46 protein-coding genes and 1 other annotated feature are annotated in these 55,722 nt (G+C 52.1%); of the genes, 30 read left to right on the top strand and 16 right to left on the bottom strand.

Translation table 11 applies throughout. The features are described from left to right. From MMS95_RS19355 to MMS95_RS19320, 8 genes are all read left to right on the top strand, one after another. Nucleotides 1-883, top strand: an 883-nt coding sequence (locus MMS95_RS19355; protein ID WP_242142097.1) for a glycosyltransferase, incomplete at its 5' end; no start/stop codon positions are given. Nucleotide 884: 1 nt separating this feature from the next. Beyond that, entirely contained in the window at nucleotides 885-2,213 is a 1,329-nt protein-coding gene (locus MMS95_RS19350) for a hypothetical protein (RefSeq protein WP_242142095.1), read from the top strand. A gap of 5 nt (nucleotides 2,214-2,218) precedes the next feature. Next, complete coding sequence (locus MMS95_RS19345; RefSeq protein ID WP_074469399.1) at nucleotides 2,219-3,280, top strand: glycosyltransferase family 1 protein; 1,062 nt, start codon at nucleotides 2,219-2,221, stop codon at nucleotides 3,278-3,280. Continuing rightward, a complete protein-coding gene (locus tag MMS95_RS19340) occupies nucleotides 3,280-4,365 on the top strand; it encodes a glycosyltransferase (protein ID WP_033633511.1) in 1,086 nt (361 codons plus the stop codon). Before MMS95_RS19345 ends, MMS95_RS19340 begins: the two co-directional genes overlap by 1 nt. A gap of 105 nt (nucleotides 4,366-4,470) precedes the next feature. Further along, entirely contained in the window at nucleotides 4,471-5,904 is a 1,434-nt protein-coding gene (gene wbaP / locus MMS95_RS19335; protein ID WP_033633510.1) for an undecaprenyl-phosphate galactose phosphotransferase WbaP, read from the top strand. 32 nt (nucleotides 5,905-5,936) lie between these two features. Further along, on the top strand, nucleotides 5,937-7,067 hold the full coding sequence (locus MMS95_RS19330; protein ID WP_060559049.1) for a glycosyltransferase family 1 protein: 1,131 nt from the start codon (nucleotides 5,937-5,939) through the stop codon (nucleotides 7,065-7,067). Between the two features lies 1 nt (nucleotide 7,068). Further along, nucleotides 7,069-7,653, top strand: a complete 585-nt coding sequence (locus tag MMS95_RS19325; RefSeq protein WP_242142092.1) for a phosphoribosyltransferase — start codon at nucleotides 7,069-7,071, stop codon at nucleotides 7,651-7,653. Further along, nucleotides 7,650-8,252, top strand: coding sequence for a haloacid dehalogenase-like hydrolase (locus MMS95_RS19320; protein WP_060559056.1), 603 nt, complete (start codon nucleotides 7,650-7,652; stop codon nucleotides 8,250-8,252). Before MMS95_RS19325 ends, MMS95_RS19320 begins: the two co-directional genes overlap by 4 nt. Nucleotides 8,253-8,372: 120 nt before the next feature. Here MMS95_RS19320 and MMS95_RS19315 read toward each other — a convergent pair whose 3' ends face one another. Beyond that, a complete protein-coding gene (locus tag MMS95_RS19315) occupies nucleotides 8,373-9,674 on the bottom strand; it encodes a cellulase family glycosylhydrolase (protein ID WP_242142090.1) in 1,302 nt (433 codons plus the stop codon). 365 nt (nucleotides 9,675-10,039) lie between these two features. Here MMS95_RS19315 and MMS95_RS19310 point away from each other — a divergent pair, with 365 nt between their 5' ends. The 16 genes from MMS95_RS19310 (at nucleotide 10,040) to gndA (ending at nucleotide 36,555) form a co-directional block, all read left to right on the top strand. After that, nucleotides 10,040-13,048 carry a DUF4214 domain-containing protein gene (locus MMS95_RS19310; RefSeq protein ID WP_156865398.1) on the top strand — a complete coding sequence of 1,003 codons (3,009 nt, stop codon included), beginning with the start codon at nucleotides 10,040-10,042 and terminating at the stop codon, nucleotides 13,046-13,048. Between the two features lie 391 nt (nucleotides 13,049-13,439). After that, nucleotides 13,440-15,212, top strand: coding sequence for a type I secretion system permease/ATPase (locus tag MMS95_RS19305; protein WP_028127960.1), 1,773 nt, complete (start codon nucleotides 13,440-13,442; stop codon nucleotides 15,210-15,212). Nucleotides 15,213-15,264: 52 nt separating this feature from the next. Then, on the top strand, nucleotides 15,265-16,596 hold the full coding sequence (locus MMS95_RS19300; RefSeq protein ID WP_004938859.1) for an HlyD family type I secretion periplasmic adaptor subunit: 1,332 nt from the start codon (nucleotides 15,265-15,267) through the stop codon (nucleotides 16,594-16,596). Nucleotides 16,597-16,598: 2 nt separating this feature from the next. Beyond that, nucleotides 16,599-17,975, top strand: coding sequence for a TolC family outer membrane protein (locus MMS95_RS19295; protein WP_033633507.1), 1,377 nt, complete (start codon nucleotides 16,599-16,601; stop codon nucleotides 17,973-17,975). Nucleotides 17,976-18,249: 274 nt separating this feature from the next. Continuing rightward, nucleotides 18,250-19,674 (top strand): mannose-1-phosphate guanylyltransferase/mannose-6-phosphate isomerase, encoded by a 1,425-nt coding sequence (locus tag MMS95_RS19290; RefSeq protein WP_139792490.1) that lies wholly within the window; start codon nucleotides 18,250-18,252, stop codon nucleotides 19,672-19,674. Nucleotides 19,675-19,686: 12 nt separating this feature from the next. Next, on the top strand, nucleotides 19,687-21,060 hold the full coding sequence (gene cpsG / locus MMS95_RS19285) for a phosphomannomutase CpsG (protein ID WP_033633505.1): 1,374 nt from the start codon (nucleotides 19,687-19,689) through the stop codon (nucleotides 21,058-21,060). A 143-nt stretch (nucleotides 21,061-21,203) separates the two neighbouring features. Continuing rightward, nucleotides 21,204-22,220 (top strand): UDP-glucose 4-epimerase GalE, encoded by a 1,017-nt coding sequence (galE, locus tag MMS95_RS19280; RefSeq protein ID WP_015377241.1) that lies wholly within the window; start codon nucleotides 21,204-21,206, stop codon nucleotides 22,218-22,220. A gap of 609 nt (nucleotides 22,221-22,829) precedes the next feature. Then, nucleotides 22,830-24,242: a mannose-1-phosphate guanylyltransferase/mannose-6-phosphate isomerase gene (locus MMS95_RS19275; protein WP_015377242.1), complete on the top strand. Its 1,413-nt coding sequence runs from the start codon at nucleotides 22,830-22,832 to the stop codon at nucleotides 24,240-24,242. Nucleotides 24,243-24,256: 14 nt separating this feature from the next. After that, nucleotides 24,257-25,630, top strand: a complete 1,374-nt coding sequence (gene cpsG, locus MMS95_RS19270; RefSeq protein ID WP_025302181.1) for a phosphomannomutase CpsG — start codon at nucleotides 24,257-24,259, stop codon at nucleotides 25,628-25,630. A gap of 2 nt (nucleotides 25,631-25,632) precedes the next feature. Continuing rightward, on the top strand, nucleotides 25,633-26,427 hold the full coding sequence (locus MMS95_RS19265; RefSeq protein ID WP_015377244.1) for an ABC transporter permease: 795 nt from the start codon (nucleotides 25,633-25,635) through the stop codon (nucleotides 26,425-26,427). Beyond that, on the top strand, nucleotides 26,427-27,644 hold the full coding sequence (locus tag MMS95_RS19260; protein WP_242142088.1) for an ABC transporter ATP-binding protein: 1,218 nt from the start codon (nucleotides 26,427-26,429) through the stop codon (nucleotides 27,642-27,644). The genes MMS95_RS19265 and MMS95_RS19260 overlap by 1 nt, the downstream gene beginning before the upstream one ends. Next, nucleotides 27,641-28,978: a class I SAM-dependent methyltransferase gene (locus MMS95_RS19255; RefSeq protein WP_033633503.1), complete on the top strand. Its 1,338-nt coding sequence runs from the start codon at nucleotides 27,641-27,643 to the stop codon at nucleotides 28,976-28,978. The genes MMS95_RS19260 and MMS95_RS19255 overlap by 4 nt, the downstream gene beginning before the upstream one ends. Next, a complete protein-coding gene (locus tag MMS95_RS19250) occupies nucleotides 28,978-32,619 on the top strand; it encodes a glycosyltransferase (RefSeq protein WP_025302184.1) in 3,642 nt (1,213 codons plus the stop codon). Before MMS95_RS19255 ends, MMS95_RS19250 begins: the two co-directional genes overlap by 1 nt. Nucleotides 32,620-32,723: 104 nt before the next feature. Further along, nucleotides 32,724-33,869, top strand: coding sequence for a glycosyltransferase family 1 protein (locus tag MMS95_RS19245; RefSeq protein WP_071826104.1), 1,146 nt, complete (start codon nucleotides 32,724-32,726; stop codon nucleotides 33,867-33,869). Beyond that, a complete protein-coding gene (locus MMS95_RS19240; RefSeq protein ID WP_021504313.1) occupies nucleotides 33,862-34,992 on the top strand; it encodes a glycosyltransferase family 4 protein in 1,131 nt (376 codons plus the stop codon). Before MMS95_RS19245 ends, MMS95_RS19240 begins: the two co-directional genes overlap by 8 nt. A 156-nt stretch (nucleotides 34,993-35,148) precedes the next feature. Continuing rightward, nucleotides 35,149-36,555, top strand: coding sequence for an NADP-dependent phosphogluconate dehydrogenase (gene gndA, locus MMS95_RS19235; RefSeq protein WP_004938815.1), 1,407 nt, complete (start codon nucleotides 35,149-35,151; stop codon nucleotides 36,553-36,555). A gap of 74 nt (nucleotides 36,556-36,629) precedes the next feature. Here gndA and hisIE read toward each other — a convergent pair whose 3' ends face one another. The 9 genes from hisIE to hisL form a co-directional block, all read right to left on the bottom strand. Continuing rightward, entirely contained in the window at nucleotides 36,630-37,250 is a 621-nt protein-coding gene (gene hisIE / locus MMS95_RS19230) for a bifunctional phosphoribosyl-AMP cyclohydrolase/phosphoribosyl-ATP diphosphatase HisIE (protein ID WP_048322621.1), read from the bottom strand. Then, nucleotides 37,244-38,020: an imidazole glycerol phosphate synthase subunit HisF gene (gene hisF / locus MMS95_RS19225; protein WP_033633500.1), complete on the bottom strand. Its 777-nt coding sequence runs from the start codon at nucleotides 38,018-38,020 to the stop codon at nucleotides 37,244-37,246. The genes hisIE and hisF overlap by 7 nt, the downstream gene beginning before the upstream one ends. Beyond that, on the bottom strand, nucleotides 38,002-38,739 hold the full coding sequence (gene hisA, locus MMS95_RS19220) for a 1-(5-phosphoribosyl)-5-[(5-phosphoribosylamino)methylideneamino]imidazole-4-carboxamide isomerase (RefSeq protein ID WP_033633499.1): 738 nt from the start codon (nucleotides 38,737-38,739) through the stop codon (nucleotides 38,002-38,004). The genes hisF and hisA overlap by 19 nt, the downstream gene beginning before the upstream one ends. A 5-nt stretch (nucleotides 38,740-38,744) precedes the next feature. Next, nucleotides 38,745-39,335 carry an imidazole glycerol phosphate synthase subunit HisH gene (gene hisH / locus MMS95_RS19215; RefSeq protein ID WP_004938803.1) on the bottom strand — a complete coding sequence of 197 codons (591 nt, stop codon included), beginning with the start codon at nucleotides 39,333-39,335 and terminating at the stop codon, nucleotides 38,745-38,747. Continuing rightward, nucleotides 39,335-40,402: a bifunctional histidinol-phosphatase/imidazoleglycerol-phosphate dehydratase HisB gene (gene hisB / locus MMS95_RS19210; RefSeq protein WP_015377254.1), complete on the bottom strand. Its 1,068-nt coding sequence runs from the start codon at nucleotides 40,400-40,402 to the stop codon at nucleotides 39,335-39,337. Before hisB ends, hisH begins: the two co-directional genes overlap by 1 nt. Further along, on the bottom strand, nucleotides 40,399-41,487 hold the full coding sequence (gene hisC, locus MMS95_RS19205) for a histidinol-phosphate transaminase (protein WP_033640854.1): 1,089 nt from the start codon (nucleotides 41,485-41,487) through the stop codon (nucleotides 40,399-40,401). The genes hisB and hisC overlap by 4 nt, the downstream gene beginning before the upstream one ends. Continuing rightward, nucleotides 41,484-42,791 carry a histidinol dehydrogenase gene (hisD, locus tag MMS95_RS19200; RefSeq protein ID WP_004938796.1) on the bottom strand — a complete coding sequence of 436 codons (1,308 nt, stop codon included), beginning with the start codon at nucleotides 42,789-42,791 and terminating at the stop codon, nucleotides 41,484-41,486. Before hisD ends, hisC begins: the two co-directional genes overlap by 4 nt. A gap of 4 nt (nucleotides 42,792-42,795) precedes the next feature. Then, nucleotides 42,796-43,695 (bottom strand): ATP phosphoribosyltransferase, encoded by a 900-nt coding sequence (gene hisG / locus MMS95_RS19195; RefSeq protein WP_004938793.1) that lies wholly within the window; start codon nucleotides 43,693-43,695, stop codon nucleotides 42,796-42,798. A 70-nt stretch (nucleotides 43,696-43,765) separates the two neighbouring features. Continuing rightward, nucleotides 43,766-43,892, bottom strand: a sequence feature (His leader region). Beyond that, a complete protein-coding gene (hisL, locus tag MMS95_RS19190; RefSeq protein WP_100396937.1) occupies nucleotides 43,868-43,915 on the bottom strand; it encodes a his operon leader peptide in 48 nt (15 codons plus the stop codon). Its footprint overlaps the feature before it by 25 nt. Nucleotides 43,916-44,144: 229 nt before the next feature. Between hisL and MMS95_RS19185 the strand changes: the two genes are divergently transcribed. Continuing rightward, a complete protein-coding gene (locus MMS95_RS19185; protein ID WP_015377257.1) occupies nucleotides 44,145-44,969 on the top strand; it encodes an SDR family oxidoreductase in 825 nt (274 codons plus the stop codon). 15 nt (nucleotides 44,970-44,984) lie between these two features. Here the strand turns inward: MMS95_RS19185 and MMS95_RS19180 are convergent, their stop codons facing one another. Further along, the gene (locus MMS95_RS19180) at nucleotides 44,985-45,869 is read right to left on the bottom strand and encodes a LysR family transcriptional regulator (RefSeq protein WP_048322630.1); all 885 of its coding nucleotides are present in this window, start codon (nucleotides 45,867-45,869) and stop codon (nucleotides 44,985-44,987) included. Between the two features lie 137 nt (nucleotides 45,870-46,006). Between MMS95_RS19180 and MMS95_RS19175 the strand changes: the two genes are divergently transcribed. After that, the gene (locus MMS95_RS19175) at nucleotides 46,007-47,197 is read left to right on the top strand and encodes an MFS transporter (protein WP_060559079.1); all 1,191 of its coding nucleotides are present in this window, start codon (nucleotides 46,007-46,009) and stop codon (nucleotides 47,195-47,197) included. Here MMS95_RS19175 and MMS95_RS19170 read toward each other — a convergent pair. Then, nucleotides 47,188-48,093, bottom strand: a complete 906-nt coding sequence (locus MMS95_RS19170; RefSeq protein WP_048322632.1) for a LysR family transcriptional regulator — start codon at nucleotides 48,091-48,093, stop codon at nucleotides 47,188-47,190. The two genes, MMS95_RS19175 and MMS95_RS19170, sit on opposite strands and share 10 nt — an antisense overlap. Before the next feature lie 250 nt (nucleotides 48,094-48,343). On the opposite strand from MMS95_RS19170, the gene speB reads away from it, so the two are divergent. The 3 genes from speB to MMS95_RS19155 all read left to right on the top strand — a co-directional run bounded on the left by speB (nucleotide 48,344) and on the right by MMS95_RS19155 (nucleotide 51,653). Beyond that, nucleotides 48,344-49,276 (top strand): agmatinase, encoded by a 933-nt coding sequence (speB, locus tag MMS95_RS19165; RefSeq protein ID WP_033633494.1) that lies wholly within the window; start codon nucleotides 48,344-48,346, stop codon nucleotides 49,274-49,276. A 77-nt stretch (nucleotides 49,277-49,353) separates the two neighbouring features. Beyond that, nucleotides 49,354-50,739, top strand: coding sequence for a sodium:solute symporter (locus MMS95_RS19160; RefSeq protein ID WP_033633493.1), 1,386 nt, complete (start codon nucleotides 49,354-49,356; stop codon nucleotides 50,737-50,739). Nucleotides 50,740-50,843: 104 nt separating this feature from the next. Then, on the top strand, nucleotides 50,844-51,653 hold the full coding sequence (locus MMS95_RS19155) for a nitrilase family protein (protein ID WP_156865405.1): 810 nt from the start codon (nucleotides 50,844-50,846) through the stop codon (nucleotides 51,651-51,653). Between the two features lie 74 nt (nucleotides 51,654-51,727). Here the strand turns inward: MMS95_RS19155 and MMS95_RS19150 are convergent, their stop codons facing one another. Continuing rightward, nucleotides 51,728-52,711 carry a magnesium and cobalt transport protein CorA gene (locus MMS95_RS19150; RefSeq protein WP_015377262.1) on the bottom strand — a complete coding sequence of 328 codons (984 nt, stop codon included), beginning with the start codon at nucleotides 52,709-52,711 and terminating at the stop codon, nucleotides 51,728-51,730. A gap of 11 nt (nucleotides 52,712-52,722) precedes the next feature. Beyond that, nucleotides 52,723-53,142 carry a GNAT family N-acetyltransferase gene (locus MMS95_RS19145; protein ID WP_085336414.1) on the bottom strand — a complete coding sequence of 140 codons (420 nt, stop codon included), beginning with the start codon at nucleotides 53,140-53,142 and terminating at the stop codon, nucleotides 52,723-52,725. A gap of 131 nt (nucleotides 53,143-53,273) precedes the next feature. On the opposite strand from MMS95_RS19145, the gene MMS95_RS19140 reads away from it, so the two are divergent. Further along, the gene (locus MMS95_RS19140; RefSeq protein WP_085336413.1) at nucleotides 53,274-54,374 is read left to right on the top strand and encodes a PQQ-dependent sugar dehydrogenase; all 1,101 of its coding nucleotides are present in this window, start codon (nucleotides 53,274-53,276) and stop codon (nucleotides 54,372-54,374) included. A gap of 13 nt (nucleotides 54,375-54,387) precedes the next feature. On the opposite strand, the gene MMS95_RS19135 is transcribed toward MMS95_RS19140, so the two are convergent. Together MMS95_RS19135 and MMS95_RS19130 are read right to left on the bottom strand one after the other, a co-directional pair. Continuing rightward, on the bottom strand, nucleotides 54,388-55,008 hold the full coding sequence (locus MMS95_RS19135; protein WP_004938761.1) for a glutathione S-transferase: 621 nt from the start codon (nucleotides 55,006-55,008) through the stop codon (nucleotides 54,388-54,390). An 89-nt stretch (nucleotides 55,009-55,097) separates the two neighbouring features. Next, on the bottom strand, nucleotides 55,098-55,721 hold the full coding sequence (locus tag MMS95_RS19130) for an HAD family hydrolase (protein ID WP_242142086.1): 624 nt from the start codon (nucleotides 55,719-55,721) through the stop codon (nucleotides 55,098-55,100). Nucleotide 55,722 lies beyond the last annotated feature (1 nt).

The raw sequence follows: 55,722 nt of genomic DNA, 5'->3' as shown, positions 1-55,722 counted from the left end.
AGTATGGCATGCAAAAGATCAGTACAATTTCTCAATGAAGCATGCGGTGAAAGAGGAAATAAAAAACTTTCTTCCAGACGTTGTGCATACTAATAACCTGGGCGGTTTTTCAATTTCTGCGTGGGATGCGGTGAAAGAGTGTAAGGTGAAACTGGTTCATACCGCGAGAGATTACTATCTCTTTCATCCTAACTCGACCTTGTTCAAACATGGCAAGGTGATGAGTACGTCAGAATTGAGTGTGAGGTTTTTCTCATTTTTTAAAAAGTGGAAGAGCAAAGCCGTTTTCAGTTTTGTTGGAATCAGTCGTTATATTTCTGATTTGCATACTACAAACGGATTTTTTAATGAAGATAGATGTTCGGTTATCTATAATCCGATAGAACCGCTTCGCTTTGAAGATAGAGAAAGTTCAACTTTTAGAGTCGGATTTATAGGTCGCCTTACTAGCGATAAAGGATTCGATGAATACTGTCGCCTTGCAGATGAATATAAGAATAGGGCAGATGTCAAGTTTTATGCGGCAGGTAGGTTTAATGGCGATGAAGGTAATGCCATGAAAATTTTGGCGGAAAAGTCAAATGTTGAACTGCTTGGTTTTATTGCGGTAGAAGAATTTATGGCAAATGTTGATGCAGTTATACTGCCAACAAAATGGAATGAACCATTTGGGCGTTCAGTTGCGGAGTGTGCGCTTTCTGGGAAGATTGTCTATACTAATTTCATGGGGGGGATTTCAGAAATAGCTGCCATGAGTAGTAATGTTAGGCCGCTAAACTCTTTCAAAGTTGAAGATACACGCACGCACAAAGAACGCAGCGTCGTGGAGAGTTTTGATATTGATAATATCGCGAAACGATATGTAGAGGTTTACAATAACTAAAATGAACACATCAACCTCAAAGATATTTATATTTTTTATTCTGACGTACCTGGCATTAGCTTCATTAAATGGGCTGGTTACAATTTTTGCTTATAATACTACACGTTTGATCTTGCTCTATAAAGATTTCTTCTCGATAGTATTTCCGTTGTTGATGATTTTCTTTTTTGTTGCAAATGGATATAAGGCAGGTAGGCAGTTCACCACATTGATGCTAACGCTTTTAGCGATTTGTTTTTTTATCCTTTCATATATTTTGGCGACCTTACTCTTTTCAAAATTTGATATGACAAGGATTGCTATACAGTTTCGAGTTGAACTCTTCGCAATTTCGGCAATATTGATCGCAGCGTTAGCGAGTATGTTTAGCACTGAAGAGAAAAAAAACATAGTATCTGTTTTTATTAAGTTTTATATTATTTTTTGTTCGATTAATGCGTTAGCCACTATTGCTGAGTTCTTCTCGGCAGAGCTTATTTTCCAGGTTCTGGGGTTCAATCCTGGCCCGATGTTAACCGCGTTTGGTAAAGACAATGGCCTTGTTTTACGCACTACAGATGGTTATTTAAGAGCTCTGGGTTTATTGACAACACCTTTCAGCCTCAGTGAATATCTTTTCTTTGGCCTCGCTCTTGCCTCATTTGTTTCAGCCAAGCGAAGAGCGCTATTTACATTCTTAATGATCGCAGGCATTCTTTGCTCTACATCAAAAACAGCTTTCGTGATGATGGTAATTTATGTTCTTTATATGATTATTAATAGACTTGTCTCGAATCAGAGAGCGTTGAGATTCATTACTTGGATTACTGTTGTTGTTTCCATTGTTTTTTTCCTTTCCGTTACTAACACATTTATATATGAAGTGTTTTCTTCAAAGGAAAATACATACGCCGAAAACAGTATTTTCTTGCGTATTCTTTATATTGAGCAAGTGTTAGATTCAGCCTACTCTATTTACTTTGGCTCTGGTTATGCTGTGAACGGTAGTGGTATGGTTGGGGTTGAAGATAATACAACGGCGATTCCGCTAGACAGTTTGTACATTTACCTTCTCTCAAATTATGGATTTGTTGGCGTACTGGTATTTATTTTCGGTGCTTTTTTACTGTTGGTTAGTTTGTATAAGAAGACATCTACCGTATTACCACACGGTGTCTATTTGTACTGGTTGATATCATTGCTAACAAATTTTGCCTATAATAATCCATTTACCAACTATCCTGGTTATATATTCCCGATAATAATAACTGCGCTTTTAGTTTCACTTAAACCGGAAGAATACTCCGATGAGGAGGGCAGTGCTAATCCAGTTTATACAAAAGTGAGTTAACGATTGTGATCTATGTTAATGGCCGTTTTTTAACGCAAGAGGTGACAGGCGTTCAACGCTTTGCTATTCAAATCTTACTTAATTTGATTAAGATCCGAGATGATATTGTTGTGCTTTGCCCTAAAACTACGCCAGATAATGAGATTACTAAGGCGTTTAATATAAAGAGAATCGGGCGCCTATCCGGACAGTTATGGGAGCAAACAGAGTTATTTCTCTTTATGGTGCGAAATGGAAATGTGCTTTTAAGTTTTTGTAATACCGCTCCAATAGGGTTCTTTAACAATATCATTGTTCATCATGATATAACTTATCGAGTTTATCCCAAAAGTTACTCACTAGGTTTTAGATTTTTTTATAGAATTTTTTCACCGTGGCTTTTAAAAAGAGGGAAAAAAATCATTACTGTCAGTGATTTTTCTCGAAATGAAATAGAGCGGGCCTACGGAATTGAGAATATTGATGTTGTCAATAATGCAGCTACTGAGGTTTTCTTTCCACGCAAAATTACTGAGCCAGACAATCCATATATTCTATGTGTATCTTCTCCAAGCGTTCATAAGAATTTTAAACTGATAATTGATAGTTTTGAAAAAATAAATAATAGTTTAGGTTTGGAGTTAAAAATTGTCGGTGCATCGAATAGAAATTTTTCAACAGTTACCTATTCTGCAGTGAGTAATAATTCATATATAAAGTACTATGGCCGAGTTACTGATGAGGAACTGGCAGTGCTTTATTCAGGAGCCTTTGCTTTCGTTTTCCCATCCCTCTATGAAGGTTTCGGAATTCCATTGCTTGAGGCTCAATCTTGCGGTTGTCCTGTTATTGCATCTAATACAGCATCAATGCCGGAAGTGTTGAACGACAGTGCGCTTTATTTTTCACCAACTTGTTCTGAAAGTTTAATTTCACAGATAGAGAAACTATACCATGATGGTGGTTTAAGGGATTCACTGATTAAACGAGGTTTTGAAAACGCTAAGCGATTTAATTGGTTGGCGTCGGCTAATAAAATAAATAATATACTTGAAGGCTACGCAAAAGATAAGCCCTGGAGTGATTAGTGAAAATATTGCATGTCGCCGAAACAATAAAGGGTGGTGTTGCGACAATCATGCGACAACTGGTTATGGAACAGCAAGATACTGAAGATGAGGTATTATGCATTGTTCCGAGACAACAGTTATCTGAACTGGTTGGTGTTAGAGAACATGTGCTTTCTCCATTCAATAGAACTGGAAGAAATACCATGTCATTATTTTTGCTTCTGTTTTGTTTTCTGCGAGTTGTTTTAAATAAAAAACCGGATGTAATTCATTTACACAGTAGTTTTGCTGGCTTTTTATGCCGTTTGGCTTTGCCTATAATATTTGTTTTTTATCACCCCAAAGTGATTTACTGTCCGCATGCCTTTGCTTTCTTAATGGATATTCCTGTTTATAAAAAGCGAGTCTACGCATTTATTGAGCGCATGCTAGAGAAAGTGACGGATAAAACTATTTGTGTCAGTGAATATGAATATAGGGAAGCCATAAAATGGGGGCTTAATCCAGAGCGTTTAGTCATTATCTATAATGGTGTTCAAGATCCTTTGATAGTAACGCAAAAAAGCCCTTATAAATACGCGAATAAAAAGAATATTCTCTTTGTTGGACGGACGGATCACCAGAAAGGTTTTGATCACGTTCTAAATATAACCAATTTGCTTTCTCAGAATGAGGATATACATATCACTGTGATCGGAGACTATGTTATAGAGTATAAGAGTCTTCCTGTATATGGTGAAAAAATAACGTACATAGGCTGGTTGAAGTATGAAGATATTGCACCTTATTTTTTCCATGCAACAGTCTTACTGATGCCAAGTCGTTGGGAGGCCTTCGGCCTTGTTGCCGTAGAGGCGCAAAGTTACGGTTTACCCGTTCTGGCTTTTGAACGAGGTTCACTGCCAGAAATTATTATAAATGGTGTCACAGGTTTTTTAGTTGATTATGGGGATATAAAAGGTTTTTCTACCGTTATTTGCGATAAAAATTTGGATTTTTGGAAAACGATGAGCGAAAGAAGTTATGATAATTACAGTAAAAACTTCAAAAGCTGTTTTATGACACAGAAAGTAAGTTCACTTTATCGTGAAGTTATAAAATAAATATCTAGCTTATCTAATTCATATGAAATTAATTTGACTCGCTGTTCGGTAATTACCTGTCTCTATAACGTGTTGAATTTTATAAAATAGTATTCGGGATGCATAATGAAAAAAACAAATGTTTTTTTTGGCGATTTTACGACAAAACTAATGCTAGCATTGTCAGATATTTTCTTTTTTAACATATCGGTCTATCTTTCGTATTTCATTCTTTACAAATTATTTGATGGGTTAAATAATTATATACCTCAGGATGAGTTTTTTATTCGTTCTGTTGCGCAGTTTGTTATATCTGTAGTGTGTGTTCTTTGGTTCTGGACAAGGCTTAGACACTACACATATAGAAAGCCATTTTGGTTTGAGCTCAAGGAAGTTCTCAGAACGCTAGTTATTTTTGCTGTTCTTGATTTAGCTCTAGTTGCATTTTCTAAGTGGAACTTTTCTCGTTCAGTTTGGGTGTTATCATGGATGTTGATAATTATTTTAGTGCCGTTGGGGAGAGCATTAACAAAAAAAATCCTTAACAAGATGGGGTTGTGGAAAAAACAAACCATAATCATTGGCTCGGGAAGAAATGCCTTTGAAGCCTATGCAGCATTGCAAAGTGAAGAAGTTCTTGGATTTGAAGTTGTTGCCTTTGTGTGTACGGATAAACCATGCGAAGATAATTATTTTGGCATCCCGGTCATTAATTCGGAAGAAGAGCTGTGGCGTTGTGTCAATGTTGAGAGTACGCAATTTATCGTCGCACTTGAATTTGAACAACATGCGCTACGTGATTGGTGGTTGAAAGATCTGGCTAAGCATAATTGTCGGTCGGTTTCTGTTATCCCAACTCTTCGTGGTGTTCCTCTTTATGGCACCGATATGTCATTTATTTTTAGTCATGAAGTAATGATTCTGCGGGTAAGCAATAATTTAGCCAAGCGTTCATCACGCTTCATTAAGCGCACATTTGATATTATTGGCTCATCTCTTATTTTGGTTGCACTTTCTCCCGTGTTGATTTTCTTGACTTACAAAGTTTCAAGAGATGGTGGTCGTCCTATTTATGGGCATGAGAGAGTGGGGCACAATGGAAAGAAATTTAAATGCTTAAAGTTCAGATCGATGGTTCTAAACTCTCAGGAAGTACTTGCAGATTTATTGGAGCGAGATCCTGAGGCCAGAGAAGAATGGAATAAAGACTTTAAATTGAAAAACGACCCACGTATTACAAAGATTGGTGCTTTTATTAGAAAGACAAGCCTGGATGAGTTACCTCAATTGTGGAATGTACTTCGTGGTGAAATGAGTCTAGTTGGCCCAAGACCGGTTATTGAAAAAGAATTGGAACGTTATGCAGGTGATGTCGATTACTACTTCATGGCGAAGCCAGGAATGACAGGATTGTGGCAGGTCAGTGGCCGTAATGATATTGATTATGACACGCGCGTGTATTTTGATGCATGGTACGTTAAGAATTGGGCGCTTTGGAATGACATTGCGATTCTATTTAAAACTATAGGTGTTGTATTAAAGCGTGATGGCGCATACTAACTTTATAATAGTTTATTTTATGGGAATGGATAATGAGAATCGCACTCGATAGCCGATTTATGCAAAAGGTTAGTCAAGGGACTGGAACGTACACAATAGAATTGGCGAATAACTTGGTTTCGTGCATAAATCGCGATGATAAGTTATTGCTTCTGGCGGACGATCCTGCCATTGTTTTAACTAAGCAGGCTGGGCAACCTTTCTTAAATGATAATCGTGTAGAAATAAAGAAGTTGATATCAGGTTGGACGCCTATGAACCTTCTCGGCGGATTTGCACTTGCTGAATGGCGCAATAAATGCGATCTCTTGCATACAAATTATTTATCACCCTTGGTTACAACCAGAAGTACGAAACATGTTGTGACTGTTCATGATGTCATGTTCCGTACGCACAAACAGTACTTCAATCCTAAGTTGACTAAAGGATTGGAAATTTTCACGCCGCCTAGTTTAAAAAAAGCAGATCATATAATTGCAGTTTCTCATTATACGAAAGATGAGATAATCAAGAACTTCGGTGTTAATGAAAATAAAATTACGGTTGTGCACGAAGCTGCGAGCAAGCAGTTCCACGTGAAAGATAAAGTAAAATCTAATGATGTAATCGCTAGTCTGGGTGTGACTAAGCCATATTTTCTTTTTGTCGGGCGGTTTGCCGCGATTAAGAATATTGATAGTGTTATTGCTGCATTCGAGAGACTTGCCGATGCTGATGTGCAGTTAGTTTTGGTTGGAGGGTTCGATCCGGCATTTCCTAATCCTGCCTTGGAAAATAAAATATTTAATAACCCGGATAAAATAAAAGTCCTTCGAGGTGTCTCGAATGAGGACCTTGTTCATTTGTATAACAACACGCTTTGCCTGGTATTTCCAAGTTTTGCCGAGGGATTTGGTTTGCCTATTCTAGAAGCGATGTCTTGCGGGGCTCCTGTCATCACCTCTACCGCAGGTTCCTGCCCGGAAATAGCTGGTGATGCAGCATTATTGGTTAATCCAAATGACCTTTCTCAGTTAGTTAGTGCTATGGAGAATGTTTTTAATGATGCTCAGTTACGTGCCTCTTTGTCAGAAAAAGGTTTAAGAAGAGCTGATACTTTCAGTTGGCAGCGATGCGCAACGGAGACTTACTCTGTTTATGAAAATATCATAGGAAAGTTTTGATATGAAAGTTATTACGGCTATCGGCAAAGATTTCGATTCGTTATGTGATCGGTTGTCTAAAGAAATAATTAAAGAATTTTCCCCTGATGTTATTATTGGTGTTGCCACTGGTGGACGCTATGTCGCTGAGGAAATTGGGAAAAAAATTAATGTTCCGCTTGTTATAATAAAAAGGCAGCGAAGTTCTACTAAGAAGAAGTCCAAGTTCAGAATGGCTTCTTTTTTGCCTTTCCTCCCAAGGCCGATAAATGACTTATTGAGAATAGCGGAAATAAAATTCAACGAACGTAAGTTCAGAAAATCCGGAAGAATATTGTCAGTAGGAGCTGTGGCGCATATCTCCGGCGACTTGGAACACCTGCGAAAAGGTAAGAGAATTCTAATTGTTGATGATGCTGTTGATAGTGGTGGTACGTTTATTGATTGCATCAATTTTCTCCAACCGTATCTTTCATCGGATTCGGTCGTTAAAACTGCTGCGTTAAATGTCACATTTGACGAGCCTGCTTTTATTCCAGATTTTTATCTTTATAAGGGCTATCTTATTCGTTATCCCTGGGCTAGTGATGTTAGGAGAAAAGGTTGAAATCCGTATATGATCTTGATGGCACACTTGTGCCATTTAACACGTTTAAAGTATGGGTTGTTCTGTCTTTTTTCATCTCTATTTTTTTCCTTAGATGGTATTTTTTATTCTCTATTATTAAATTCGCCATATGCAGGAAAATTGGGAGAATGGATCGCGTTGGATTTAAGGTGGCTTTATTAGCGATTCAGCAACGCACCAAGTTTTGGCCCTATGTCGGTAAGAAGTACGGAAAATGGTTGGCCCGCCATTCTCTCCGAAAGGATTTGCTCGTTCTAGGTGATAATTCGACTAAGTGCTTGGCAACTGCAGCGCCGGATATTTATGTGTCCTCTTTCTCTCAGGAAGTTAATGATTTTGATGTCACTATATGTGCACATTTTTGCCACTCAGGTGAATTTGTCGAAACATTAAATGTAGTGAAGCTTAAATTCGTTCGGGAGCAATTTTCTGAGGAACCAGATCTTTTCTTTACTGATCATTATGATGATATCCCGTTAGCTATGGCTGCTAAGTTTACCTATATTGTTTCTCCATCAATAAAGTCCGAGAGATTATTTTCCGACATGCTCAATGCAGGGCGTTATACGATAGTATAACGGTACTATTTTAAAAATGATAAAAGCGAGACTGTGTTTATCGTCTCGCTTTTTTTTCGGCTTTAAACCACCTCCAAAGGAGTCCAAAGGAGGTTATTTTTCATTTGGTTTAATGCGGATTTACTCGTTGCCGAATGTTATCACTGGCGTGTCTGCGCTAACCGCTGGTTGACTTTTTTGCGTTGGGTCTTCAATAACGAGAGCCGTAATTTTCTGCGAAGATGGTTTACTACTCGTCATGAGCGACATTATTCTTCCCGTTGTGGAATTCCTTCCCTCCTGCGTATCATTCTTTTTCCAACTAACCCTGGCTTCTTTTTTTCCATTGCTAAAGATTAAATTCACTTTACCATCGGTTGTCACATTGTAATTTTTTACCGAATAATTTTTTATTAAATCGGCAATTTTCTCGTATGACTCCATGCTTGGCTTTTTACTCCCATTTTTCCTGAGCAATCCAAATCTATGCTCTATATTTTGGTTGTTATCACCATCATCGCTTAAGTCATACCACCAAACTCCTTTTATATATCCCCTGGTTTTTGCAAGAAGAGTATATTTGACAACATATTGGGCTACATAGTCCTCGCTGTACCCAAATTTCCCCGCATTGGTTGGTACGCCAATTTCAGTGATGTAAATAGGGACCTCTTTGCCTACGAGCCTCTTCAATTCTTCTTGATACCCATCGATTTTTTCAATGTTTCCTTCCGGGGTAGTCAGCGATTTATCACTGGATTTAAAGCTATACGGATGTATTGATATCCCATCTATATAATTGAGCATGCCCAGCTTTATCAAGTCATCGGACCATTTTAATCCATCGTTTCCTAAAGGATCGAAGGAGCCTGCAAGCACGATAGCTCCGGGGTCTGCCCTCTTTATCGCTATAGAGGCCTGCTTGATGAGTTTGTAGTAGACCTGAGCTGGAGGAGGGGCTGGTGATTTATTATGCGTGCCGGTGCCAACACTCCACTCATTCCAGATCTCATAATACTTGACCTTTCCTTTAAATCTTTTTGCTGTCCAGTATGCATAATTTGCATAAGCTGCGATAGATTCATCGTTGCTGGCATATCCACTTTTATCATAGAGATCATTGCCATAGGCTAGAACGGCAATGGGGTTCATACCATAGTTTTTATTTGCAACTAAGAGAGACTTATCTACACGTATAAGTTTATCTACAGGTTGATAGGTGCCTTTCTGTTGTTCAACTAACCCCCAAAGGTAATCATCACGAAAGGAATTAAAACCATAGTTACTTATCAAGTTCAAATAATGATCTTGCTCTTCTGGATACCAGCGTAGGTGTGTGTTAATGCCAATCTCGAAGGCATAACCGATTTTCAGAGGCAGGGTAGCAAGAAGTGTGCCGAGTATAAATTTGAGAGAGAAGGGGGGCAGTTTCATGAACGTCATCGTCTTATCTCGCTGAGGTCAGTGTGAAAATAATAGATTGGTTTTACAGGTATTTTTACGCTTTCAAGCGCGAAAGTAACTAAGGTTATTCCTAATGTTAGCTAAGCAATCACTCGTTAACTAAATGCAGGAAAGATTAGTATCAATCTGCGCTATTAGGATTATTTTTATATTTTCTTTCTCATCTTGACATCATTGAATTTAGATACTTTCTTTGTATGTATCTACTGCTTTAACCATAGGAGTATTGAAACTGACGACTCATTGATTTTCATGCATTTTTGTTTTGCTTGTTCTTGCTTTGTTCTTCAGCGGCAAATTGCTGTCTGTAACGTTTTTTGAATGGCTTCTCTAGGAGAATACACATGTCATCTCTTGTCTCACAGCAGACTGGTGCTGCGCTTTACTATGCTGTTCTTGGTAAAGCAGCATCCGCGGCGACGTTCGATAGTGCCGGGCAACTTCTTGAAAATGGTGGAACTTCAGCGCAATATGTCGCTCAGATTCTCTCTTCCAGTGCAGGTCAGGCGTTATATAGCGGGAAGAGTACTAGCGATATTGTGAGTGCGATATATACCAACGTTTATGGCTCAGCACCTAGCGCCGGTGTTTTAGCTGCTTTGCTTGCTGGAGGGCAGCCCGCGGCAAATATCGTTGGCGGTTTAGTCAGTGATCTCTTAAATTACAATGGCTTTGATTCAACCATACTTTCTCAACAAACTGCATTTGATAATAAAATCGATGCCGTATTGTATCCTTCGGCGAATACTGCAGCCGCGGCCGGTAATGGCGCTTCTGATGTATTAGCGATCTACTATGTTCTTGGGTCCGTGCAATCAGCTGCGGGTGTCAACTATTGGGGGGCGGCAATTAATGATGGTTCCAGAACATTCTCCGTCGCCGCTCAGAGTTTTGTTAATGAGCGCAGTTATATTAACACTTTGAGTAATCAGGATTTTATTACCAAGCTCTTTACTCAAGGTTTTAAACGGCCGCCAGATAGCACCGAGTTAAATACTTACTTGACGGAACTGCAAGGCGGAGCAACGCGTGGTGATGTTATTGTTGATTTCATCAACTCGTTGCGTGGCAGTGTCAGCAGCTCTGATGCCGCCGCTAAACAGGCGTTTACACTGGCAACAACTGCTTACACCGCTGGCAGCTTGCCTGGCTTGAATTACCAGGAACAGGCTGCTGCTGTGTTCCTGGCCGTGCCGGAGCGCGGCATTGACGCCGTAGGTTTGGATAGCTGGAGCAAGTATCTGGCATCTGGCGCGGCATATACTAAGTTTATTACCAGTGCATTAGCTTCTGATGAATTCCAGCGGAAAGGCGCACAGCTGACTGGTGATAACTTTATCCAACATGTTTACACCGCTGTTCACGGTACTGCAGCTACGCCGGCTCAGCTGGCGCTTTACAGTGCTTTGGGGACTGATAAATCGGTTATTACCCAAGCCATCATTAATGACCTGCGGACTTCAACGGCTACTGACGCGGTTACTGTCACTCAGCAGCACGCATTTGAGTTTGATATCGGTACCAGCCTGTTGTACAAAACCGCGGCTAGCCTGACGACTACAGCCGCCGGTGGTAACGCTACGGGTACTGTGAACACCGGTATTTCTCATCAAATCAGCAACGCCGAAACAGCGGTACTGACGAATGTCCAACTGAACGCCAATGCCGCCAGCACCGTGAACCTGAAGTTCGCCGACCATCTGGCGAATCTGACTATCAACGGCACCAGCGCAGCAACGGTCAACCTGTCTGACAACGGCGTTAATCCAGGCGTAGATATCACCGTCAATAACGGCAACGTCATCCTGAATGCCAGTTCGGGTGCGGATGACGTAGTCGTCACATCGACGGCAAACATTGCGGCCGGCACGGCGCAGTTTAACCTTGGTGCCGGCAACGATAGCCTGCACTGGGCAGGGAACGGCGTTTCCGGCGGAGCTAACACCGTCGCCAACACCGTCAAGGCTGACGGCGGCACGGGGACGGACTCCATTTCCGCCAACTTCATCACCAAAACCGTGGTGACCAACCAAAACGCCCTGGGCATTCGTACCAGCACCGTGACCAGCAACGCCAACAACTTCTCGAACTTCGAGCAGATCGACCTGACCGGCTATATCGGCAAGTCCGTCGGTACGCTGATTACGACGTCGCTCGGTGGTTCACAGACCACCACTACCGTTACTACGCCGAACAACACCTTTGACTTTGGCTTGACCAACGGAACGTCCACGGTGGAAGGGACTAACGGCGGCACGGTTACGCAGAACGCGGCGGCCACCAATCTGGGCACGCAAGGATTTGTGATCTCCGGGTTGGCTAACGTCAACGTCATCAACGCCGCCGGCGGCAACGCTGCGCAGCTGGAAGTGAAAGGAGACGCCACTTCAGCCAGTACGCTGAACTTCACTTTCGTGCAGAACGCCACCGATCACTTCAACATCAACTTTGATGCGGTGAGTTCCGCCAACGTGAATGCTGGCGCCATCACTCTGAACAGCAGCAGCAGCCTGATTGGCGGTACTCCGTTGAGCACGGTGAACGTGGCTTCAGGCGGTACAGGTAGCTTTGACAACATTCTGTCATTGGCCGGCACCAATGCGCAGGTTCAGACCATCAACGTGACCGGTGATCACGCGCTGGATCTGACCCTGGGCAGCGGTTTCAGCAACGTGCGTGATATCAATGCGTCCACCAATACCGCTGGGCTGAATCTCGACTCCAGCCATGGCGGTACCGGTGACGGTATCATCATTCAGTTGCTGAACATTCTGCCGCTGAGCGTCATTACCACCAACCTGTTGGCGCCGGTGCTGTCGGCGTTGGGCCTGAACGGCTACCAATTGACCGTAGAAGGTTCCAGTGCTGCCGATACCCTGGGCGTGATTGGCAACACCACGCTGACCGGTGGCGCAGGTGCCAACATCTATGACATCAAGGCGAGTAACACGCAGGCGGGTGTGACCATCAAGGACTTTAGCAGCCTCAAAGACAAGATTGTCGATGTTAACCATGGCGGTCTGACTATCTCCAATGACGCCAGCGGCACGGCGGTTGCGGACTACGGCACTCGTTCCGCAGACACATTGGATGCGCTGTTGGGGACGCTGGTGGGCGGTTTGACCAACGGCGTTATCGGCCTGCTGGGCGGCATTCTCGGTCTGGACAGCAGCAACTCGCTGACGTCGAAAGTGGGTGTGGCATCCGTAGTATTCAGCGGTGGCGGTAATACTGCCAGCTCTTATGTGATTATCGACAACAACGATAACCATGCGCTGGATCTCAACGATACCGTGGTATACCTGACCGGGCAGAACCACCAGCAATTGGTGGATACTCTGCACTACGCGTAAGTAGGGGTTCCAGTGGGAAATAATTCCCATTGAAACTGTTAGCCAATAAATAATACGGGGTGTGTGAACACCCCGTATTCTTTGAATTTTGTGAACCACGTCATTATCTCTGGTTTATTCCCTTTCGTACTAAACTCGCTTTGCCCTGTCTACTATTTACCCTACTGTTTTCATTTGTTTTTTTCTGTGGTTCGTGAGGCGATTTTTTTTGCTTACGGCCTTGCTGATATCCGCTTTCTCTACCTATAGTTAGAAAAAGTATCTGCAGTCTCGAGCATGTCTGGGGTGGGGGTTCTTTAGGATTTATTTTATTTTTTCCCTTTTTAGGATTTTCCTTATAAGAGTCCAATGCGGATTTTGACTGACAGTGCACATGATGTAAGGGCAGAAAGTGAATCAATTTATACCGCGCAATGAAATTGCGGATGTTATACGGACTCGCAGTAAGGTTTTTTGGACCGTTGGCATATTTACCGCATTTATTAATCTATTAATGCTAGTTCCTTCTATCTATATGCTCCAGGTTTACGACCGGGTGCTTCCTTCTCGTAATGAAATCACGCTGTTGATGCTGACGCTGATCATGCTGGGCATGTTCGGCATGATGTCGCTGTTGGAATACGTGCGCAGCATGGTGGTGATCCGTATCGGCAGTCAGCTGGATATGCGTCTCAACACGCGAGTCTACACTGCGGCCTACGAGGCGAATCTGAAAAACGGTTCGTCTGACGCCGGCCAGATGCTGAGCGACTTGACCAATCTGCGTCAATTCCTTACCGGCAGCGCGCTGTTCGCCTTCTTTGATGCGCCGTGGTTTCCGATCTATCTGTTGGTGATATTCCTCTTTAACCCTTGGTTGGGGCTTTTCGCCCTGGTCGGTGCACTGTTGCTGATCGCATTGGCGGTGATCAACGAAATGGTGTCGAAAAAGCCGCTGGCGGAGGCCAGCAAGCTGTCGATTATGTCCGGTACGCTGGCCAGCACCAATCTGCGAAATGCCGAAGTGATCGAGGCTTTGGGGATGTTGCCTAACCTGAAACGCCGGTGGTTCGGTCTGCACCAGCGGTTTTTGAACAGTCAGCGCATCGCCAGCGAACGCGCATCGCGGGTCACATCGATCACCAAGTTTGTGCGCATGTCGCTGCAATCGCTGGTGCTGGGGCTGGGGGGCTGGCTGGCGATCGATGGGCACATTACGCCTGGTATGATGATCGCCGGCTCCATTCTGATGGGGCGAACGCTGGCGCCGATTGAGCAGGTTATTAACGTCTGGAAGAGCTACAGCGCGGCGAAGCTTTCTTATGGCCGGTTGGTCAAGCTGCTGGAAACGCACCCGCAACGTGGTACCGGTATGTCCTTGCCGCGTCCGGAAGGGGTACTCGCAGTAGAAGGCGTCACCGCCACGCCGCCGGGCTCCAAAGGCGATGCGGTATTGCATAACGTGACTTTTGCCATCCAGCCCGGTGACGTGCTGGGGATCATTGGCCCGAGCGCGTCGGGGAAATCGACGCTGGCGCGTTTGCTGGTCGGCATTTGGCCGGTCAGTGAAGGGATTGTTCGGTTGGATAATGCTGACATCTATCAGTGGAACAAGGATGAATTGGGGCCGTATATCGGCTATCTGCCGCAGGACATTGAGCTGTTTGCCGGGACTATCGCCGAGAATATCGCTCGCTTTAACGATATCGACTCAGAGAAAGTCATTGAAGCCGCTAAGCTGGCCGGTGTACACGAACTGATCCTGCGTTTCCCTAACGGCTACGATTCGGTGCTCGGCAACGGCGGCGCTGGGTTGTCCGGTGGACAGAAACAGCGTATCGGCCTGGCGCGCGCCTTGTACGGCGATCCTTCGCTGGTGGTATTGGATGAGCCTAACTCCAATCTGGATGATGCGGGCGAGAAAGCGTTGAACCAGGCGATTATGTTCCTCAAGCAACGTAATAAAACGGTGGTTCTGATTACCCATCGCACCAATTTGCTGTCGATGACCAGCAAGTTGTTGCTGTTGGTGAATGGCAACGTCAACGCGTTCGGCCCGACTCAACAAGTGCTTCAGGCGTTGGCCAATGCGCAAAAAGCCCAGACGCAACAGCCTCAGCAAGCGGTGAGGGCGGTAAATTCTGAGCCGGATGAAGGCAACATCCCAAAAACGCAAATTAATTAAGCCGTGAATTGCCTGATGGCTTTATTGCCATCCGCAGTTTAAAGGAGTTGGTATGTCGACGCATATTGGCGAGCCGCAAGACTCGTATATTGAAGAGATCCCGCAGGACGAACGGCGGTTTACCCGGATGGGCTGGCTGGTAGTGGGAATTGGTCTGTTCGGATTTCTGGCCTGGGCAGCGTTCGCCCCTCTGGATAAAGGGGTGGCATCACCGGGATCGGTAACCGTTTCCGGCAACCGCAAAACGGTGCAGGCCCCGGCCAGTGGCATCATCAAGAACATCGCGGTGAAAGACGGCGACAAGGTGAAAGCCGGTGAGGTTCTGGTGCAATTGAGCCAGGTGCAGGCACAGGCTCAGGTTGATTCGCTGCGCGATCAGTACTACACCACGCTGGCCACTGAAGGGCGTTTACTGGCTGAACGCGATGGTCTGAGCAAGGTCACTTTTTCCCCTGTTTTCACCCAGGTTAAGGATCAGCCGCGCGTGGCCGAAATCATCGCGTTGCAAACGCAGCTGTTCGCCTCTCGCCGCCAGGGGCTGCAAAGTGAAATTGACGGTTATAAGCAGTCGATGGATGGGATCCGCTTCCAGTTGAAAGGCCTGCAGGATTCGCGCGCCAACAAGCAGATCCAACTTTCCAGCCTGCGTGAGCAGATGAACAGCATGAAGCAACTGGCGGCGGACGGTTATTTGCCGCGCAACCGTTATCTGGAGGTCCAGCGCCAGTTCGCTGAGGTGAACAGCAGCATCGATGAAACCATCGGGCGGATTGGTCAATTGCAAAAGCAGCTGCAGGAATCTCAGCAGCGTATCGATCAGCGCTTCGCCGACTATCAGCGCGAGGTCAGGACGCAACTGGCGCAAACCCAAATGGACGCCAGCGAGTTCCGCAACAAGCTGCAAATGGCCGACTTCGATCTGGGCAACACCGCCATCACCTCACCGGTGGATGGCACCGTGGTCGGATTGAATATTTTCACTCAGGGGGGCGTCGTGGGAGCGGGTGACCACCTGATGGACGTTGTACCCAGCCAGGCGACGCTGGTGGTGGATTCTCGCCTGAAAGTCGATTTGATCGACAAGGTGTACAACGGGTTGCCGGTGGATCTGATGTTTACCGCCTTCAACCAAAACAAAACCCCGAAAATTCCGGGGACGGTCACGCTGGTTTCCGCCGACCGCCTGGTCGACAAAGCCAATGGAGAACCTTACTACCAGATGCAGGTCACGGTCTCGCCGGAGGGCATGAAGATGCTCAGTGGCGAGGACATCAAGCCGGGGATGCCGGTCGAGGTGTTCGTGAAAACGGGCTCACGCTCGCTGCTGAGTTATCTGTTTAAACCTATTTTGGATCGCGCTCATACTTCATTAACCGAGGAATAATTTTGATTCAATCAAAACGACAGGCTGCCGGTCTGGTTATCGGCACCCTTTTGTTTGCGATATCTGCGCCGGTTTATTCGATAGGGATTTTAGACGCATATTCGCTGGCATTAGAGAAGGACCCGACTTTCCGGGCGGCTATAAAAGAGAAAGAGGCGGGAGATGAAAACGAAAACATCGGCAGGGCGGGGCTGCTGCCGAAGGTATCGCTGAACTATCAGAATTCGCCGCGCAACTGGCAGACGCAAAAGTACCCGCAGAGCGACTTTTTCGGCAATGTTTCGGAGGTCACCCGGCGGCAGCAATATCGCAGTTATTCCAGTTCGATCACGCTGACGCAGCCGCTATTCGACTATGAAGCGTACGCGCGCTACAAAGCCGGTGTGGCACAGACGATGATGTCGGACGAGCGCTATCGCGGCAAGTTGCTGGATCTCGCTGTTAGGGTGATTAACGCCTATGTCGAAGTCGCCTATTCCAAGGATCAAATCGCGTTGGCCGAAGCGCAAAAGGCGGCTTACAAGGAACAGCTGACCTTGAACGATCGCCTGATGAGCGCGGGTGAAGGCACCATTACCGACGTATCGGAAACCCAGGCGCGCTACAGCCTGGCCGAAGCGCAGGTAATTGAAGCGCGCGACGCGCTGGACGCCGCACAGCGCGAGCTGGAAGTGATTATCGGTATGCCGCTGAACCAACTGGATGAATTGCAGGTTTTGCGGCCGGGCAAGTTCAAGGTGGCACCGCTGATCCCGTCCAGGTTCGAAGATTGGCAGAAGATCGCGCTGGAGAACAACCCGGTGCTGGCCGCGTCGCGTCATGGCGTGGATGCCGCCAAGTATGATGTCGAAAGGAATCGTGCGGGCTTTATGCCGCAGGTGCAGCTGTATGCTTCGCATTCGGAAAACGACTCCAGCAGCGATAATACGGTTAACCAGAAATACCGTACCGACAGCATCGGCGTGCAGGTCAGCATGCCTATTTATTCCGGCGGCGGCGTTTCGGCGTCGACCCGGCAGGCGGCGGCGCGCTATGGCCAGGCGATGTATGAAATGGATGCACAGACGGGCACCACGCTCAACGATCTGCGCAAGCAATACAATTTGTGCATCAGCAGCCGCGCCAAGGTAGCGGCCTATGAATTGGCGGTACAATCGGCTACTACACAGGTGACGGCGACTCGGCAGAGCGTGCTGGCCGGGCAACGCGTCAACGTCGATGTGCTCAACGCCGAACAGCAGCTCTATAGCGCCCAACGCGATCTGGCCTCCGCCAAGTACGCCTACATCAAATCATGGATCACCTTGCTGAGCGACTCCGGTACGTTGGATGAAAAAGACGTTATGCGGGTCGCGCAGTATTTTGCCCGCAGTCGTTAGCAACATATTCACTATGAGCATTAATCTGAAAGAGCAGCGCTATGCTGCTCTTTTTTCGTTAATACGTTATGTTATCGGCAGGTTGTTCCTCCTGTGTTTTTACTCGTCGGGTTTATTTCTGAACATCATTCCTGTAAAGGGCTGTAGGTTAGAGGAATTGATACTTTTAGCAAAAACGCGGCGATGGGTTGATGATCGTATGAATTTTAGAATGATGACGTCAGTGACGTGTAGCGTCTTCGTTTAGGAAAGATGGCGGAGTAAAGGGTAGATAATGTCCAAATTAATCCCTGTGGTTATGGCCGGCGGTGCTGGGAGCCGTCTGTGGCCGATGTCGCGAGAATCGTTCCCTAAACAGTTTCTTTCTATTGATGACAGTGGGATGAGCCTGCTGCAACAGACGTTACAGCGCTTGTCGGGGCTGGGCGGTATTGAAATTGCCGCTCCTTTGGTCATTTGCAATGAGGAACATCGTTTTTTGGTTGCCGAGCAATTGCGTGAAATCGGACAATTAGCGACCAATATCATTTTAGAGCCCGTAGGGCGCAATACTGCGCCGGCAGTGGCGTTAGCCGCTCATCTTGCAGCGGAAGAAGACGAAGACAGCATGCTCTTGGTGCTGGCTGCAGATCATCTGATCACGAAGGTCGATAATTTTCACGCGGCGATCCAGACGGCTATCTCGTTTGCAGGCAATAACCATCTGGTCACGTTTGGCATTATTCCGGAACATCCGGAAACCGGGTACGGCTACATCAAACGCGGCAGTCACCTGTCCAATGATTGTTTCAAGGTTGATGCATTCGTGGAAAAACCACGTTTGGAGAAAGCGGTCGAATACCTCGCCAGCGGAGATTATAGTTGGAACAGCGGTATGTTCATGTTCAAGACCGCCAAGTTCTTACAGGAATTGCGGCAGTTCAGCCCCGACATCTTTAGCACAACCCAGCAGTCTGTGGATAAGAGCCAACGCGACATGAATTTTATCCGGGTTGAGCAAGACATCTTCAAACACTGTCCAAGTGATTCCATCGACTATGCGGTGATGGAAAAAACGCGTGATGCCGTAGTGATTCCCATTGATGCCGGCTGGAGCGACGTCGGCTCTTGGTCTTCATTGTGGAACGTTTCCGAGAAAGATCCGTTGGGCAATGTCAATGTGGGTGACGTTATTTCGATCGACTCCAGTGACAATTACATCTCTTCGGAGTCTGCGTTGGTGGCAACCATTGGGTTGGAAAACCTGATCGTGGTCAACACCACTGACGCCTTGCTGATCGCTCATAAGGATAAAGTACAGGATGTAAAGAAAGTGGTTGATGAGCTTAAAAAGCGCAATCTTCATCATTTTCGCCAACATTCCACCGCCTACCGGCCCTGGGGCAAGATTTGCGACATCGACAGCGGCACGCACTTCCAGGTGAAGAAAATCATTGTGCGGCCAGGGGAGGGGTTGTCGGTGCAACGCCATCTCCACCGTGCCGAACATTGGATCGTTGTGAGTGGGACAGCAAGAGTTAACGTTGATGATCAAGAGTTCTTCTTGTCGGAAAATCAGTCTACCTTCATTCCTGCGGGCAGTGTCCATACGCTAGAAAACCCGGGAAAAATCGATTTGGAAATGATCGAGGTCAGGTCGGGGCGCTATCTGGAAGAAGATGATATTGAGCGTTTGCAAGATCGCTATGGCAGAGTTTAACAGGGTTTGGTAATGCAAAAATTGACGTGTTTTAAAGCTTATGACATCCGGGGAAAGCTGGGCGAAGAGCTGAATGAGGACATCGCGTATCGTATTGGGCGTGCCTATGGCGAGTTTTTGAAGCCCAAACGGATCGTGTTGGGCTGCGATGTGCGGTTGACCAGTGAAAGCCTGAAACTGGCGCTGGCGAAAGGTTTACAGGATTCTGGCACTGATGTGATAGACATCGGTTTAACCGGTACCGAAGAAATCTATTTCGCCACAACCTATTTAAAAACCGATGGTGGCGTGGAAGTGACCGCCAGCCATAATCCTATCGATTACAATGGCATGAAGTTAGTGCGCGAAGGCTCTCGCCCAATCAGCGGCGATACCGGGCTACGAGCGATTCAAGAACTGGCGGAGAAAAATCACTTTCAGGCGCCGGCAGCAACGCGCGGTAGCTATGTCCGCCAGGACGTATTGGGGGCTTATGTAGAGCACATACTGTCTTACGTCGACGTGAAAAACTTCAAGCCGTTGAAGCTGGTGCTCAACTCGGGCAACGGTGCGGCAGGGCATGTGATTGATGCCATCGAGGCGCAACTCAAGGCGCGGGGCGTGCCGTTGGAGTTTATCAAGGTGCATCACCAGCCGGACGGGGCTTTCCCTAACGGTATTCCCAACCCTTTGCTGCCTGAATGTCGCGCGGATACCGCCGATGCGGTGCGTGAGCATGGCGCTGATATGGGGATCGCGTTCGACGGCGATTTCGATCGCTGCTTCCTGTTCGATGAAAAAGGCGATTTCATTGAGGGTTATTACATCGTCGGCTTGCTGGCGGAAGCCTTCCTGCAGAAACAGCCGGGAGCGAAGATCATCCACGACCCGCGTCTGAGTTGGAATACCGTCGATGTGGTCACCGATGCGGGTGGCGTGCCCGTGATGTCGAAAACCGGCCATGCTTTCATTAAGGAACGCATGCGTGCGGAAGACGCCATTTATGGCGGTGAGATGAGCGCCCACCACTATTTCCGTGATTTTGCTTATTGTGACAGCGGCATGATCCCGTGGCTGTTGGTTGCCGAACTGGTCAGTGTGAAAGGACAAACTTTGGGGCAACTGGTACAGGATCGCATTGCCGCCTACCCGTCTTCCGGTGAGATCAATATCAAACTGACACAGCCGGCCGTGTCCATTGAAAGCGTCAAGCAATACTATTTGGCGCAAGCGGATGAGGTAGACTATACCGATGGCATCAGCATGTCGTTCGCAAACTGGCGTTTCAACCTGCGTTCCTCCAATACGGAACCTGTTGTGCGTCTTAATGTCGAATCGCGCGCCGATGTTGCGCTGATGCAAGCGAAGACCGACGAGATTTTGGCGTTGCTCGGTGCACAAATTTAACGATTAATACATTGAATAGTCTAGGATGAGAGCGGTTTTACCGCTCTCTCTTCATGGTACGCCCAGAAGGTTGTATGATGCGCCCGGTATCGATAAGGGCGTTTTTGTCGAATCAAGAATGTTGCGAAGTATAAGGGGGGGATATGGCAATTTTAGTTACCGGTGGTGCTGGTTACATCGGATCACACACCGTGCTATCGCTCCTGGAGCGTGGCGAGGACGTCGTGGTGTTGGATAATTTGTCCAACTCATCTGCGGAGTCATTGCAGCGGGTGGAGAAACTGTCGGGGAAAGCCGCAGAGTTCCATCAGGGAGACGTTCAGGATGCCGAATGCCTGCAGCGCATCTTTGGCGCTCATGAGATCACTGCCGTGATCCATTTCGCCGGTCTTAAGGCGGTAGGGGAGTCAACGCGCAAGCCGCTGGAGTATTATCAGAATAACGTTACCGGCACGCTGGTGTTGTTGGATGCTATGCGTCGTGCCGGCGTGCACGACTTTATCTTTAGCTCTTCTGCCACTGTCTATGGTGCCAATTCGCCGGTACCTTATGTAGAGACGACACCGATCGGCGGGACAACCAGCCCTTATGGGACATCAAAGTTGATGGTGGAGCAGATCCTGCAAGATTTCGCTAAAGCAGAGCCTCAGTTCTCGATTATCGCCTTGCGTTATTTTAATCCGGTAGGTGCTCACGAGTCCGGTTTGATTGGTGAAGATCCCAATGGCATTCCCAATAACCTGCTGCCGTACATCTCACAAGTGGCTATCGGCAAGCTGGAGAAGCTGGGTATTTTCGGTGGGGATTATCCGACAAACGATGGAACGGGAGAACGCGATTACATCCATGTCATGGACCTGGCCGAAGGCCACCTGAAGGCGATGGATCATCTGCCAAAGATCAATGGATTTAAGGCCTACAACCTTGGGGCTGGCGTAGGGCATTCGGTGCTGGCGATGGTTCAGGCGTTTGAGAAAGCGTCAGGCGTAACGATCCCTTATCAGATCTTGCCACGTCGCGATGGCGACCTGCCTGCTTTCTGGGCCAATGCCGATCTGGCTTATCAGGAGCTGGGATGGAAAGTCAGCCGAGGCATTGATGATATGATGCGCGATACTTGGAATTGGCAGCGCACTAATCCACAAGGTTACCAAAAGTAATACCTTACAGATAAGCTCCCTCTCTTTGTTAGATCATGATTGCGGTTTGCGATCGCAATCATGCATCCCACCAGGATACACATTCTTTAAATATTATAACGTATTTAACAATGCGATCGCGATTGTTACACGGGTTAAGCCCTTTTCGGGTGCTGAGTGAGCGTTCATCTCAGATAAGCCTGAAAAAGCGGATAATCTACAGGTGTTTTGATGGTTAAGGTGGTAGCATACGCAGCAAAAATATTTATTATATCCGTCCCCTATACCTGACAGGGGGGGACACGAGTATGGCTTTTTGTGCCATATGCGAGGTACAACAGTGTGGCGAGTTTTGGCCATGGATAAAATTCAAAAGCAAGATCAGTCGGTTGGTAGCTGTTGAGCCAAGGGCGGTAGCGTGATTTTTGCAGGCCTTCGTCACCGTGAGAGGTTGAGTAATCTCCTGTATTATCACTGCCAGCGAAATGCCCTTCGTTGCTGTTTGGCCTTCATCTAAGCACTGCATAAGGCAATAGTAAGCGCGATGATTGAACGTTATGTATTGGTGTGACCTAACTTAACATATTGTATTTAAAGCTTTATATATTTTTAGCGTCATAAGGACAAAAAATGTTATTACCTGTAATTATGGCAGGCGGTACTGGTAGCCGTTTATGGCCGATGTCACGAGAACTCCACCCTAAGCAGTTTTTGCGCTTGCACAGCGTAAATTCAATGCTTCAGGAAACGTTGAAACGACTCGATGGCGTGGAGATCGGTGAGCCTGTTGTAATCTGCAACGAAGACCACCGTTTTATGGTGGCTGAACAGCTGCGTCAAATTGATATGTTGTCACACAACATTATCCTGGAGCCCATTGGCAGAAATACTGCGCCAGCGATTGCTCTGGCTGCATTGAATGCTACCGCAGCAGGTAACGATCCTATCATGCTGGTATTGGCAGCAGACCATATCATCAAGGATGTGAATGTTTTCCACCAGGCGATCGAAGCAGCATTGCCTTACGCAGCGGAAAAAAGCCTGGTTACGTTTGGTATTGTGCCGACAGGTCCAGAAACTGGTTATGGTTACATCCAGCGTGGAGAGTGCTGCGATGATAAAGCGGTGGCCGCTAACGTAAAACGTTTTGTTGAGAAACCTGATCTCGCAACCGCTCAGGCTTATGTCGACTCCGGTGAATATTTTTGGAACAGTGGTATGTTCATGTTCCGTGCCAAGCGTTACCTGGAGGAACTGGAGGCATTCCGTCCCGATATCCTGGCTGCCTGTCGCCGCTCGCTGGATGATACCGAATGTGACAAAAACTTTATCAATGTCAATCGCGACGCCTTTGCGAGTTGCCCAGACGAGTCGGTCGATTATGCGGTAATGGAAAAAACACAAGATGCGGTCATGATCCCGCTGGATGCCGGTTGGAGTGATGTCGGCTCATGGTCTGCATTATGGGAAGTCAGCCAGAAAGATGGGGCTGGTAATGCATTGACCGGCGACACTTTCCTGCATAATACCCGTGATTGCTATATCAATACTGATGAAAAATTAGTTGCGGCTGTTGGCGTAGATAATCTGGTTATTGTTAACACTAAAGATGCCGTTCTCGTGGTTGATAAGTCGAAAGTTCAGGACGTTAAAAAAGTTGTTGAGTATCTGAAAAAACATAAGCGGAGTGAATATCGAAGACACCGCGAGGTTTATCGACCATGGGGTATTTGCGATATTTTGGTTGCTGAAAAGCGTTTTAATGTCAATCGTATCACCGTTAATCCCGGGGAAGCATTTTCTCTGCAAATGCACCATCACCGCACGGAACACTGGGTGGTTCTTTCTGGTACGGCTAAAGTAACAACGGGGGATAAAACGTTCTTACTTACAGAAAATCAGTCGACATTCATTCCAATTGGGGTTGTCCACCGTTTAGAAAATCCCGGAAATATTCCTTTGGAGCTGATTGAGATTCAGTCAGGCTCTTATTTAGGTGATGATGACATTATCCGTATTAAAGATCATTACGGTCGTTGCTAATTTTTGAGGTTTTAATGAGTGCCTTAACTTGTTTTAAAGCGTATGATATCCGTGGTCAACTAGGTGAAGAGCTGAATGAGGATATTGCCTATCGTATCGGCCGAGCTTATGGCGAATACCTGAAACCTCAGCGCGTTATCGTAGGTGGCGATGTACGGCTGACCAGCGAGTCTCTTAAAGTGGCTCTCGCCAACGGATTGCAGGATGCTGGTGTTGACGTATATGACATTGGTATGAGTGGCACTGAAGAAGTCTATTTTGCCACTTTCCATTTGAATATGGATGGCGGCATTGAAGTTACTGCTAGCCACAATCCAATGAATTATAATGGTATGAAACTGGTTAAAGCAAATGCTCAGCCGATTAGTGGTGATACCGGTTTATTTGCGATTAAAAAATTAGCGGAAGAAAATACGTTTCCTGCGGTAGTGAAGGATAAACGTGGTAGTTATCAACAAATATCCATTCTCACCGATTATGTAGATCATTTGCTGAAGTATATTGATGCAACAGCATTGAAGCCAATGAAGTTGGTCATTAACTCTGGAAATGGTGCTGCAGGCCATGTTATCGACGAAATAGAGCGACGTTTCCAGCAAGAAAATATTCCCGTTACCTTTGTAAAGGTTCATCATCAACCTGATGGGAATTTCCCTAACGGTATCCCTAACCCGTTATTACCTGAATGTCGGGATGACACAGCAAAAGCCGTGCTTGAGCATCAGGCGGATATGGGAATTGCTTTTGACGGTGATTTCGATCGTTGTTTCCTGTTTGATGAGAAGGGCGCTTTCATCGAGGGCTACTATATCGTTGGCCTATTGGCAGAAGCTTTCCTGCAAGCCAACCCTGGCTCCAAGATTATTCATGATCCTCGTCTGTCATGGAATACCATCGATATCGTTACCCAAGCTGGTGGCATCCCTGTTATGTCCAAAACGGGGCATGCCTTTATCAAGGAGCGCATGCGCAAAGAAGATGCTATCTATGGTGGCGAGATGAGTGCGCACCATTACTTCCGTGATTTCGCTTATTGTGACAGCGGTATGATTCCATGGCTATTGGTAGCGGGTTTACTTTCAGTTAAAGGCAGTGTGTTGAGTCAGCTAGTGAAGGATCGTATGGAAGCGTATCCAGCATCTGGTGAGATTAATCGCAAATTGCCTGATGCTAAAGCTGCCATTGAGCGTGTTTTAGGCGTTTACAAAGATGATGCCGTGGCTTTTGACATGACAGATGGTATCAGCCTTGAATTCAATGAATGGCGTTTTAATCTGCGGACATCGAATACTGAACCTGTTGTACGTTTGAATGTTGAGTCAAAAGGGGATGTTGAATTGATGCAGAAAAAAACTAAAGAGATTCTGGCGCTCTTAGGCGGAGAATAACGATGAAAGAAATGTTATTAGCCATCTATGGTTACCGGGGTTTTATTTGGAGCAGTATTAAGCGGGACTTTCAGTCCCGTTACCAAACCAGCATGTTGGGAGCTTTATGGCTGGTATTGCAGCCGTTAGCGATGATTTTGGTATATACACTGGTATTCTCAGAAGTGATGAAGGCACGGATGCCTGATAATTCAGGTCCTTTTGCCTATAGTATTTATCTTTGCTCTGGGGTGCTGACGTGGGGATTATTTACTGAAATTCTTGATAAAAGCCAAAGTGTCTTCATTACTAATGCTAACTTAATAAAAAAGCTCAGTTTCCCAAAGATTTGCTTGCCGGTCATTGTGACCGCGTCTGCGATTTTAAACTTCGCCATTATATTTAGCCTGTTTTTAATTTTTCTTGTTTTTACCGGAAACTTTCCCGGGGTTTTATTCTTCTCCGTCTTACCCGTTTTGGCTCTGCAAGTTCTGTTCACCGTCGGTCTGGGTATGACATTGGGCGTGATGAACGTTTTCTTCCGGGACGTTGGGCAGTTTGTTGGCGTATTATTGCAATTCTGGTTCTGGTTCACACCCATCGTTTATGTATTAAATTCGCTGCCTGAATGGGCCAGAACATCGCTGATGTACAATCCAATGGCCCGAGTTATGCAAGCATACCAGTCAATATTTGCATACCAACAGCAACCTAACTGGTACTCATTATGGCCAGTATTGGTTCTGGCCATAATTTTCTGTGCGTTTGGTATGAGATTATTCAGGAAACACGCTGCAGATATGGTGGACGAGTTATAATGAGTTACATAAAAGTACATAATGTTGGCAAGGCATACAAACAGTATGCCTCTAAGACAGGGCGTCTGCTTGAGTGGATTTCGCCATTTAATACCGTCAAACATAAACTAAAATGGATCCTGCAGAACATCAGTTTTCATGTTGAGCCTGGTGAGGCGTTAGGCATTATTGGTATTAACGGCGCCGGTAAAAGTACATTACTGAAATTGATTACTGGCACAGCGAAACCAACCTGTGGCGAAATTGCTCTCGACGGTCGAGTTGCGGCATTATTGGAGCTCGGCATGGGCTTTCACTCGGATTTTACCGGGCGCCAAAACGTTTATATGTCAGGGCAACTGCTGGGTATGTCCGTCGAAAAAATTACGGAACTTATGCCGGAAATCGAGGCGTTCGCTGAGATCGGTGATTATATCGATCAACCGGTTCGTGTTTACTCAAGCGGTATGCAAGTTCGATTGGCATTTAGCGTTGCAACAGCGATTCGCCCGGATATTTTGATTGTTGATGAGGCCTTATCTGTTGGTGACGCTTATTTTCAGCATAAGAGTTTCGAGCGGATACGTGAGTTTCGCAAGCTAGGAACCACCCTCTTGCTCGTGTCACATGACAAACAAGCGATCCAAAGCATATGTGATAGAGCTATTTTGCTTAACAAAGGCAGAGTAGAAATGGAGGGTGAGCCTGAAGCAGTAATGGATTACTATAATGCCCTACTCGCTGATAAGCAAAATGTGTCGATTCGTCAGGTTGAAAATAATGGAAAATTGCAGACGCTCTCTGGCTCAGGCGAGGCAACTATTACCGATATTAGTCTTCTTAGTACCGAAGGTGAAAGTATTGAGGTGGTAGCGGTAGGGCAACCTGTCAAGCTTCAGGTGAAGGTGCATGTCAATGAGGCTGTTCCTGAACTTGTCGTGGGATATTTGATTAAAGACCGATTGGGACAGCCGGTTTTTGGTACCAATACTCATCACCTGAAACAGCCATTATTCGATTTGAAAGAGAATGAATCGAGAACCTTTTCATTTGCGTTCTCTGCCAATTTGGGGGTTGGGTCTTACTCGGTTGCCGTAGCGTTACATACGGCAGGAACTCATGTTGGAAAAAATTACGAATGGCGCGATCTGGCGGTTGTTTTCAACGTTGTTAATTCAAACGAGAAAGATTTTATTGGAGTAGCTTGGTTGCCCCCTAAGTTGGAGATTTTTGAATGAGTGGTAATTTTTATCGCGTTTTTGAGGAAAAACATCGGGGGAGCGTGCAAGATATCAAACAACGCTTATCTGTATATCTTCCTTTTATTATGGCGTTGGCAAAAATTTACCCTTCAGCTGAAGTTGTCGATGTTGGCTGTGGGCGTGGAGAATGGCTCGAGATCTTACGAGATAATGCTATTCCTGCCATGGGGGTTGATCTCGATGATGGTATGCTCGAGCGTGCTTTGCAGGTTGGGCTGAACGTGAAGAAAATGGACTGCCTGGATTTCCTCCAGCAGCAGGAGGACGGCAGTCTACTGGCCATCACCGGTTTTCATATCGCAGAACATCTGCCCTTCGAGTTTTTACAGTCTTTGGTGAAAGAGGCGTTGCGGGTGCTTAAACCCGGCGGTTTGCTGATTCTTGAGACGCCAAACCCCGAAAATGTAAGCGTTGGAACCTGTTCTTTTTATATGGATCCGACGCACAACCATCCGCTGCCTCCAGCGTTGCTCGAATTCATTCCGAACTATTACGGTTTTCTGAGAACTAAAATACTGCGTTTGCAGGAAAAAGCGGCACTGAGAGACGAAGAGACATCGGTATATTTGGTCGATGTGTTGAAAGGTGTCAGCCCAGACTATAGCATGATTGCCCAAAAAGAGGGTGAGGCATCGATTGTCGGTGAGTTGGACGCCTATTTTGATAAAGAATATGGGGTTACTCTCGACGGCTTAAGCGATCGCTATGACCTACGCTTGAATAACGAGTTTAAGCGAATGAACACGGCGTTGCGTGCGCAGACAGTGAAGTTCCACGAAGTGAGTAACCAATTGGAGCGTTTTCAGCACCAATTGGACAAGTCACATCAAGAGCTGATGGCTGTACATGCTAATAATCAAAGCCTACAGCAGCAGCTCATTGACGTGCATGCTAACAATCAGAGTCTGCAACAACAGCTTTTTGATGCGCATACCAGCAATTCCTGGCGTGTGACCTCCCCATTGCGTTGGGTTTCATATCAATTTAAAGCGGTGCGTGAGCAAGGCGTTAAAACTCGAGCTCGCAAAGCAGCCAAAAAGGTTTTGAGAAAGGGAATAAATACGGCTCTGGCTTTATTCCATGAACATCCTAAATTCAAAGCATTCATTCTTTCCAGCGCTAGAAAGCTGGGTGCTTACCGATTTCTGCAATCTGTTTTCAGACGGGTTTTAATTTCCGCGCCTGACTATCACGCCGATCTTATGGCGAATGAACGTCATGTTGTGTATAAGGAAAATATGACGAGCAGAGCTATCGATATATATGAGCAGCTAAAGAGAATAAATAATAAGAAACACGGGGATTCATAATGCGTATTGTTATTGACCTGCAAGGAGCACAAACGGAAAGCCGTTTTCGGGGTATTGGCCGTTATACTCTTTCGATTGCAAAGGCAATCATCCGTAATAACAGTCAACACGAAATTTTTATTGCTTTGTCTGCGCTGTTTCCCGAAACCATCGCTGAACTTAAAGCGCAATTTGCTCGCTTAGTGCCGGCCGAAAATATCGTTATCTGGTATGCGCCTGGCCCTGTCAGAGCGATGGATAGAAACAATGCTTGGCGCAGTGAGTGCGCGGAATATGTGCGTGAAGCCTTCTTACATAATCTTAAACCTGATGTCGTTTTTATAACCAGTTTGTTCGAAGGGCATGTAGATAATGCGGTGACGTCGATCGCTAAATTAACGCCAAAAACTAAAGTGGCGGTGTTGCATCACGATCTAATCCCTTTGGTACAAGCGGATGTTTACCTGCAAGATGACGTTTATAAAGATTATTATTTAAAGAAAATCAATTGGTTGAAGAACGCGGATCTGCTGCTGACCAACTCGGACTATACTTCTTCGGAGGTGATTGAGTGGTTGGATATTCCCGAAAGCAAAGTATGCACGATTTCGGCGGCGACCGAAGAACATTTTGATATCAGCGAGATTTCCGCTAATAATTTTTCTGAATTAAAAGAGAAATATGGCATTACCCGTGATGTCGTACTTTATGCTCCTGGCGGTTTTGACTCCCGTAAAAACTTCAAGAGGTTAATTGAGGCTTACAGCAAATTAACGCCTGAATTGCGTGAAAAAAATCAACTGGTTATCGTTAGTAAGCTATCGGACAGCGATCGCAGTTATCTGCATTCCATCGCGCGTAATCAACAACTGCGTGATGACGAGATGGTTCTGACTGGATATGTATCGGAACAGGATCTGGTCGTGTTTTATCAGTTGGCCAAGTTGTTTGTCTTTGCTTCGTTGCATGAAGGCTTTGGATTACCGATTCTGGAGGCCATGACGTGCGGTGCGGCGACAATCGGTTCTAACGTCACCAGTATCCCGGAAGTGATCGGTTATGCCGATGCGCTGTTTGATCCCTATTCTGTTGAGTCAATAAGAGACAAGCTTCAACAGGCTTTAAGCGATGACGTTTTCCTCGCTCAATTAAAGAAACACGCTTTGGAGCAATCCGCCAAGTTTTCGTGGGATAAGGCGGGAACTATCGCCTTGTCTCGTTTTGAGCGGTTAGTTGCTGAGGCCGGAGATGTGGAGTTTGAATCGGTAACGTCATCGCAATTGATCTCCGCCGTTTCCTCGATCAAATGTCGTGAAGAGCCTTCGGATAACGATCTGCGGTCAACCGCTGAGGCGATGGATAGAAATGCCAAAAGACTCGAGTTGCAAGGCATTGCGCTAGAGTCTCTCTCTTGGCGCGTTGAAGGACCTTTTGACAGCTCCTATAGCCTGGCTTTGGTAAATCGAGAATTCGCGCGAGCACTCAGTCGCGACAATGTTGACGTTCTGCTGCATTCAACGGAAGGGCCTGGCGACTTTGCTCCAAATGAAACCTTCCTGAGTGATGAAAGTAATGCGGATTTGAAGGCATTCCATTCGCGTTTGCAGCAGCGGAGTGAGCAGCAGGTTAATGTATTGAGCCGCAATATCTATCCGCCACGTGTCAGCAACATGGCTGCGGATGTGAAGCTTTTGCATTGCTATGCATGGGAAGAAAGTGGCTTTCCACAAGGTTGGATCAATAATTTCAACCGTGAATTGGATGCGATCCTTTGCACTTCAGAACATGTGCGCAAAGTATTGATTGATAATGGTACTAAAGTTCCCGTTTTTAATGTCGGGAATGGTTGCGAGCACTGGGAGCGGATTCAGTCAGCCAATCCTCCGCAACTGAATGCCAAGGCATTCAAATTCCTGCATGTTTCTTCGTGCTTCCCGCGGAAGGGGGTTCAGGCGATGCTGGCGGCCTATGGCGCCGCTTTTACCGGAGAGGATGATGTTTCCCTGGTCATCAAAACTTTCCCTAACCCGCACAATGAAATTCAGGCATGGCTAACGCAAGCTCAGAAGCGGCACGTCAATTATCCCCATGTCATTATTATCGAACAAGATATGCCGGAACAAGAGCTGAAAGCGCTCTATGAACAGTGTGATGTCTTGGTGGCGGCAAGCTGTGCTGAAGGATTTGGTTTGCCGATTGCGGAGGCGATGTTGAGCGGTTTACCCGCTATCACCACTGGTTGGAGCGGGCAGCTTGATTTTTGCACGCAGGAAAATTCATGGCTGGTTGATTATCGTTTTGAACGCGCGAAGACCCATTTTGGCCTGTTTTCTTCATCATGGGTGCATGCCGATATTGATAAACTGGCCGAGGCGATGGCGCAGGCGGCGGCGACTGACAAAAAGCAACTATCGGCAATGGCAGCAAAAGGGCGTGAACTGATACTTAGTCAGTTTACCTGGAGCTCGGTTGCGCAGCGATCAAAGGCTGCGGTAGGCGAATTGCGTAAGCATTTTGACGTCGCTCAAGTGGAACCCCGCATTGGCTGGCTCTCGACGTGGAATACCAAATGCGGCATCGCCACCTATTCCCAACATTTGGTAGCTGACATGCCCAGCGACCAAATTGTGATTTTTGCACCGACAGCAAATGATCTGGTACACGCGGACGAAGGTAACGTTCTGAGGAGTTGGGTTGTTGGAAAAGAAGACAATTACCTTGATGCTTTAGATACTCAAATTGAAACCCTGAATCTGAACACCTTGGTCATCCAGTTTAACTATGGATTCTTTAACCACCGCGAGTTATCGGCCTTTATCAAAAGGCATCACCAGGCGGGACGGGTTATCGTTATGGCCATGCATTCGACGGTTGATCCGATCGAAAAAGAGCCGTATTGGAATTTCCGTTTATCAGAAATGACTGACGCGTTGAAAATGTGTGACCGTTTGCTGGTTCATTCTATTGCTGATATCAACCGCCTGAAGTTGCTTGGATTAGTCAATAATGTAACTCTGTTCCCACATGGCGTGATTAACTATCCCGCTCTGGCATCGACTGCTCATCGCAATCTGCCGCCTTTGGTTGCCAGCTATGGTTTTTGCCTGCCGCATAAAGGGTTGAAGGAACTTATCGAAGCCGTGGCCTATTTGAAAAAAGCGGGGAACCCTATTCGACTAAGGTTGGTCAATGCGGAATACCCCGTCAGTGAATCCACCGCTTTGGTTCGTGAGCTTAAAGAGACTGCGGCTAATTTGAAGGTTGAAGATCTGGTAGAGATGCATAACGATTTTCTTGATGATAAAGAAAGCTTACGTCTGCTCTCTGACGCCGATCTGCTGGTTTTCGCGTATCAAAATACCGGCGAATCGGCCAGTGGTGCCGTTCGCTACGGCATGGCGACGCATAAACCTGTGGCAGTGACGCCGCTCGCTATTTTTGATGATCTTGGTGACGCTGTCTTCAAATTGAAGGGAACCTCCGTAGTGGATGTTGCTGAAGGTATTGCAGATATTATTTCTGAGATTGTTAAAAACTCTTCGAGTGCAGTTGAAACGCAACGACGTGCTGATGCGTGGTGCGAGCAGCATGATTATCATGCCGTTGCCAGACGGCTAGAAAACATGTGTGCGGGCTTGTTAAGAGCAAAACATTTCAAATAACCTCCTCTAGCTATAGCCTTATTCAATGCAGTAGGTGTGATTTCTACTACTGCATTGAATCTACTATGTTGAAAGCATAGATATTCTATGGAATGTGACTTTAGATGAAAATAATTCTTTCCGTTGAGCCTATCAAGTTCCCGTTGACTGGCATAGGGCGTTATACCTATGAGTTGGCAAAAGGCTTGCAAAGCCACAACGAAATTGAAGAACTAAATTTTTTCTCCGGTACCCGTTTTTTATCTAACATACCTACGGCAAAAAATACATCTGATAGTAGTCACTGGTTGAAAAAAATTGTGCAGAGCAATTCATTGGCTATTGAGACCTACAGATTGCTTATGCCACAACTAAAAAAGAAGGCGCTGCGTGGCTACGAACGTTGCCTTTTTCATGGACCTAATTATTTCCTCCCTCCTTTTGACGGCCCTGCAGTGGCAACGTTTCATGATCTTTCTCCTTTTAAATGGGAGCACTGTTTCGATCCTAAAAGGAATCGTTATACCAAGAAAGAAATGATGAAAGCATTGTCGAGGGCGAATGGTCTCATCACGGTCTCGAACTATATTCGTAAAGAGATTCATGAATATTTCGATTATCCAATTGAGAAAATCCACACGGTTCATCTGGCAAGCTCGCCTGATTTTTACCCTCGTCAGGTAGAACACGTATCTGGAGTTTTAAAAAAATTTGATTTAAGCTATAAAGCCTTCACCTTATTCGTTGGTACCATTGAGCCGAGGAAGAATATTCTTTCCCTTATTCATGCTTATAGAAAACTACCTGACGGATTGCGTGCCCGTTATCCATTAGTCCTCTCCGGCTATAAGGGATGGCGCAATGATGACATTATGCAGGAAATAGAGCGAGGACAGCGTGAGGGATGGCTTAAGTATCTGGGATTTGCGGCTGCAGAAGAATTGCCATTATTGTACTCTGCAGCCAGGCTGTTTGTTTTCCCATCACACTATGAAGGCTTTGGGCTTCCGGTATTGGAAGCGATGAGCTCGGGAACTCCGGTGATTTGTTCCAACAGTTCATCTTTGCCGGAAATCGCAGGTGATGCGGCATTAACTCACTCTCCTGAGGATGTCAGCTTATTAACGCAGCTTATTATCAGAGGGCTGACAGATGAAGCGTGGAGAAAGGATGCAATTGCATTAGGTTTGTCACATGCAGCAACGTTTTCCTGGAAAAATTGCACTAGCCAAACTTTAAACGTTTATCAAAAATTGACTAATAATGATTAAAGTACTCCATTTTTATAAAACCTATTATCCTGACTCATTTGGCGGCATTGAGCAAGTGATATACCAACTCGCTGAAGGTGGTGTAGAGAAGGGTATATCGACGGATGTTTTGTCCGTAACGCCTGCAGATAAGGATAGTTGCGAAACTATTTCACAGCATACAGCTCATAAAGTCAGACAAGATTTCAGCATTGCATCTAACCCATTTTCATTTCGCGTCATAAAGAAATTTAAAGAGCTCAGCGAGCAAGCGGATATCATCCACTATCATTTCCCATGGCCATACATGGATCTTGTACACTTCCTCTCGGGAGTGAATAAGCCGACAGTGGTTAGTTATCACTCTGATATTATCAGGCAAAAAAACCTTCTTAGGTTATATAAGCCACTGATGCACCTGTTCTTGCGTAAAATAGATTGCATCGTAGCAACATCACCGAACTATGTGGCCACCAGTGACGTATTGGAAACGTTCAAAAATAAAGTCTCTGTGATTCCGATAGGTCTGGATAAAGAGACATATCCGGTGCCAGAACCGAGCCGCTTGGAAAAATGGCAGCGTCAGCTCGGCCAACCATTTTTCTTATTTATTGGCACGTTACGCTATTATAAAGGATTACATATACTGCTAGAGGCGGCTATCGGTGCAAACTATCCTATCGTGATCGTAGGGGCCGGGCCGATCGAAAGTGAATTACGTGAGCAGGCTCAGAACTTGGGACTGAAAAACGTTCATTTTCTTGGCGCATTGCCGGATGAGGATAAATCGGCACTACTGACGCTGAGCTATGGTATTGTATTTCCGTCACATTTGCGCTCGGAAGCGTTTGGCATTTCGCTACTGGAAGGTGCCATGTACCGAAAACCCATGATTTCAAGTGAAATAGGGACAGGGACTACCTTTATCAACGTCAATGATCAGACGGGACTGGTGATCCCTCCATCGGATCCTTCGGCATTGAGAAAGGCAATGGATAAGCTTTGGGAGAACCCCAAGTTGGCGGAGACATTCGGTAATAAGGCGTATGAACGCTACGAAGAGATGTTCACCTCCAAACAAATGGTCGAGGCATACGCGAAAATCTACGAATCCCTGCTGGGAAGGCATAATAAGCCCGATTGAATGGTCTGGCAGGTTACTGAAAATTTAGACGAGTTATGTGACCTATCGCACCAATCACTACCCACCCGGCTCAATCCTGAGTTAACATGTGTGCCACATCACAAAACCTGCTGGCCGACGTTGCCGGCAGGGTCATCCTCAGACAGGAGTTCCTAAATGTCCAAGCAACAAATCGGCGTTGTCGGCATGGCGGTAATGGGCCGCAACCTCGCGCTGAACATCGAGAGCCGTGGTTACACCGTTTCCATTTTCAACCGTTCTGGCGACAAAACTGACGAAGTGATCGCTGAGAACCCGGGCAAGAATCTGGCGCCGTATTACACCGTTGAAGAGTTTGTCGAATCACTGGAAAAACCGCGCCGCATCCTGCTGATGGTGAAAGCGGGCGAAGCAACGGATAAAACCATTGCCTCGCTGACTCCGCACCTGGACAAGGGCGACATCTTGATCGACGGCGGCAACACCTACTATCAGGACACCATCCGTCGTAACCGCGAACTGTCCGACCAGGGCTTCAACTTCATCGGCACCGGCGTTTCCGGCGGTGAAGAGGGCGCGCTGAAAGGGCCTTCCATCATGCCTGGCGGCCAGAAAGAAGCTTACGAGCTGGTGGCGCCGATCCTGGAGAAAATCGCTGCGGTTGCGGAAGGCGAGCCTTGCGTGACCTACATTGGCGCAGACGGCGCCGGCCACTATGTGAAGATGGTGCATAACGGCATCGAATACGGCGACATGCAGCTGATTGCCGAAGCCTATTCTCTGCTGAAACAGGCGCTGAATCTGAGCAACGAGCAGCTGGCCGAAACCTTCGCCGAGTGGAACAAGGGTGAGCTGAACAGCTACCTGATCGACATCACCAAAGACATCTTCACCAAGAAAGACGAAGAGGGTAAATACCTGGTCGATGTGATCCTGGACGAAGCCGCCAACAAAGGCACCGGCAAATGGACCAGCCAGAGCTCGCTGGATCTGGGCGAACCGCTGTCGCTGATCACCGAATCGGTATTCGCACGCTACCTGTCCTCGCTGAAAGATCAGCGCGTTGCCGCGTCTAAAGTGCTGACCGGCCCGAAAGTGGCGCCGTTCACCGGCGACAAAGCCGAGTTCATCGAGAAAGTGCGTCGCGCTCTGTATCTGGGCAAAATCGTGTCCTACGCGCAGGGCTTCTCTCAGCTGAAAGCCGCGTCTAAAGAAAACAACTGGGATCTGCACTACGGCGAAATCGCCAAGATCTTCCGCGCCGGTTGCATCATCCGCGCTCAGTTCCTGCAGAAGATCACCGACGCTTACGCGGCGGATGCCGATATCGCCAACCTGCTGCTGGCGCCATACTTCAAGCAAATCGCCGACGAGTACCAGCAGGCGCTGCGTGACGTGGTGGCCTACGCCGTGCAGAACGGTATCCCTACGCCAACCTTCTCCGCTGCGATCGCTTACTACGACAGCTACCGTTCCGCGGTGCTGCCGGCGAACCTGATCCAGGCGCAGCGCGACTACTTCGGTGCGCACACCTATAAACGCATCGACAAGGAAGGCGTGTTCCATACCGAATGGATGGAATAAGCCCGCTCGTTGAGCGATAAAAAAAGCCGCCGAGGTTAACGCCCGGCGGCTTTTTTATTGCGTGCGAGTTAACGTCATGCTTTTTTCTGATGCCGCTCGCGCAGCCGGCCGATCACCGCGCTCAGATCCAAATCCTGGTCCTGCAGCAGCACCAGCAGGTGATAGATCAGGTCCGAAGCTTCGTTGGTCAGCTCTTCGCGATCGTTGACCGTGGCGGCCAGCGCGGTTTCCACGCCTTCCTCCCCGACCTTCTGCGCGATGCGCTTGGTGCCGCTGGCGTACAGGCTGGCGGTGTATGAGCTGTCCGGGCTGGCATGCTTGCGCTCCGCCAACAGCTGTTCCAACTGATAGAGAAACGTCCAGTCGCTGGCGGCCGGGTGGAAGCAGCTGCTGTTGCCGAGGTGGCAGGTCGGGCCGATCGGGTTGGCCAATATCAGCAGCGTATCGTTATCGCAGTCCGGCGTGATGCTGACCACCTTAAGGAAGTGGCCGGAGCTTTCACCCTTGGTCCACAGGCGCTGCTTGGTGCGCGAGAAGAAGGTGACGTTGCCGCTTTGCTCGGTGGTGGTCAGCGCTTCCGGCGTCATGTAACCCAGCATCAGCACTTCGCCAGAAACGGCGTGCTGCACGATGACCGGCATCAGGCCGTCGGTTTTTTCCCAGTCCAGCTGGTTTCTCTGTTGTTCTGTCAGCACACGCGAATCTCCACGCCTTGTTCGACCAGGAACCTTTTCAGTTCGCCGATATTGATGATTTGTTTGTGGAACACCGACGCCGCCAGCGCGCCGTCGACGTCCGCATCGCGGAACGCCTCCAGGAAGTGCTCCATGGTGCCCGCGCCGCCGGAGGCGATCAGCGGCACTTTGCAGACCTCGCGCACCCGACGCAGCTGCTGCAGGTCGTAACCGTTGCGCACGCCGTCCTGATTCATCATGTTCAGCACGATCTCACCGGCGCCGCGGCGCTGCACTTCCTGCACCCAGTCGAGGGTTTCCCACTGGGTGATGCGGGTGCGGCTCTCGTCGCCGGTATATTGGTTGACGTGATACTTGCCGGTTTCACTGTCGAACCAGGTGTCGATGCCCACCACGATGCACTGCACGCCAAAGCGTTCAGCCAGGCGGCTAATCAGCTCAGGATCGGCCAGCGCCGGCGAGTTGATCGAAATCTTGTCGGCGCCGAAAGACAGGATCTGGCTGGCGTCCTCGGCGCTTTTAATGCCGCCGGCGACGCAGAACGGAATATCAATCACCTCCGCCACGCGCGACACCCAGCTTTTGTCCACCACCCGGCCATCGCTCGAGGCGGTGATATCGTAAAACACCAGCTCGTCCGCACCTTCTTGCGCATAGCGCTGCGCCAGCGGCACGATGTCGCCGATGATTTCGTGGTTGCGGAACTGCACGCCTTTCACCACTTGCCCGTCTTTAACATCCAGGCACGGGATTATCCGTTTTGCCAGCATGCGATCGCCTCCTCAACGCTAAATTTACCTTCCAGCAGGGCGCGCCCCACGATCACGCCGGCAACGCCGCTGCCGCGCAGCTGGGCGATGTCGTCCAGATTGCCGATGCCGCCCGAGGCCTGGAAGGCCACCTGCGGATAACGGCGGCTGATCTCCTGATACAGCGCCACGTTGGAACCGGCCAGCGTGCCGTCACGTGAAATATCGGTGCACAGCACGTGTTTGAGCCCGTAGGGCAGGAACTGTTCCACCACCTGTTCCAGCGTGGCGTCGGAGTCTTCTTGCCAGCCGCTGATGGCCACGTGCTTCACGCCCTGCGCGTCGATGCGCACGTCCAGCGCCAGCACCAGCGCGTCGGCGCCGTAGCGCTCGAACCAGCTTTGCACCAACTGCGGCTGTTTCACCGCGGTGGAGCCGATCACCACGCGCGTGGCGCCAGCCTCCAGCAGGGCGCTGACGTCTTGTTCGTTGCGGATGCCGCCGCCGACCTGCACCGGCACGTCAACCCCCGCCAGCAGCTTGCGCAGCAGCGGGATCTGGCGCGCCGCCGGATCCTTGGCGCCGGTCAAATCGACCAGGTGCAGCACCTGGGCGCCCTGTTGTTGATAGTCCTGCAGACGCAGCAGCGGATCGTTGCCGTAGTCGCGCTGCTGGCCGTAATCGCCCTGATGCAAACGCACCACGTTGCCGTCGATCAAATCCAAAGCCGGAATAATCATGCTGCCTACATCTCCAGAAAGTTTTTCAACAGTTGCGCGCCGGCTGCTCCAGAACGTTCTGGATGAAACTGCACGCCGAAGAAGTTGTCTTTTTGCACGGCGGCGGTGAAGGGCTCGCCGTAGTTCGCCTGGGCGATGGTGCTGGGGCATATCGGCATCGCATAGCTGTGTACGAAATAGAAGTAGGCGCCGTCATCGATGCCGCGGAACAGATGGTGGCCCGCCTGCGCGGACACCTGGTTCCAGCCCATGTGCGGCAGCGGCAGGCCGAAGTCGGTCATCTGCTTGACCGGCGTATCGATGAGGCCGAGCGTGGTCACGCCGCCGTTCTCTTCGCTGCTGGCCGCCAGCAGCTGCATGCCGAGGCAAATGCCCAGCACCGGCTGCGTGCAGGCCCTGATCAGTTCGATCAAATCGCGCTCGCGCAGCTGATCCATCGCCGCCTGCGCAGTGCCGACGCCCGGCAGGAACAGCTTGTCGGCGCGCAGCACGATCTCCGGATCGCGGCTCACCTCCGGCTGATAACCCAGGCGCCGCACCGCGTAGGTGACGGAGGCTAGGTTGGCGCAGCCGGTATCCAAAATCACCACGTTCATCACAGCACTCCTTTCGAACTCGGCAGGGTATTGCCCTCGACGCGGATCGCCTGGCGCAGCGTGCGGCCAAACACTTTGAACAGGCTCTCGACCCGGTGGTGGTCGTTTTTGCCCTTGGTCTTCAGGTGCAGCGTGCAGCCCATGGTGTAAGAGAGCGAACGGAAGAAGTGCTCGACCATTTCGGTGCTGAGATCGCCGACGCGCTGATAGTTGAACTCGGCCTTGTACTCCAGGTGCGGGCGGCCGGAGATATCCAGCGCGCAGCGCGCCAGGCATTCGTCCATCGGCAGCACGAAGCCGAAGCGGGCGATGCCGCGCTTGTCGCCGAGCGCCTTGTTCAGCGCTTCACCCAACGCCAGGCCGGTGTCCTCTACCGTGTGGTGATCGTCGATATACAGGTCGCCTTTGACGTCGATCTCCATGCGGAAGCCGCCGTGGGTGGCGATCTGATCCAGCATGTGATCGAAGAAGCCGACGCCGGTTTTGATCTTGCTGCCGCCTTCGCGATCCAGCCAGACGTTGACGTCGATCTGCGTCTCTTTGGTCACGCGATTAACCCGCGCGTGACGGTCACGCAGGGTCAGCTGGCGCACGATCTCTTTCCAGCCCAGCACGCCGCGCTGGTAACGCAGCCCCTGGATGCCCATGTTTTCCGCCAGCTGCACATCGGTCGGCCGATCGCCGATCACGTAGCTGTGCGCGGTATCGAGCACGCCGGGTTCAAGGTAGCCTTTCACCAGCGCGGTTTTCGGCTTGCGGCAGTCGCAGTTGTCCGCCGGCAGGTGCGGGCAAATCAGCACGTCGGCGAACTGAATCCCCTGGGAGCTGAGGATCTGCATCATCAGGTTGTGCGGCGGATCGAAGGTCTCCTGCGGGAAACTGGCGGTGCCGAGCCCATCCTGATTGGTGATCATCACCAGCTGATACCCCGCCTGCTGCAGCGCCAGCAGGGAAGGGATCACGTCTGGCTCGAGCGCCAGCTTGTCCAGGCGGTCAACCTGGAAATCTTCCGGTGGCTCGGCGATCAGCGTGCCGTCACGATCGATAAAGAGGATTTTTTGGCTCACATTGGCTCCTGGCGAGTCTGGTTGGCGCCGGGCAGGGCGGACAAGGCGTCCACCACGCGTTGACATTCGTCGCGGGTGCCTATGGTGATGCGCAGGCAGCCGGACAACCCGGGCTGTTTGTTTTGGTCTCGTAAGATAATGCCCTGATCCCACAAGCTTTTAAACACATTACTTGAGGCGGTGAAGCGAGCCAGCAGGTAATTGCTGTCGCTGGCGAAAACCTGCTCGACGCAGGCGCATTTCTCCAGCTGTTGCTGCAGCCAACTGCGGGTGGCTGCGATGTCGGTGACGCGCTGGCGCATGGTGCGGATACCTTCTTCGCTCAGCGCCTGCGCGGCGATATCCGCCACCGGCGTCGAGAGCGGGTAAGGGGCGATCACCTTCAGCAGCAGGGCAATCAGATCTTCATTGGCGAGCGTAAAGCCGCAACGCAGGCCGGCCAGCGCAAAGGCCTTTGACAGCGTACGCAGAATAGCCAGGTGCGGGTAGTCGCTCAGCCAACCGGCCACCGAAGCCTGCGGGCAAAACTCGATATAGGCTTCGTCCACCGCGACGATCGCTTTGCCTTTGGCCAGCTCCAGCAGACTGCGTAAATCGTCCGGATCGATCAGGTTGCCGGTCGGGTTGTTCGGGCTGCAGACGTAGATCAACTTCACGTTGTCCAGGCTGTCCGCGATGGCCGGCAGATCCAGCTGCCAGTCCTCTTTGGCGGCCACGGTGCGGCGCTCCACGCCAAAGGTTTCGGCGCTGACGGCGTACATGCCGTAGGTCGGCGGGCAGAACAGAATGGCGTCTTTGCCCGGCTCGCAGAAGGCGCGGATCAGCAGCTCGATGCCTTCATCGGCGCCGCGGCTGACCAGCACCTGCTCTTTCTTCACCCCGGCATAGGCGGCGTAGCGTTCGATCACCTGCGCCGGCTGGCACTCCGGATAGCGGTTGAAGGTTTGCGCGGTCAGCTGGAATTCCGGGGCGATTGGGTATTCGTTGGCATTCAGCCACACATCGCCCTTGCCGCCGAGGCGGCGCGCCGATTGATAAGGGGTCAGCTCGCGAACGTTGGCGCGCGCCAGTTTTTCGATGCTCATGCTTGCTCCTTCAGGGCGGCGACGCGCAGGGTCACGGCGTTCTTGTGGGCGATCAGCTGCTCGGCGGCAGCCAGCGTTTCTATGGTGGCGGCCAGGTTGCTGAAGCCCTGCGGCGTCAGCTCCTGCACCGTCATGCGTTTTTGAAAGTCGGCCAGCCCCAGGCTGGAGCAGGTGGCGGTATAGCCGTAGGTCGGCAGCACGTGGTTGGTGCCGGAGGCGTAATCGCCGGCGGATTCCGGCGACCAGTCGCCGAGGAACACTGAACCGGCGCTGGTGATGCCGTCCACCAGTTCGCGCGCATTGCGGGTCTGAATAATCAGGTGCTCCGGGCCGTAGCGGTTGCTGATCGCCACGCACTCAGCCAGATCGCGCGCTACGATCAGGCGGCTGCTCGCCAGCGCCTGACGGGCGGTCTCGGCGCGTGGCAGCTCGGCCAGTTGGCTTTCCACTGCTTCGGCCACCGCCTGCGCCATTGCCGCGTCCGGCGTCAGCAGGATCACCTGCGAATCCGGGCCGTGTTCGGCCTGCGACAGCAGATCGGAAGCGACGAACGCCGGAGTGGCGCCGGCGTCGGCGATCACCAGCACCTCCGAAGGGCCGGCCGGCATGTCGATGGCCGCGCCATCAAGGCGTTGACTGACCTGCCGCTTGGCTTCGGTCACGAAGGCGTTGCCCGGCCCGAAGATCTTCGCCACGCGCGGCACGCTCTCGGTGCCGAACGCCAGGGCGGCGATCGCCTGCGCGCCCCCGACCTGAAACACTTCCTGCACGCCGCACAGCTGAGCCGCATACAGGATTTCATCGGCGATCGGCGGCGGCGAGCACAGCACCACCCGGCGGCAGCCGGCGATGCGTGCCGGCGTCGCCAGCATCAGCACGGTGGAGAACAGCGGCGCCGATCCGCCGGGAATATACAGGCCGACCGAGTCGATGGGGCGGGTCACCTGTTGGCAGCGCACGCCCGGTTGCGTTTCGACGTCCACCGGCGGCAGCCGCTGCGCGTTGTGGAAGGTTTCCACGTTGGCGACGGCCACCGCCATCGCCTGTTTGATGTCGTCGCCCAACCGCGCGGCGGCGGCGGCGATCTGCTCGGCGCTGACGCGCAGCGCCGAGACTTCCGCCTTGTCGAAACGGGCGCTATAGTCGCGCAGCGCCCGATCGCCGTTGGCCTTCACGTTGTCGAGGATCTCGCTCACCGTGCGGGTGATGCTGTCAGAGGCGGCGATGGCCGGGCGCATCAGCAGCTCGGCCTGGCGTTCGGCGCTGCTGGTCGCCCAATCGATCGGCGTGTTGAAGGTCGACATGGCGTTACTCCATCATCTTTTCAATCGGCAGCACCAGAATCGAGCTGGCGCCGAGCGCTTTCAGTTTTTCCATGGTTTCCCAGAACAGGGTTTCGCTGCTTACCATGTGCATCGCCACGCGGTTCTGCGCGCCGGCCAGCGGCAGAATGGTCGGGCGCTCGGCGCCCGGCAACAGCGCGACGATCTCGTCCAGTTTCTCGCTCGGCGCGTGCAGCATGATGTATTTGGATTCACGCGCCTGGATCACGCCCTGAATGCGGGTCATCAGGCGATCGATCAGCTGCTGTTTGGCTTCCGGCATTTCGCCGTCGCGCTGGATCAGGCAAGCCTTGGAGCGGTAGATCACTTCGACTTCACGCAGGCCGTTGGCCTCCAGCGTGGCGCCGGTAGAGACCAGATCGCAGATGGCGTCGGCCAGACCGGCGCGCGGCGCCACTTCCACCGAGCCGTTCAGCAGGCAAGATTTGAAGCGCACGCCCTGCTTGTCGAGGTATTGCTTCAGCAGGTGCGGGTAAGAGGTGGCGATGCGGGCGTCCTGCAGGCTTTGCGGGCCGGTGTATTCGGCGTCGAGCGGGGTGGCCAGCGACAGGCGGCAGCCGCCGAAATCGAGGCGGCGCAGCGTGAAGTAACGCGGGTCTTCGCCCTGGGCGCGGCGGCTAAGCAGCTCTTCTTCCAGCACGTTTTCGCCGATGATGCCGAGATCGACCACGCCGTCCATCACCAGGCCCGGAATATCGTCGTCGCGCACGCGCAGGATATCGATCGGCATGTTCTCGGCGAAGGCGATCAGACGCTGCTGCTGCAGGTTGATCTTGATGCCGCAGCGCGCCAGCAGTTCCTGGGATTCATCGCTCAGGCGGCCCGACTTCTGCATTGCGATCCGTAAACGTGTCTTGTCCAGCATGGTAACCTCTGTTTAATCTGTAATTTTATGAATTTATTGTAAAAACTATTCTTTCTGTCTGTCCGGAGCCAAAAAAAAACCCTCGGAAGAAATCTTCCGAGGGCTCTCTCTTGCGTTCTGCGCGCCACTGGAAGATTAACAAACCGTCTTCCAGCACTCATCGCCTGAAAGACTAGTCAGGGTGATGGTGATGATGGTGGTTGAACTGAACGCGTGTCATGGTGTTTTTCTCTAATCAAAAGCCGGTAAAAACCGTATGCCAATTAAGCTAAACTATCCGCTGTCCACCGCGCAACCCTTTTTTAACGTCATAAATTTAATTTATTGAAACAGGTTAGGTTATTAGCCACAGACAGCTTTACCTGACCTTAAGCCGGGCAGATTGTATCGCCGTGCGCAGTGGCGTAGCCTTAGGGGTAGGGCGCTGCGATCTTCAGGAGAGGAAGAGGATGAAAAAGGTAGCCATTATTGGTTTGGGTTGGCTGGGCATGCCGTTGGCGCTGTCGCTGATGGGGCGCGGATATGACGTGGTCGGTAGCAAAACCACGCCGGACGGCGTCGAGGCCGCGCGCATGAGCGGCATCGAATGCTACCAACTGGAACTGACGCCGGAGCTGGTGTGCGATCCGGACGATCTGGAGTCGCTGCTGCGCGTGGATGCGTTGGTGGTGACACTGCCCGCTCGCCGCACCGTCGAAGGCAGCGAAAACTATTTCAATGCGGTGCGCATGCTGGTGGACAGCGCGATGGCCTTTGGCGTGCCGCGGGTGATCTTCACCAGTTCCACCTCGGTGTACGGCGAAACCGCAGGCACGCTGCGCGAAGAGTCGCCGTTGCGGCCGGTCTCGCCGTCAGGGCGGGTGTTGGCCGAGCTGGAACGTTGGCTGCATGAATTGCCGAACACCTCGGTGGACATTCTGCGCCTGGCGGGGCTGGTGGGCGCCGATCGTCACCCCGGCCGCTTCCTGGCGGGCAAGCTCGACGTGAAGGGCGGTTCGCAGGGGGTAAATCTGGTGCACCAGGACGACGTCATCGCCGCCATCCAACTGTTGCTGAAGCTGCCGAAGGGCGGCCACGTGTACAACCTGTGCGCGCCGCGTCATCCGGCCAAGCGCGAATTTTATCCGGCGCTGGCCGAGCAGTTGCATCTGGAGCCGCCGCAGTTCGCCGACGAGGCGGAGCAGGATGAGCGGCTGGTGGACGGCAACCGCATCTGCAACGAGCTGGGTTTCGAGTACCAGTATCCCGATCCGGCGCGTATGCCGGTCAGTTAAGACGGTATATGTCGTTTAAAGCGGGAACAGATGGCTCGTCACAAAGTCGACGAACAGCCTGATTTTGACTGACAGGTGGCGGCCCGACGGCCAAAGGACATGAAAAACCATGTTCTCGCGGTGGTACTCATCCAAAACCGTCACCAGGCTGCCCTGTTCCAGCTGTCTGCGCACGGCGATCTCCGGCAAATAAGCGATGCCTAACCCTTGTTCCGCGAAGCACACCTGCGGATCGAGGGTATTTGTCACCATGCTGGCCGGCCGTTCGGGGATCATCTCCGTTTTGTCCCCCAGCGGCCAGACATCCAGTTTGCCGGTGCTGGGAAAGCGATAATGCAAACGGGCATGGCTTGTCAGATCCTCGGGCTTGCGCGGCATACCCGCTTGGCTGAAATAACCCGGCGCGCCAACGAAAACCTTGCGGCAGGTACCCAGCCGGCGGGCAACCAGCCGTGAGTCACTCGGGGTTCCGCTGCGGATAACGGCATCGAAACCTTCCTCAATCACGTCAACCAGCCGATCCGAATAATCAATATCCAGCTCGATCTCAGGATAGCGGCGCTTGAAGTCCCCCAGTTTTGGCATGAAAAGCGTGCCCAGCGACGGGAGGCTGATGCGCAGCTTGCCCTGAGGCGTTCCCCGCGTTTGCAACAGTTCGGCTTCCGCCTCTTTCACCTCACTCAAAATGCGACGGCACCTTTCCAGGAACAGGGCCCCTTCCGGCGTCAGGTTGACCGTGCGGGTGGAACGGTGGAACAAACGCACGCTGAGCCGCTCCTCCAGCCGGGCGATGGTTTTGCTGACCGCCGACGCGGAGATCCCCAGCTGCTGCCCGGCCACCGTGAAACTGCGGCTTTCACTGACCCGGACGAAAACGTCGAGAGAACCCAGACTTTCCATAGGCTTCCATTCTATTGATGACATCTTTGTCATGAGTGTTGTTCACTTTAGCCTATTTTTCTTTTATCAGCGAGTGGGCAGCATGATGCAACCGTCATCCGCAATGAGCGGAAACATCTTTGAATGGGGAGTGATTGATGAATCAAACGACGATATCTGCGCCTGCCGGGAGCATCGAGCGGTTGCCGCTGGGGGGCCTGCTGGCATTGGCAATGGCCGCTTTCATCACGCTGCTGACCGAGATCATGCCGGCGGGCGTGCTTTCTTCGATCGCGGGCGATTTGAACGTGTCTGAAAGCCTGGCGGGACAATTCATCACCGCCTATGCGGTGGGCGCGTTGGTCGCCGCCATTCCGCTGACCGCATTAACGCAAGGCATGCGGCGCCGCCCCTTGCTGTTGAGCGCGATCTGCGGTTTTGCCATCGTCAACCTCGTCACGGCGCTGTCGCATGATTACCATGTCTCATTGGCGACGCGTTTCTTCGCCGGCGTTTTCGGCGGCATCGTTTGGTCTTTGCTGGCCGGTTACGCCGTGCGCATGTCACCGGCTCATCTTGGCGGCCGCGCTATTGCGATCTCCGGCGCCGGCGCCACCCTGGCGTTGGTGCTCGGCGTACCGCTTGGCACGTTGCTTGGTCGAGCCATCGGTTGGCAGGGCGCCTTTGGCCTGATGACGTTGATGGCGCTCGCGCTCGTGGCGTGGATCATCGCCATTGTGCCGGATTTCCCCGGCCAGGCTAAGGCGCATCGCCCGTCTCTGAGCGGCGTCTTCTTGCAGTGCGGGATCCGCGCCGTGCTGTTCGTGGTGTTCACCTTCATCGTTGCCCACAACATTCTGTATATCTACCTGGAGCCTTTCCTCAAGCCGTCGGGGTTATCCGAGCGGGTCGATATCGTTCTGTTTATCTTCGGGCTGGGCGCGATTGCCGGATTAGGCATTGCCGGGATGCTGGTCGATCGGCGAGTCCAATCTCTTACGGTGACGAGTATCGTTATCTTTTCCCTCGCCGCCGTGCTGCTGGGGAGCGGGGGACGGGCGGCCCCGATCGTCTATCTCTCCGTCGCATTGTGGGGCGTGGCTTTCGGCGGTTTCGCCACCCTCACGCAGACGGCATTGTCACGGCTTTCCGGCCGCGCGGCCGACGTTGCGCAGTCCATGTATACGACGGGCTGGAATACCGCCGTGGCCGCCGGTGGCGCGGTCGGCGGCATGGTGCTCGACAAGGGCGGAGCGGCCTCTTTCGCCTGGGCCATCATCGGGTTCCTCGTCCTGTCTTTAACCGGCACGCTGTTTGCCATGAATCGGGCGCTGGCCTCTCAGCGATGAGGTGATTGGCGTGCGGCGCGCGCCAAATCCTCCAGCAGCGCGTTCAACGCCTCGTCGGGCTGGACGGGGCGGCTGACCAGGCTAAGCGTGGCGCGATAAGAGAGCGCCGTGCCGCCCAACTGCCGCAGCAGCCCCTGTTCCACCCAGCGCGCCGCGTAGTGGGTGGGCAGATAGCCAAGACAGGTACCGCTCAGCACCAGATGGGCGACGCTTTCCATATGGTGAGCCACTGCCGCCAAGTGAGGGGGCGCGATCGGGCACAGCTGCTGCGCCAGCAGGTAGCCGCGCTTGACCCAGCGCGCGTTTTCAATCTGCTCGCGCTCGGGTTCTTCCACCGCGAACAGCGGGTGATCCTCACTGCAATAGATCGCCTGCGTCTCCTCCAGCCACGGTTGATAACGCAACGCCTCCAGCTGCTGGCCGAAGTAGCCGATGCCCAGATCGAGCTGCTGGTGCAGCAGCCCTTGCTCAATCTCGTTCGGCGAACAGATGCGGCACTGCAATTGCACGTCCTGGTGGCGCCGCTGAAAGTGCTTGATGGCCTGGCTGAACGGATTGCCCGGCAGTGAAACCAGGTTATCCACCAGACCGATTTGCAGATCGCCGGTCAGCAGGCCGTTCAGCGACTGGCTGACCCGGGTGAAGTCGCGAGCGGCGTTGAACAACGAGCGGCAGGCGATCAGCATGCGTTCCCCCTTGGGCGTCAGCCGGAAGCCGGAGCGCCCGCGCTGGCACAGGCGAAAACCCAGTCGCGTTTCCAACGAGGCCAGATGGGTGCTGATGGTGGATTGGTTCATCAGCAGCGTTTCCTGCGCGGCGCTGACCCCCTGGGCTTCCGCCACCGCGACGAACACCCGCAACAGCTTCAGATCGATATCGCTTAGGTTAGTGAGCATCTGTCCCTCCGCAGAACGTCGGCCGGTTAACCCATGTTTAACATCGAAGAAATAGGCGCGGCGCTGAAGATATGGCCTTTCTTATGGCATGATATTGAAATAAAAATCAATACTTCAATGGGTTAGTTACATCGCGTTTTCCGATGTTTACATGTAAAAGCAGGAATGGTAGCCGGTGCGGTCAACGGGGTAGCCTGCGAATGTTGCTTAAATGTTTCAATTTATCGCAAGCCCAAGACAAGGAAACGCCATGCTGAACCAACCCCAAAGCGGTAACGATATGCCGCGCTTTGCCGGCCTCCCCACCATGATGCGCCTGCCCGCGGCCGAACAGGCGCGCGGTCTGGACGCCGCCTTTGTCGGCATTCCGCTCGATATCGGCACCTCCAACCGCAGCGGCACTCGCTATGGCCCGCGCCAGATCCGCCAGGAATCGGTGATGATCCGCCCCTACAACATGGGTACCGGCTCTGCGCCGTTTGAACGGCTGCAGGTGGCCGATCTGGGGGATATCGCCATCAACCCCTACAGCCTGGCGGACAGCGTGCAGCGCATCGAGGCGGCTTACCACGAGATCCTGGCGCACGGCTGCACGCCGTTGACGCTCGGCGGCGATCACACCCTGACGCTGCCGGTGCTGCGCGCCGTCGCCCGCCGTCATGGCCCGGTCGGGCTGATCCACGTCGATGCGCATTCCGATACCAACGAGGAGATGTTCGGTGAACAGCTGGCGCACGGCACCACCTTCCGCCGCGCGTTTGAGGAGGGGCTGCTGGCGCCGGAAAAGGTGGTGCAGATTGGCCTGCGCGGCAGTGGCTATGCGGCGGACGACTTCGACTGGTCACGCCGCCAGGGCTTTCGTGTGGTGCCGGCCGAGGCCTGCTGGCACCGGTCGCTGACACCGCTGATGGCGGAGATCCGCGAACAGATGTGCGACGCGCCGGTTTATCTCAGCTTCGATATCGACGGGCTGGATCCGGCCTTCGCACCGGGCACCGGCACGCCGGAGGTCGGCGGGCTGTCGGTCTGGCAAGGGCTGGAGATCGTGCGCGGCTGTCATGGGCTGAACCTGGTCGGCGGCGACGTGGTGGAGGTGTCGCCGCCTTACGATCGCTCCGGCAACACCGCGCTGTTGGCCGCCAACCTGCTGTTTGAAATGTTGTGCGTGCTGCCGGCCCGTTGAGGCCGGCGCACTGACTCTACCGGCGGAGCGGTTGCGTCGGGGCCCCTGATAACAATAACTACGGAGTGGAGGTACCCATGAATCTCGATCTGCTGGTCGTGGTGTTTTACTTTCTGGTGATAGGCGCGGTGGGGTGGATGGGCATTCGCCGCGCCAATTCCAAAGAGGCGTATCTGGTGGCCGGGCGCAACCTGGGGCCGGGGCTGTATCTGGGCACGCTGTCGGCGGTGGTGCTCGGCGGTGCGTCGACCATCGGCAGCGTCAAACTCGGCTACACCTACGGTATCTCCGGCGTCTGGCTGTGCGGCGCGCTGGGGCTGGGCATCGTGGTGCTGAGCCTGGTGCTGGCCAAGCCGCTGCTCAAGCTGAAGCTGTATACCGTCAGCCAGGTGCTGTCGCGGCGCTATCACCCGGCGGCGCGGGTCACCAGCGGCGCGATCATGCTGGCGTATGACCTGATGGTGGCGGTGACCTCGATCATCGCCATCGGCAGCGTGATGCAGGTGATGTTCGGCCTGTCGTTCAGCGCATCCATTCTGCTCGGCGGCGGGCTGGTGGTGCTGTATTCGACGCTGGGCGGCATGTGGTCGCTGACGCTGACCGACATCATTCAGTTCATCATCATGACCGTCGGCATGATGCTGGTGCTGATGCCGATGAGCATCGTCAAGGCAGGCGGCTGGGAGGCGTTCACCAGCCTGCTGCCCGCAGGTTACTACCAGCTGTCGTCGATCGGGCTGGACACTATTCTGGTGTTCTTCCTGATCTACTTCTTCGGCATTCTGATCGGCCAGGACATTTGGCAGCGGGTGTTCACCGCCCGCAGCGCCAACGTGGCGCGCTTCGCCGGACTGGGAGCGGGCGTCTATTGCGTGCTGTACGGCGTGACCGGCGCGCTGATCGGCATGGCCGGCAAAATCGTGCTGCCGTCGCTCAGCAACACCGACGGCGCCTTCGCCGCCATCGCGCAGACGGTATTGCCGGTCGGCGTCAGCGGGCTGGTGGCTGCCGCGGCCCTGGCGGCGCTGATGTCCACCGCCAGCGCTTGTCTGCTGGCGTCCTCCACCATCGCGCTGGAGGACGTGCTGCCGGCCATCCGCCGTAAACCTTCCGGCGGGCTGGCCGCCGGGCGCATCACCACGCTTTTCATGGGCGCGGTCATGCTGGGGCTGGCGTTTGTGGTGCGCGACGTGCTGGCGGCGCTGACGCTGGCTTACAACCTGTTGGTGGGCGGCATGCTGATCCCGCTGGTGGGGGCGATCTTCTGGCCGCGCGCCACCAGCGCCGGGGCCATCGCCAGCATGCTGACCGGCAGTCTTTGTGTGGTGGGGCTGATGATCTGGCACGGCATCGACGCTAACAGCCCGATCTACGGCGGTCTGCTGGGCGGCGGCGTCGCCTTCGTGCTGGGCAGCCTGCTGAGCCGCCCGGCGCCGCAGCTGCAGACCCAAACCGAGCGTTGAGGCGCGATCCGGGCTTTTATCACGGCGCCTTTACTGATTTACTGAGGAGCAGGGCGCATCGCCGCCCTGTCGGTTTAACGGTGAGGGTAAGGAGAAGGTGAGTCATGGGTAAAATCAGCGTCGCATGCTGCCAGTTAGCGCTGCGGGTAGGGGAAGCAGAGCATAATCGGGCGCAGTCCGCTCAGGCGATCCGTCATGCGGCGCAGCGAGGCGCCAACGTCATCGTGTTGCCGGAGCTGGTGAACAGCGGTTATGTGTTGCGCGATAAGGCGGAGGCGCTGACGTTGGCCGAGACCGAAGACGGGCCCAGCCTCAGCTTGTGGTGTGCTCTGGCGCGTGAGTTGGATGTGGCGATCGTCGCCGGTTTCTGCGAGCGGCTGCCCGATGGCGGGGTGGCCAACAGCGCGGCATTGATCGATGCGCAGGGCGTGAGGGCGATTTATCGCAAGGCCCACCTGTGGCATGAGGAGAGCACGATCTTTACCCCCGGCGATCGGCCGCCGCCGGTCGTCGAGACCCGCTTTGGCCGGTTGGCGGTGATGATCTGCTACGATCTTGAATTCCCCGAATGGGTGCGGCTGCCGGCGCTGGCCGGCGCTCAGCTGCTGTGCGCGCCGGTCAACTGGCCGCAGGTGCCGCGCCCGCAGGGCGAACGGTCGGCGGAGATGGTGAAGGCGCAGGCCAACGCCGCCGTCAATCGGCTGTTCATCGCGGTGTGCGATCGCTGCGAAACGGAGCGCGGCGTTGCGTGGATCGGCGGATCGGCGATCGTCGACGCCGATGGCTATCCGTTGACGCAAAGCCTGACAGGTGAAGGCATGGTGCTGGCATCGATGGATATCGGCGAGGCCGATGACAAGCGCATCGGCCGCTACAATCACGTGCATCGCGATCGGCGGCCGATGCTGTATTGAAGCGGCGGGGCGGTCGGCGGATCCGGCTGCCCCGCCGACCGTTTTTCCGGCGGGAAAATCCGCCGTTTTGGCGCTTACAGCCAGCCTGATTTCTTCAGCTTCTGATACAGGAAAATACAGCCGACGGCGGTCGCCCCCAGCGTGGCGTGATAGGCCCACGGGAATTTCAACTCCGGCATGTCGGCGAAGTTCATGCCGTACAGGCTGAAGATCACCGTCGGGATGGCCAAAATCGCCCCCCAACCCGCCAGCCGTTTCACCACTTCGTTTTGTTTGACCGTCACCAGCGCCAGATTGACGTGCATGGCGTTGGTCAGCATTTCGCGCATGTCGTCGATGTTGCTGACCACCTGATGCGCGTGATCCTGCACGTCGCGCACGTAGGCGCGCAGCTCTTTCGGGATCACTTCTTCGTGCAGACGGATCAGCTGGTTGCAGATTTCATCCATCGGCAGCGCGGCGTTGCGCAGCGCCAGCAGGTGGCGGCGCAGAGTATAGACGTTCTCGATCGCCGCCTGATCGAACTCCGACTGAAACATGTTGGCTTCGATGTTCTCGATGGTGCTCTCGAAGCGCGTTACCACGCTGCGGTAGTTATCCACCACGAAGTCCAACACCGAATAGAGGGCGAAGCCCGGCCCGCGGCACATCTGCTTGTGGTTCTCTTCCGCCTTGGCGCGGATCGGCGCGTAGCTGGGTGAGGCGCCGTGGCGCACCGTCACCAGAAAGTTTTTGCCGACGAAGAAGTGGGTTTCGCCGTATTCGATTTCGTCGTGCTCGCCCCACTGCGCGGTTTTCACCACGATGAACAGCGAGTCGCCGTAGGTCTCCAGCTTCGGCCGCTGGTGCGCGCACAGCGCGTCTTCGATCGCCAAATCGTGCAGGCCGAACTCCTCCTGCACCTTGCGCATAAACGCCGGCTCCGGCTGCCGCAACCCCAGCCAGACGAAGGTGTCCGGTTGTTTGACCACCTCGCTGATATCGTCGATGGTCACTTCGCCCAGCCGTTGGCCGGCTTTGTACGCCACGCAGTTCACCACCATGCTTTTGCTGTCCATCTGTCCGTCCATTAATCAGTCAGGGTTTTGGTAAGAAAATAGCACTCATGTTCCACCGGATACTCTTTCAGCGTCATTTGCAGCTGATAGCCGAGCTTTTCGTAGAACGGTCGCGCCTGGAAGCTGAAGGTGTCGAGACGGGCGTAGCGGCAGCCGCGCGCCTGCGCCTCATGCTCGGCGGCGCGCATCAGCCGGCCGCCGAGGCCGCTGCCGCGCTGGGTATCCGCCACCCACAGCCACTCGACGCTCAGCCAGTTGCCCCAGGTTTCGGCGGTCAGCCCGCCGATCACCGTGCCGGCCTCGTCGCGCGCATAGACGCTGAGCGGCTTGCGGTGACGGGCATCGATATGCGGCAGGTTGTAAGCGCGCAGGCCTTGCCTGATCGCATCGAGGGTTTGTTCGTCAATCGCGTCGGTAACGGTAATGTCCATTTTTCCTCCTGGGTTATGGATTAACTTAAGCACACTGCGGCTAAAAGGCAACCTGTTGAAATGTAATGTAAACGACCATTCCGACTGGGTGAACTACACTAAACGGGTCATTTTATCCTCAGGAGGACGCCATGCCCCGATTGACTCTGCTGGCCGGTTTGCTGCTGTGCAGCGGCCTGCTGCACGCCGCGCCGACGGTCAGCCAATTGCAGGACGGCCTTGAACACCCATGGTCGCTGGCCTTCTTGCCGGCGGAACAAGGCCTGCTTATCACCGAACGGCCCGGCCGGCTGCGGCTGTGGCTGCAGGGCAAGGGCCTGTCGCCGCCGATCGCCGGCGTGCCGCAGGTCTACGCCGAGGGGCAGGGCGGCCTGCTGGAGGTGTTGCCGGCGCCCGACTTCGCCGCCAGCCGCCGGGTATATCTCAGCTTCGCCGAACCGGGCGAGGGCGGCAAAGCCGGCACGGCGGTCGGCTATGGCCGCCTGAGCGACGACGGCGCGCGGCTGGAAAACTTTAAGGTGATCTTCCGTCAGCAACCCAAGCTGTCGGTCGGCAATCACTTTGGCGGCAAGCTGGCGTTCGATCGGCAGGGCTACCTGTTTATCGCGCTGGGCGAAAACAACCAGCGGCCGACGGCGCAGGAGACTGACAAACTGCAGGGCAAGCTGGTGCGGCTGACCGCCGAGGGCGCGGTACCGCCGGACAACCCCTGGATCGGCCAGGCAGGTAAACGCCCGGAGGTTTGGTCCTACGGCCACCGCAATCCGCAAGGGTTGGCGCTGAATCCGTGGAGCGGCGCGATCTGGGAGCATGAACACGGTCCGCGCGGCGGCGATGAGCTCAATATCCCGCTGCCGGGTAAAAACTACGGCTGGCCGCTGGCCACCTATGGCATCAACTATTCCGGCCAGCCGATTCCGGAGGCCAAAGGAGAACGGGTGCCCGGCACCGAACAGCCGCTGCACTATTGGCGGGTTTCGCCCGGCCTCAGCGGCATGGCGTTTTATGACGGGCAGCGTTTCCCCGCCTGGCGGCATTCGCTGTTCATCGGCGCACTGGCGCAAAAGGCACTGATTCGCCTGACGCTGGAGGGGGACAAAGTGGTGGCGGAAGAGCGGCTGCTGGGCGATCGCGGCGAACGCATTCGCGAGGTGCGCAGCGGGCCGGACGGCTACCTGTATCTGCTGACGGACGAACGGGACGGCAAGCTGCTGAAGGTCGGGGCGTCGTAACGCCCCGCATGCGTCAGGTGAGTGCGCTCATCACGCCGCGCTGATAGGCCGGGCGTGCGCGCAGTTGCTGATACCAGCGCTCCATGTTCGGCCGCGGGCGGCGGGCGATCGGCATTTCGAACCAGGCGTAGGCGAAGCTGCCGAGCGGGATATCGCCGAAGCCGAACGCGTCGCCGGAGAGGTAAGGCTGGTGCGCCAGCGTCTGTTCAATGACGTCGAAGTGTTTTTCCAGCGTGGCGATCGCCGCTTCTATTTTCGCCATGTCGCGCAACTCCGGCGCGGTGCGGATCAGGCCCCAAAAGACGATGGTGAAGGCCGGAACGATGGTCGAGGTGGTCCAGTCCATCCATTTCTCGGCGGCGGCGCGCGCCTGCAGATCTTGCGGATAGAACGTCGCGTCGCCGAATTTCGCCGCCAGGTAGCGCACGATGGTGTTGGACTCCCACAGCACGAAGTCATCGTCCTGCAGCAGCGGCACCAGGCCGTTCGGGTTCAGCGCGCGGTAACTCTCTTCGTTGACCTTGCCAAACGCCCCGCCGGCGTTGATGTGGGTATAGCTCAGCCCCAGTTCGGCGGCGCACCACAGCACCTTCCTGACGTTGTTCGAATTCTCACGACCCCAAATGGTCAGCATGGGATAACTCCGTTAGCGGATTAAAGACCCTTAATACCTACGCCACAATGCGCTTTTTGTCACACCGCAGGGCATTTTTTGTCTGCCGCTCAACGCTCCCAGCGGCACACTTCCCAGCCGTGCTCCGCCGCTAGCGCGCTCAGTTCGCTGTCGGGGTTGATCACCGTGGCGCTGTCGACGAATTGCAGCATCGCCTTGTCGTTGAGAGAGTCGCTGTAGCCGTGGCTGTGCTCGAACTTCAGGTGCGGGTGCTGCGCCAGCCAGTGCTGCAGGCGGATCACCTTGCCCTGCTGATAGGTCATGGTGCCGTAGGTGTTGCCGGTGAAGCGGCCGTCGCTGATTTCCACGCCGATCGCCAGCGCGTCGTCGGCGCCGAGCTGTTCGGCGATCGGCGCCACCAGGTGTTCGCCGGTGGCGGAGATCACCAGAATGCAGTCGCCGCGCTCGCGGTGCCACTGCAGGCGTTCACGGGCGGCGGGGTAGACGCGCGGCAGGATGTCGCGCCGGATGTAACGCTGCACCCAGCCGGCCACGGTTTGTACGCTCAGGCCGGTCAGCGGCGCCAGCGTGGCCTGCATGTAGTCCTCCATCGACAGCTTGCCCTGATAATAGAGCTGCATCAGCTGCTGCTCCTGCAGTTCCAGCTCCGCCGGCGCGAACCCCTGGCCGACCAGCCAGCGGATCCACAGGCTGGCGCTGTCATCGTCAATCAGG

It is taken from the genome of Serratia sp. PGPR-27 (assembly GCF_022678525.1).
In the GTDB taxonomy this organism is placed as follows: Bacteria; Pseudomonadota; Gammaproteobacteria; order Enterobacterales; family Enterobacteriaceae; genus Serratia; species Serratia nematodiphila.
This window is presented reverse-complemented; position numbering and strand designations above follow the sequence as displayed.

Coding starts and splice junctions, on each gene's coding strand:
- MMS95_RS19350 (WP_242142095.1), top strand. CDS start 885: ATGAACACATCAACCTCAAAGATATTTATATTTTTTATTCTGACGTAC.
- wbaP (WP_033633510.1), top strand. CDS start 4,471: ATGAAAAAAACAAATGTTTTTTTTGGCGATTTTACGACAAAACTAATG.
- MMS95_RS19330 (WP_060559049.1), top strand. CDS start 5,937: ATGAGAATCGCACTCGATAGCCGATTTATGCAAAAGGTTAGTCAAGGG.
- MMS95_RS19325 (WP_242142092.1), top strand. CDS start 7,069: ATGAAAGTTATTACGGCTATCGGCAAAGATTTCGATTCGTTATGTGAT.
- MMS95_RS19315 (WP_242142090.1), bottom strand. CDS start 9,674: ATGACGTTCATGAAACTGCCCCCCTTCTCTCTCAAATTTATACTCGGC.
- MMS95_RS19310 (WP_156865398.1), top strand. CDS start 10,040: ATGTCATCTCTTGTCTCACAGCAGACTGGTGCTGCGCTTTACTATGCT.
- MMS95_RS19300 (WP_004938859.1), top strand. CDS start 15,265: ATGTCGACGCATATTGGCGAGCCGCAAGACTCGTATATTGAAGAGATC.
- MMS95_RS19290 (WP_139792490.1), top strand. CDS start 18,250: ATGTCCAAATTAATCCCTGTGGTTATGGCCGGCGGTGCTGGGAGCCGT.
- cpsG (WP_033633505.1), top strand. CDS start 19,687: ATGCAAAAATTGACGTGTTTTAAAGCTTATGACATCCGGGGAAAGCTG.
- galE (WP_015377241.1), top strand. CDS start 21,204: ATGGCAATTTTAGTTACCGGTGGTGCTGGTTACATCGGATCACACACC.
- MMS95_RS19275 (WP_015377242.1), top strand. CDS start 22,830: ATGTTATTACCTGTAATTATGGCAGGCGGTACTGGTAGCCGTTTATGG.
- cpsG (WP_025302181.1), top strand. CDS start 24,257: ATGAGTGCCTTAACTTGTTTTAAAGCGTATGATATCCGTGGTCAACTA.
- MMS95_RS19265 (WP_015377244.1), top strand. CDS start 25,633: ATGAAAGAAATGTTATTAGCCATCTATGGTTACCGGGGTTTTATTTGG.
- MMS95_RS19260 (WP_242142088.1), top strand. CDS start 26,427: ATGAGTTACATAAAAGTACATAATGTTGGCAAGGCATACAAACAGTAT.
- MMS95_RS19255 (WP_033633503.1), top strand. CDS start 27,641: ATGAGTGGTAATTTTTATCGCGTTTTTGAGGAAAAACATCGGGGGAGC.
- MMS95_RS19250 (WP_025302184.1), top strand. CDS start 28,978: ATGCGTATTGTTATTGACCTGCAAGGAGCACAAACGGAAAGCCGTTTT.
- MMS95_RS19245 (WP_071826104.1), top strand. CDS start 32,724: ATGAAAATAATTCTTTCCGTTGAGCCTATCAAGTTCCCGTTGACTGGC.
- MMS95_RS19240 (WP_021504313.1), top strand. CDS start 33,862: ATGATTAAAGTACTCCATTTTTATAAAACCTATTATCCTGACTCATTT.
- gndA (WP_004938815.1), top strand. CDS start 35,149: ATGTCCAAGCAACAAATCGGCGTTGTCGGCATGGCGGTAATGGGCCGC.
- hisF (WP_033633500.1), bottom strand. CDS start 38,020: ATGCTGGCAAAACGGATAATCCCGTGCCTGGATGTTAAAGACGGGCAA.
- hisA (WP_033633499.1), bottom strand. CDS start 38,739: ATGATTATTCCGGCTTTGGATTTGATCGACGGCAACGTGGTGCGTTTG.
- hisH (WP_004938803.1), bottom strand. CDS start 39,335: ATGAACGTGGTGATTTTGGATACCGGCTGCGCCAACCTAGCCTCCGTC.
- hisC (WP_033640854.1), bottom strand. CDS start 41,487: ATGAGCATCGAAAAACTGGCGCGCGCCAACGTTCGCGAGCTGACCCCT.
- hisD (WP_004938796.1), bottom strand. CDS start 42,791: ATGTCGACCTTCAACACGCCGATCGATTGGGCGACCAGCAGCGCCGAA.
- hisG (WP_004938793.1), bottom strand. CDS start 43,695: ATGCTGGACAAGACACGTTTACGGATCGCAATGCAGAAGTCGGGCCGC.
- MMS95_RS19185 (WP_015377257.1), top strand. CDS start 44,145: ATGAAAAAGGTAGCCATTATTGGTTTGGGTTGGCTGGGCATGCCGTTG.
- MMS95_RS19180 (WP_048322630.1), bottom strand. CDS start 45,869: ATGGAAAGTCTGGGTTCTCTCGACGTTTTCGTCCGGGTCAGTGAAAGC.
- MMS95_RS19175 (WP_060559079.1), top strand. CDS start 46,007: ATGAATCAAACGACGATATCTGCGCCTGCCGGGAGCATCGAGCGGTTG.
- MMS95_RS19170 (WP_048322632.1), bottom strand. CDS start 48,093: ATGCTCACTAACCTAAGCGATATCGATCTGAAGCTGTTGCGGGTGTTC.
- speB (WP_033633494.1), top strand. CDS start 48,344: ATGCTGAACCAACCCCAAAGCGGTAACGATATGCCGCGCTTTGCCGGC.
- MMS95_RS19160 (WP_033633493.1), top strand. CDS start 49,354: ATGAATCTCGATCTGCTGGTCGTGGTGTTTTACTTTCTGGTGATAGGC.
- MMS95_RS19155 (WP_156865405.1), top strand. CDS start 50,844: ATGGGTAAAATCAGCGTCGCATGCTGCCAGTTAGCGCTGCGGGTAGGG.
- MMS95_RS19150 (WP_015377262.1), bottom strand. CDS start 52,711: ATGGACAGCAAAAGCATGGTGGTGAACTGCGTGGCGTACAAAGCCGGC.
- MMS95_RS19145 (WP_085336414.1), bottom strand. CDS start 53,142: ATGGACATTACCGTTACCGACGCGATTGACGAACAAACCCTCGATGCG.
- MMS95_RS19140 (WP_085336413.1), top strand. CDS start 53,274: ATGCCCCGATTGACTCTGCTGGCCGGTTTGCTGCTGTGCAGCGGCCTG.
- MMS95_RS19135 (WP_004938761.1), bottom strand. CDS start 55,008: ATGCTGACCATTTGGGGTCGTGAGAATTCGAACAACGTCAGGAAGGTG.